The organism is Pseudobacillus badius (genome assembly GCF_002189605.1).
In the GTDB taxonomy this organism is placed as follows: Bacteria; Bacillota; Bacilli; order Bacillales; family Domibacillaceae; genus Pseudobacillus; species Pseudobacillus badius.
In genome coordinates this window covers 514,811-564,487 of sequence record NZ_MWMM01000003.1, presented here as the reverse complement: position 1 = coordinate 564,487, position 49,677 = coordinate 514,811, and the positions used below count along the sequence as shown (strand labels likewise).

The 49,677-nt window shown below is 46.6% G+C and carries 46 protein-coding genes (1 of these 46 running past the window's edge); 26 read left to right on the top strand and 20 right to left on the bottom strand.

Going from position 1 to position 49,677, the window contains the following annotated elements; all coding sequences use genetic code 11:
* Both B1A98_RS20690 and trpB read left to right on the top strand, forming a co-directional pair.
* On the top strand, positions 1-232 hold a 232-nt coding region (locus tag B1A98_RS20690; protein WP_206602712.1), incomplete at its 5' end, for a hypothetical protein.
* A gap of 230 nt (positions 233-462) precedes the next feature.
* Positions 463-1,626 carry a tryptophan synthase subunit beta gene (trpB, locus tag B1A98_RS08950; protein ID WP_063384456.1) on the top strand — a complete coding sequence of 388 codons (1,164 nt, stop codon included), beginning with the start codon at positions 463-465 and terminating at the stop codon, positions 1,624-1,626.
* Between the two features lie 1,060 nt (positions 1,627-2,686).
* Here trpB and B1A98_RS08935 read toward each other — a convergent pair.
* Positions 2,687-4,333 carry an ABC1 kinase family protein gene (locus B1A98_RS08935; RefSeq protein WP_082821694.1) on the bottom strand — a complete coding sequence of 549 codons (1,647 nt, stop codon included), beginning with the start codon at positions 4,331-4,333 and terminating at the stop codon, positions 2,687-2,689.
* A gap of 236 nt (positions 4,334-4,569) precedes the next feature.
* Here B1A98_RS08935 and desB point away from each other — a divergent pair, with 236 nt between their 5' ends.
* Entirely contained in the window at positions 4,570-5,658 is a 1,089-nt protein-coding gene (desB, locus tag B1A98_RS08930; protein ID WP_063384460.1) for a Delta(10) desaturase DesB, read from the top strand.
* A 571-nt stretch (positions 5,659-6,229) separates the two neighbouring features.
* Here the strand turns inward: desB and B1A98_RS08925 are convergent.
* A complete protein-coding gene (locus B1A98_RS08925) occupies positions 6,230-7,753 on the bottom strand; it encodes an acetyl-CoA hydrolase/transferase family protein (RefSeq protein WP_063384461.1) in 1,524 nt (507 codons plus the stop codon).
* A gap of 122 nt (positions 7,754-7,875) precedes the next feature.
* Entirely contained in the window at positions 7,876-8,526 is a 651-nt protein-coding gene (locus B1A98_RS08920) for a LytTR family DNA-binding domain-containing protein (protein WP_063384462.1), read from the bottom strand.
* A gap of 79 nt (positions 8,527-8,605) precedes the next feature.
* Between B1A98_RS08920 and ybaK the strand changes: the two genes are divergently transcribed.
* Together ybaK and B1A98_RS08910 are read left to right on the top strand one after the other, a co-directional pair.
* The gene (gene ybaK, locus B1A98_RS08915) at positions 8,606-9,082 is read left to right on the top strand and encodes a Cys-tRNA(Pro) deacylase (protein WP_063384463.1); all 477 of its coding nucleotides are present in this window, start codon (positions 8,606-8,608) and stop codon (positions 9,080-9,082) included.
* Between the two features lie 128 nt (positions 9,083-9,210).
* Entirely contained in the window at positions 9,211-10,269 is a 1,059-nt protein-coding gene (locus tag B1A98_RS08910) for an AAA family ATPase (protein WP_063384464.1), read from the top strand.
* Positions 10,270-10,322: 53 nt separating this feature from the next.
* On the opposite strand, the gene B1A98_RS08905 is transcribed toward B1A98_RS08910, so the two are convergent.
* The 3 genes from B1A98_RS08905 to B1A98_RS08890 form a co-directional block, all read right to left on the bottom strand.
* Positions 10,323-11,138, bottom strand: a complete 816-nt coding sequence (locus B1A98_RS08905; RefSeq protein ID WP_063384465.1) for an alpha/beta fold hydrolase — start codon at positions 11,136-11,138, stop codon at positions 10,323-10,325.
* Positions 11,139-11,514: 376 nt separating this feature from the next.
* A complete protein-coding gene (locus B1A98_RS08900; RefSeq protein WP_063384466.1) occupies positions 11,515-12,594 on the bottom strand; it encodes an AI-2E family transporter in 1,080 nt (359 codons plus the stop codon).
* A gap of 781 nt (positions 12,595-13,375) precedes the next feature.
* Complete coding sequence (locus B1A98_RS08890) at positions 13,376-14,740, bottom strand: YjiH family protein (protein ID WP_063384468.1); 1,365 nt, start codon at positions 14,738-14,740, stop codon at positions 13,376-13,378.
* 485 nt (positions 14,741-15,225) lie between these two features.
* On the opposite strand from B1A98_RS08890, the gene ilvA reads away from it, so the two are divergent.
* On the top strand, positions 15,226-16,485 hold the full coding sequence (ilvA, locus tag B1A98_RS08885) for a threonine ammonia-lyase IlvA (protein ID WP_041095505.1): 1,260 nt from the start codon (positions 15,226-15,228) through the stop codon (positions 16,483-16,485).
* A gap of 64 nt (positions 16,486-16,549) precedes the next feature.
* On the opposite strand, the gene B1A98_RS08880 is transcribed toward ilvA, so the two are convergent.
* From B1A98_RS08880 to B1A98_RS08850, 7 genes are all read right to left on the bottom strand, one after another.
* A complete protein-coding gene (locus B1A98_RS08880; RefSeq protein WP_063384469.1) occupies positions 16,550-17,017 on the bottom strand; it encodes a 2-thiouracil desulfurase family protein in 468 nt (155 codons plus the stop codon).
* A gap of 109 nt (positions 17,018-17,126) precedes the next feature.
* Positions 17,127-17,816, bottom strand: a complete 690-nt coding sequence (gene bshB2 / locus B1A98_RS08875) for a bacillithiol biosynthesis deacetylase BshB2 (protein ID WP_063384848.1) — start codon at positions 17,814-17,816, stop codon at positions 17,127-17,129.
* A gap of 38 nt (positions 17,817-17,854) precedes the next feature.
* Positions 17,855-18,199 carry a YojF family protein gene (locus B1A98_RS08870; protein WP_041095500.1) on the bottom strand — a complete coding sequence of 115 codons (345 nt, stop codon included), beginning with the start codon at positions 18,197-18,199 and terminating at the stop codon, positions 17,855-17,857.
* 107 nt (positions 18,200-18,306) lie between these two features.
* Positions 18,307-19,116, bottom strand: a complete 810-nt coding sequence (pdxK, locus tag B1A98_RS08865; RefSeq protein ID WP_041095498.1) for a pyridoxine/pyridoxal/pyridoxamine kinase — start codon at positions 19,114-19,116, stop codon at positions 18,307-18,309.
* 199 nt (positions 19,117-19,315) lie between these two features.
* Positions 19,316-20,461 (bottom strand): o-succinylbenzoate synthase, encoded by a 1,146-nt coding sequence (gene menC / locus B1A98_RS08860; protein WP_063384470.1) that lies wholly within the window; start codon positions 20,459-20,461, stop codon positions 19,316-19,318.
* 3 nt (positions 20,462-20,464) lie between these two features.
* A complete protein-coding gene (locus B1A98_RS08855; protein WP_063384849.1) occupies positions 20,465-21,568 on the bottom strand; it encodes a M20 peptidase aminoacylase family protein in 1,104 nt (367 codons plus the stop codon).
* Positions 21,569-21,626: 58 nt separating this feature from the next.
* Complete coding sequence (locus B1A98_RS08850) at positions 21,627-22,433, bottom strand: MurR/RpiR family transcriptional regulator (protein ID WP_082821696.1); 807 nt, start codon at positions 22,431-22,433, stop codon at positions 21,627-21,629.
* Positions 22,434-22,543: 110 nt separating this feature from the next.
* On the opposite strand from B1A98_RS08850, the gene B1A98_RS08845 reads away from it, so the two are divergent.
* The 4 genes from B1A98_RS08845 to B1A98_RS08825 all read left to right on the top strand — a co-directional run bounded on the left by B1A98_RS08845 (position 22,544) and on the right by B1A98_RS08825 (position 26,021).
* Positions 22,544-23,947: a YfcC family protein gene (locus tag B1A98_RS08845; RefSeq protein WP_063384471.1), complete on the top strand. Its 1,404-nt coding sequence runs from the start codon at positions 22,544-22,546 to the stop codon at positions 23,945-23,947.
* A gap of 378 nt (positions 23,948-24,325) precedes the next feature.
* Entirely contained in the window at positions 24,326-25,006 is a 681-nt protein-coding gene (locus B1A98_RS08840) for a uracil-DNA glycosylase (protein WP_240492439.1), read from the top strand.
* 345 nt (positions 25,007-25,351) lie between these two features.
* The gene (locus B1A98_RS08830; RefSeq protein ID WP_063384473.1) at positions 25,352-25,642 is read left to right on the top strand and encodes a YwdI family protein; all 291 of its coding nucleotides are present in this window, start codon (positions 25,352-25,354) and stop codon (positions 25,640-25,642) included.
* Between the two features lie 10 nt (positions 25,643-25,652).
* On the top strand, positions 25,653-26,021 hold the full coding sequence (locus B1A98_RS08825; RefSeq protein WP_063384474.1) for a DUF423 domain-containing protein: 369 nt from the start codon (positions 25,653-25,655) through the stop codon (positions 26,019-26,021).
* Positions 26,022-26,118: 97 nt separating this feature from the next.
* On the opposite strand, the gene gerQ is transcribed toward B1A98_RS08825, so the two are convergent.
* Positions 26,119-26,490 (bottom strand): spore coat protein GerQ, encoded by a 372-nt coding sequence (gene gerQ, locus B1A98_RS08820; protein ID WP_370511062.1) that lies wholly within the window; start codon positions 26,488-26,490, stop codon positions 26,119-26,121.
* Positions 26,491-26,704: 214 nt separating this feature from the next.
* On the bottom strand, positions 26,705-27,451 hold the full coding sequence (hemQ, locus tag B1A98_RS08815) for a hydrogen peroxide-dependent heme synthase (RefSeq protein WP_063384475.1): 747 nt from the start codon (positions 27,449-27,451) through the stop codon (positions 26,705-26,707).
* Positions 27,452-27,643: 192 nt separating this feature from the next.
* On the opposite strand from hemQ, the gene pta reads away from it, so the two are divergent.
* Both pta and lipL read left to right on the top strand, forming a co-directional pair.
* Positions 27,644-28,618, top strand: coding sequence for a phosphate acetyltransferase (pta, locus tag B1A98_RS08810; protein WP_063384476.1), 975 nt, complete (start codon positions 27,644-27,646; stop codon positions 28,616-28,618).
* 197 nt (positions 28,619-28,815) lie between these two features.
* Positions 28,816-29,661, top strand: coding sequence for an octanoyl-[GcvH]:protein N-octanoyltransferase (lipL, locus tag B1A98_RS08805; protein WP_063384477.1), 846 nt, complete (start codon positions 28,816-28,818; stop codon positions 29,659-29,661).
* Positions 29,662-29,696: 35 nt separating this feature from the next.
* Here the strand turns inward: lipL and B1A98_RS08800 are convergent, their stop codons facing one another.
* A complete protein-coding gene (locus B1A98_RS08800; protein WP_063384478.1) occupies positions 29,697-30,389 on the bottom strand; it encodes an RsfA family transcriptional regulator in 693 nt (230 codons plus the stop codon).
* 218 nt (positions 30,390-30,607) lie between these two features.
* Between B1A98_RS08800 and B1A98_RS08795 the strand changes: the two genes are divergently transcribed.
* The 3 genes from B1A98_RS08795 (at position 30,608) to B1A98_RS08785 (ending at position 32,900) form a co-directional block, all read left to right on the top strand.
* A complete protein-coding gene (locus tag B1A98_RS08795; RefSeq protein ID WP_063384479.1) occupies positions 30,608-30,832 on the top strand; it encodes a YuzB family protein in 225 nt (74 codons plus the stop codon).
* Between the two features lie 232 nt (positions 30,833-31,064).
* Positions 31,065-32,363 carry an HD domain-containing protein gene (locus B1A98_RS08790; RefSeq protein ID WP_063384480.1) on the top strand — a complete coding sequence of 433 codons (1,299 nt, stop codon included), beginning with the start codon at positions 31,065-31,067 and terminating at the stop codon, positions 32,361-32,363.
* A 33-nt stretch (positions 32,364-32,396) separates the two neighbouring features.
* Positions 32,397-32,900, top strand: a complete 504-nt coding sequence (locus B1A98_RS08785; RefSeq protein ID WP_063384481.1) for a YwgA family protein — start codon at positions 32,397-32,399, stop codon at positions 32,898-32,900.
* A 162-nt stretch (positions 32,901-33,062) separates the two neighbouring features.
* Here the strand turns inward: B1A98_RS08785 and B1A98_RS08780 are convergent, their stop codons facing one another.
* The gene (locus tag B1A98_RS08780) at positions 33,063-33,275 is read right to left on the bottom strand and encodes a 2-hydroxymuconate tautomerase (protein WP_412674657.1); all 213 of its coding nucleotides are present in this window, start codon (positions 33,273-33,275) and stop codon (positions 33,063-33,065) included.
* A gap of 99 nt (positions 33,276-33,374) precedes the next feature.
* Between B1A98_RS08780 and B1A98_RS08775 the strand changes: the two genes are divergently transcribed.
* Positions 33,375-34,019, top strand: coding sequence for a site-2 protease family protein (locus B1A98_RS08775; RefSeq protein ID WP_063384482.1), 645 nt, complete (start codon positions 33,375-33,377; stop codon positions 34,017-34,019).
* 27 nt (positions 34,020-34,046) lie between these two features.
* Positions 34,047-34,553: a YwhD family protein gene (locus B1A98_RS08770; RefSeq protein ID WP_063384483.1), complete on the top strand. Its 507-nt coding sequence runs from the start codon at positions 34,047-34,049 to the stop codon at positions 34,551-34,553.
* A gap of 358 nt (positions 34,554-34,911) precedes the next feature.
* Here the strand turns inward: B1A98_RS08770 and B1A98_RS08765 are convergent, their stop codons facing one another.
* Entirely contained in the window at positions 34,912-36,972 is a 2,061-nt protein-coding gene (locus tag B1A98_RS08765; RefSeq protein WP_063384484.1) for a transglycosylase domain-containing protein, read from the bottom strand.
* 191 nt (positions 36,973-37,163) lie between these two features.
* On the opposite strand from B1A98_RS08765, the gene speE reads away from it, so the two are divergent.
* Together speE and speB are read left to right on the top strand one after the other, a co-directional pair.
* Positions 37,164-37,994, top strand: coding sequence for a spermidine synthase (gene speE, locus B1A98_RS08760; protein WP_041095460.1), 831 nt, complete (start codon positions 37,164-37,166; stop codon positions 37,992-37,994).
* Positions 37,995-38,026: 32 nt separating this feature from the next.
* Positions 38,027-38,914, top strand: a complete 888-nt coding sequence (speB, locus tag B1A98_RS08755) for an agmatinase (protein WP_063384485.1) — start codon at positions 38,027-38,029, stop codon at positions 38,912-38,914.
* Positions 38,915-38,970: 56 nt separating this feature from the next.
* Here the strand turns inward: speB and B1A98_RS08750 are convergent, their stop codons facing one another.
* The gene (locus B1A98_RS08750) at positions 38,971-39,342 is read right to left on the bottom strand and encodes a hypothetical protein (protein ID WP_052475000.1); all 372 of its coding nucleotides are present in this window, start codon (positions 39,340-39,342) and stop codon (positions 38,971-38,973) included.
* Between the two features lie 126 nt (positions 39,343-39,468).
* On the opposite strand from B1A98_RS08750, the gene B1A98_RS08745 reads away from it, so the two are divergent.
* Positions 39,469-39,912, top strand: a complete 444-nt coding sequence (locus tag B1A98_RS08745; protein ID WP_223662269.1) for a YwiB family protein — start codon at positions 39,469-39,471, stop codon at positions 39,910-39,912.
* A gap of 68 nt (positions 39,913-39,980) precedes the next feature.
* Positions 39,981-41,651: an arginine--tRNA ligase gene (gene argS, locus B1A98_RS08740; protein ID WP_063384486.1), complete on the top strand. Its 1,671-nt coding sequence runs from the start codon at positions 39,981-39,983 to the stop codon at positions 41,649-41,651.
* Positions 41,652-41,786: 135 nt separating this feature from the next.
* On the opposite strand, the gene B1A98_RS08735 is transcribed toward argS, so the two are convergent.
* Positions 41,787-42,974, bottom strand: a complete 1,188-nt coding sequence (locus tag B1A98_RS08735) for a phospholipase D-like domain-containing protein (RefSeq protein ID WP_063384853.1) — start codon at positions 42,972-42,974, stop codon at positions 41,787-41,789.
* A gap of 216 nt (positions 42,975-43,190) precedes the next feature.
* On the opposite strand from B1A98_RS08735, the gene B1A98_RS08730 reads away from it, so the two are divergent.
* The 5 genes from B1A98_RS08730 to B1A98_RS08710 all read left to right on the top strand — a co-directional run.
* A complete protein-coding gene (locus tag B1A98_RS08730) occupies positions 43,191-45,371 on the top strand; it encodes a (Fe-S)-binding protein (protein WP_082821699.1) in 2,181 nt (726 codons plus the stop codon).
* A 201-nt stretch (positions 45,372-45,572) separates the two neighbouring features.
* Positions 45,573-46,751 carry an acetyl-CoA C-acetyltransferase gene (locus tag B1A98_RS08725; protein WP_063384854.1) on the top strand — a complete coding sequence of 393 codons (1,179 nt, stop codon included), beginning with the start codon at positions 45,573-45,575 and terminating at the stop codon, positions 46,749-46,751.
* A gap of 147 nt (positions 46,752-46,898) precedes the next feature.
* A complete protein-coding gene (locus tag B1A98_RS08720) occupies positions 46,899-47,750 on the top strand; it encodes a 3-hydroxybutyryl-CoA dehydrogenase (protein ID WP_063384487.1) in 852 nt (283 codons plus the stop codon).
* 34 nt (positions 47,751-47,784) lie between these two features.
* Positions 47,785-48,921, top strand: a complete 1,137-nt coding sequence (locus tag B1A98_RS08715; protein ID WP_063384488.1) for an acyl-CoA dehydrogenase — start codon at positions 47,785-47,787, stop codon at positions 48,919-48,921.
* Positions 48,922-48,935: 14 nt separating this feature from the next.
* Positions 48,936-49,677, top strand: partial view of an acyl-CoA dehydrogenase gene (locus B1A98_RS08710; protein ID WP_063384489.1) — the 5' portion only. Its footprint extends 398 nt past the window's final position; the window shows 742 of its 1,140 coding nt (coding positions 1-742); the start codon lies at positions 48,936-48,938; its stop codon lies off the right edge, out of view.

The window sequence follows — 49,677 nt, the reverse complement described above, 5'->3', positions numbered from 1 at the left end:
TTGGAAAAAATCACATAAAAATCGCTTGTCTTTGATACCTGTTTTTCAAAAAACAAAAAATCAAAATTGTATTTTTTTGACATGCGGAAAGTCAGGGTCATATATCATTAATTTTATTATTAATATTTTCCAATTATGTTTTATTATGATGCTATCTGTATCCCGTCATCGTTCAGGTAAAGAAGCGAAAGGCGCGGCTCCCCCGGAAAAACCAGCTAGGTGCTTGAAATAGAGTCTATCCATTTTTTAATTGCATGAGTGTATGGACTGTGACCGGCATGCAATAATCTTAAAGGTGCATCTATATGTATATTTCTCTTTTCTCGTTCTATATCGGCCAAAAACCGTTTATATGAAGAAAGAGGGAGAAATACCATACCAACCAATTGACGGATAAACAGGACATTGGTATAGTAATAAATAATTTTCAGAATAGTTTTGCCTAGAGAGGAGAAGAGAAAGATGAGTATAGTTGAGACAGAAAAAGGATATTTTGGACAGTTTGGAGGCAGCTTTGTGCCGCCTGAATTGAAAGAGGCTTTGAATTACCTGGCAGAACAGTTTGAGACCTACCAGAACGACGCTGAGTTCATGGCGGAGTATAAATATTACTTAAAAGAATATATAGGCCGCGACAATCCGCTGACCTATGCCAGCCAATTGACAGAGCAGCTTGGCGGCGCCAAAATTTATTTAAAACGGGAAGATTTAAACCATACAGGCTCGCACAAGATTAATAATGTCATGGGCCAAATTCTGCTTGCGAAGAAAATGGGAGCTAAGCGCATTATCGCTGAGACCGGTGCTGGCCAGCATGGGGTGGCCACTGCGACCGTTTGTGCCATGTTCGGAATGGAGTGCGTGGTGTACATGGGGGCGGAAGACATTCGCCGCCAGGCGCTGAACGTGTTTCGAATGGAGCTCCTGGGCGCTGAGGTGGTAGCTGTTGAAAGCGGGCAGGGCCGCTTGAAGGATGCTGTTGATGCGGCATTAAATGATTATGTAGCCAATTATAAAAACACCTTTTACTTGCTTGGCTCTGCAGTAGGGCCGCATCCATACCCAACAATGGTCAAGCATTTTCATAGCGTAATCAGTGAAGAATCGAAAAAGCAAATATTGGAAAAGGAAGGACGCCTGCCGGATGCTGTCATTGCTTGCGTCGGCGGAGGCAGCAATGCAATTGGCGCCTTCGCCCATTACATTAATGAGCCTGCGGTCCGCCTGATTGGCGTTGAACCCGAACAGGCCGCAACGCTGACAAAAGGGAAGCCGGCTGAGCTGCATGGCTTTAAATGCCTTGTATTAATGGATGAACAAGGAAATCCGCTGCCGACTTATTCGATTGCTGCGGGGCTGGATTATCCGGGTGTAGGCCCAGAGCACAGCTACTTAAAGGAAACAGGGCGTGCCGACTATTATACAGTGACGAATGAAGAAGTATTGGAGGCCTTTCAATTATTGTCACGCTCGGAAGGGATTATTCCGGCGTTAGAAAGTGCCCATGCTGTTGCCCAGGCGATCAAGCTGGCGCCGGCGATGAAAAAGGAAGAGCTGATCATTATCAACATTTCCGGCCGCGGTGACAAGGACGTTGAACAAGTATTTGATATGCTAAAAAAATAAACAAAAAGCCTGAGAGTTTCCCAGGCTTCAGACTGCAGACAAACTCAATGAAAATGGAGGTTTGTCTGCAGTCTTTTTTTAGTTTGCTTGCGATAGGTGTGTTGCTTTCCATTCCAGGCGCTTCGCTTTCCGCGGGGCGGGCGGCGAGCCTCCTCGGCGTCAACGCGCCTGCGGGGTCTCGCCTGTCCCGCAGATCCCGCCGGAGTCTGCGCGCCTTCCATTCCAACCAACAGGGTGCATAAAAAGAGGCCAGCTGTATAGTCATATTTGTTTGAAAATGGAATCATTCAGCCGTCCTTTCTTTGCTTGCGATAGGAGTGTTGCTTTCCATTCCAGGCTGCTTCGCTTTCCGCGGGGCGGGCGGCGAGCCTCCTCGGCGTCAACGCGCCTGCGGGGTCTCGCCTGTCCCGCAGATCCCGCCGGAGTCTGCGCGCCTTCCATTCCAATCAACAGGGTGCATAAAAAGAGGCCAGCTGTATAGTCATATTTGTTTGAAAATGGAATCATTCAGCCGTCCTTTCTTTGCTTGCGATAGGAGTGTTGCTTTCCATTCCAGGCTGCTTCGCTTTCCGCGGGGCGGGCGGCGAGCCTTCTCGGCGTCCAAGCGCCTGCGGGGTCTCGCCTGTCCCGCAGATCCCGCCGGAGTCTGCGCGCCTTCCATTCCAACCAACAGGGTGCATAAAAAGAGGCCAATTGTACAAAGAGTTTAAGGTGAGGAAGAGGCTTTTGAAACACCATCCCGTCTAACAGGACCAAATAGATAGAATTGTTCTGGATCAGCTTGTGCCAGGGAATTATCCGGTTCAGCAGATAGAGCAGATGGTGGACAACGTGAAGGGAGCTTGAAGAAATTGCCGATGCAGGCGCTGCTTACTTTCGCTGCGATGAATCTCAAGAAATCATCGGCTTGGAGAGGTCTATCTTTCTCTCAAATGACTTGAAAATCCCCTAAAAAACGACAAGGAGTTCAGACTGGTCCCATGCCGAACCCCTTTTGTCGGTAAATTGAAGCCTGGGAGTTTCCCAGGCTTTTTTCTCCTCTATCGATCGTTCCTTCCTTTTATTTTATCCGCCTGAAGAGCCTCCGGTGAGCACGCAGGTTGACTGCGTAATAGAGAAGGCTGATAAGGATAAGGATGCCGCCTCCGTAGAGCCACAACCGCTGTTCCATAAAGGCCGCGGCAGCTGTCAGGATAGAGCTGAATGTGATAAAAAAGAGGGCATCTCGTTTTTTAGATAATAAAAAGTCATGTTGAAGCCGATGCTTCTCAAAATCTTGCCGCCATTCCCTGTATTTTCGAGGTTCATCGAGCGTCTGCTGGATTTGGCGGGGAACAGACAGCAAAGGACGGAAAGAACGAATCAGCCACTGAAAAGCCGGCTGTCCGGAAGCTGGACCGGGTTCGGGATTTTCCTGCAGCCATTTAAAAATGAGCGGTTTGCCAACTTCCAAAAGATCAATATCAGGGTCAAGTATATAGAGAATGCCAACGAACGTGGAGGCAGCCCGCCCGAAAAAAGCAAATTCACTTGGCAGTTGAATCGGCTGCTCCTTGACGATTTTCTCGAGATCGGCCAGCAGCTTCTGAACCACAAAGTCATCGGGTGAGGCAAAGTTCTTTTCTGTATAATTGTCTACAAGCGCTTGAATGATAGTTTTTAACTGTGCATGATCTGCCCCGGGAAGCAAAAAGCGCAAACTCTCCAGCGCAGACAGCACCTGGTCATAATCTTCAAGCACAATTCCTTCTACCAGCCGGCGGATATGGACTGCATCCTTTTTCTGAATCTCACCGACCATTCCAAAGTCAATGAGGATAATGGTTCCGTCTTTTTTAACGAGAATGTTTCCTGGATGAGGGTCCGCATGAAACCGGCCTTCCTGAAGCAGCTGTTCTAAAAATAATTCGACAAGCCGGGCGGCCAAGTCGCGTCGGTTGATGCTGTTTTGCTCAAGAAACTTCAGATCTGTGATCCGGGCGCCCTCCACCCACTCCATGACGAGCACCTTTTTGGTTGAATATTCTTCGTAATAAAAAGGAACACTGATCTTATCAAATAACTCATATCTTTTTCTAAAGTAAAAGCCGTTTTGCAATTCTTTAGAAAAATCCAGCTCCTGGCTGATCGTCGTTTCCATCTCTTTATATAGAGCCGGCAGATCGGTTTGTTTGCCGAATGGCGTAAAAAGATCGGCCAGCCACATCACAATCCGTATCGCTTTAAAGTCCGTAGAGATGATCCGTTCGATTCCCGGCCGCTGAACCTTTACAGCAACCGTGGCGCCATTTGGCAGACGCCCTTTATAGACTTGTCCAATAGAAGCCGAAGCGACAGGCTCCTCGCTGATTTCATCAAGAATGGAGTCATAGGGTTTGTTCCATTCCTTATCCATGACTGCTTTGGCGGCTTCCCAAGGCACACTGGGCACCCGGTCGATCAGATCTTCTAATTCCTCGATAAAAGCCTGAGGCATAATATCCGCGCGCGTGCTTAAAAACTGTCCAAGCTTAATGAGCAGCCCTTCCAGGCGCAGGGCGGTCTGCCGGTATTCCGCAGCCTGGCGCTTTAATAGTGCTTCCCATTTTTCGTTTGTTCGGCTGGTCCAGCGTTTCCTGTGCCTTTTGCGGAAAAAAGTAACCTGCAAAAAGAACTTGACAGCCATGGTGATAATAATGAGCATGCGGTAAAGAGAAAAGTTTTTCACACATTTTCTTCCTTTCCGGCGAAAACGTTTTTTCTTTATTTTAAATCAAATGCTTTCTCTATGTACAATAATTGCTATAAACGCTAAAGACCAAGTTCTATTTCTTGATTTTAATACCAAGTCATAAATTAATTGACAAGTTAGAAAATAAAGTGATACGATTAGCCCTAGTTAAGAGAGGTTAAGTCAGTCAATTGCTTATAACCAGATCAATAGTGGAAAAGAGGGAAAGCGAATTGAAGGAGCTTCAATCATTTGGCTGGTATGCTGCTCGCGTAGCACCACACCTTCCAAAAAAAGCATTCAGTCCTGCTCCTGAGCGGCTATGGGGAGGCTTAGCCTACCTGCTGGTGGTTGTCTCGGGGATTTTGACAATTAGTTTAACGGATTTTAATATTTGGATAAACACAGCCATTTCTATTATATTAGGCACTTCTTTTGCGGCTATGGGATTTTTGGGGCACGAAATCCTCCATGGAACGGTCGTGAGAAAAGCCTGGCTGCGTGAATTGACGGGGGGAATCGCGTTTTTTCCGTTAAGCACTGGGCCGAAACTATGGGTGAAGTGGCATAATATGACCCATCACCGCCATACACAGGATGAAGAAAAAGATCCGGATGCCTGGCCGACGATTGAGCAGTTTTCGAAGGCTAAAATCCTGAAGCCTTTCTACCGGCTCCCGCTTTCAGTGCGCGGGTTCTTAGGTATGGCCTTTTTAGCTATCACATTCACCATGCACTCCATGCGGATGTTTAAGCGTTTTATTAAAGAGTTCAATCCGGAAAAACGCCTGTCCGTCTGGATGCAGCTGCTTGTTCCGTGGGCGACATGGATCGGGCTTTTAGTGCTGATCGGTCCATTAAAGTGGACGTTTGCCTTTTTTATCCCGCTTCTGATTGCAAACTTTATCGTCATGGCGTACATTGCGACGAACCACAGGCTAAATCCGCTCGTGCCGGTTAATGATCCGTTAGCTAACAGTTTAACGGTGACGGTGCCGAAGTGGGTGGATGTCCTGCATTTTAACTTCTCTTATCACACAGAGCATCATTTATTTCCAGGAATGAGCTCGAAATACTATCCGCTTGTGAAAGAGGAACTGAAAAAGCGCTGGCCGGAAAGATATCATGAAATGCCAATGCTTCAGGCGCTGGCTGCTCTCTATAAGACGCCGCGGCTGTACAGCAACCAAGTCGAGCTCGTGGACCCTGTCGGAGGAGATGTATATGGCACACTTGGGCATGGATTAGATCCCGCCCATGTGAAGCCGAAAGAGACAGCTCCTGCCGAAGAGTCATCAAGTTCCGCAATGGTAAATAAATAAAAAACGGGCCTTTCCCTATGGAAAGGCCCGTTTTTTGTCTGTGTGAGATTGAGTCATGAGGGGAAGACCAATAAGGCAATGAAAAATAAGTAAAAAGCTGCCCTCCTGTTATGATAGGGACCTCTTAAGTTGGTCAGCAAAAAGGGTTCGGAATGAGAGCCTTCCAGCCCTCTTTCTGTTTTTGAGGCAGGCGTCGAGCCATCTGAAAAAATGACACACCTTTCTAAGTTTCATTCCTCAGGCTATTTCTTAAGAGCCATGGCCACGAAAGTAAGCATTCTCTGCCTCAACCATTTTTTAAGCTCTCTTCATGTCGTCAACTCTGTTGATTAGAATGGCAGGCAACAGCCCTCATCCACAAGAAAATTAAAAAGCCTGTAGATAAACTTCAATTTTCATTGAGTTTATCTACAGGCTGAAGCTGTTTACATCAAATATTAACTTCAAAGCTTGTATAATAAACGCCCGACGGTTTCAGCGAAAGCGCGTTTTCAGGGTGAAAAGATGGGGTTGCTTTTCAGCTGAACAATGCCGAAGCCCGCCAGCGGACGTCATAAAGAAGGATTGGCGTTTATTTTCTTAGCGAAGCCGGCTCAGATTGCAGCATAGTGCCTGTTTCGGCATAGCTAAGGTGCCATGAAAATGCTTTTTCCAGAACATGTGGGGTTTGCCCTCCGCGTGCGAGCGCTTCTTCAAAATAAGCGGTCATTTGCTCTTTATAAAGCGGGTGCATGCAGTTTTCAATAATAAGACGTGCACGCTCCACTGGGGCTAAGCCGCGCAAATCGGCATAGCCTTGCTCTGTCACTAATACATCTACATCGTGTTCTGTATGATCTACATGAGAGACAAAAGGAACAATGCTGGAAATATCTCCGTTTTTAGCTACGGATTTCGTCACAAAAATGGCCAGCCGGCTGTTGCGTGCGAAGTCTCCTGAACCGCCGATGCCATTCATCATTTTGGTTCCGCAGACATGAGTAGAGTTCACATTGCCGTAAATGTCGGCCTCCAAGGCTGTATTGATGGAAATCAATCCGAGTCGGCGAATCACCTCGGGGTGATTGGAGATTTCCTGCGGCCGCAAAACAAGCTGGTCTTTATATTGATCAAGCTTTGGAAAAACTGTTTGCATTTTTTCTTGAGACAAAGTGATTGAACAGCCGGAGGCGAACCGGACTTTGCCGCTGTCCAACAAATCAAACACGGCGTCTTGCAACACTTCCGAATATACTTCCAGCTCTTCAAATTCAGAATCAAGCAAGCCGTGCAACACGGCATTGGCAACGGAGCCGATGCCTGACTGCAGCGGAGCCAGCTGATTAGTGAGCCGGCCTGCCCTGATTTCTTCCCGCAGAAACTCGATTAAATGATTCGCCATTGTAGCTGTGTCTTCATCGGGCGGCACAATGGTGGAGGGAGAATCTAAGTCATTCGTTAAGACGATGCCCTTAATTTTCTCCAAGTCCACTTTCATGCCGGTTGATCCGATGTGCCCGTCTACGGAGGTTAAGGCGATTGGTAAGCGCTTTCCTTGTTCTCCTGGCTCATAAATGTCATGCATTCCTTCAAGGGCAGCCGGCTGTGCAAGGTTTAATTCTATGATAACGTTTTTCGCTTTTTCTAAAAAAATTGTTGAGTTTCCAACAGAAGTTGAAGGAATAATCTCTCCTTCTTCTGTGATAGCAACCGCTTCAATAATGGCAAAATCAATTGGATTCAGTACCTCAGAACGAACCATTTCAGCCACATGCGATAGATGCTGATCAGTAAAAAGCAACTCTTGCTCGTTAATTTTTCTGCGCATGGAGGAATCCGCCTGAAACGGCAGGCGTTTATGTATAATACCTGCTTCCGCCATTAGCTTATCAATATCTGATCCAAGAGAAGCTCCTGTATAGACATTGACTTTGAACGGACCGTCCTTCGCCTTGTCGACCAATGCCATCGGTACAGCTTTGGCATCTCCAGCTCTTGTAAATCCGCTCAAACCAAGAGTCATGCCATCTTCGATCCATGAGGCTGCTTCGGCCGCTGACACAATTTTCTTTTGTAATTCCATGTTGCGCAGCTGTTCAGTGATACGTGAGTTCATAGAACATCCTCCTTTGCCACTTTTTAAATATTCTATCAATCTTCGGGCGGCTGCTCATTCGTTTTCGCATGAAAAGCCTTTAAAAAGCGGCAAAGCAGAAAAAAAGCAACATGAAGCAGAAGTTAATAATTCAATGCTTTTCGGAACGAGCTTGAATAGGTTTGACTGACAGGGATCTTTGTCTCGTCTTTCATTACAAGCAGGAAAGTAGAGTGAGAGTCCGGCTGAATTTCCTGGATGTGGCTGACGTTCACAATGTATGAGCGGTGGACACGAATAAACAACTCGCTGGGCAGCATAAATTCCAGCTCTGTCAAACTCATTTTATGGTACCCTTCGCCGCCTACGGCCTGTACCTTTGTTTTACGATTTTCTGCTTCCAAATAGACGACATTTTCGTAAGACACCGGATACCAGCAGTCCTCCGCTTTAACCGTGAAGAAATTGGCGGCGATGGGAGAAGGCTTTGCCGGAAAAATAGTTGTGACCGCTCCGACAACATGGGCTCCATTAAATAGCGGCACTGATACAGCATAATAAGGAATGCCGTATACATCGCTGTCAATGTACTCGGATATTTCGTGCTTTTCAGCGATGGCCTTAGCTGCCCCGCTGCCCTTCTTATAAGGCTCACCCGGGCGAATGCGCAGGTCAACGAGTTTGCTTGGTTTGTAATAAATGAATTTTTCCGGATCGGCGACCGCAATGGACGTATGCGGCGGAAGAAACTCCTTCATGACATTCATAATCGATGTTACGGTTATATGATCCACAGTTACACCCCATCTCATTAATCGTTTATACTAATTATCATAACAGGCTTATTTTAGCGAGGGAAGGAAGGGAAAGGAAATGAAGGGAAAAACGAACGCGATGCGTATACTTGATAAAGCGGGATTAACATACGAGATGTATTCTTATGATCCGGCTGACGGAAAAATTGACGGACTATCCGCCGCCGAAAAAATCGGGAAAGAGGCGGACAGTGTATTTAAAACGCTAGTGACGATCGGTACAGATAAACAGATTTATGTATTTGTCATACCTGTCGCCGCCGAGTTGGATTTGAAAAAAGCGGCTAAAGCAGCAGGAGCTAAAAAGCTGGATATGATCCCTGTAAAAGACATTCAAAAATATACCGGCTATATAAGAGGCGGCTGTTCGCCAATCGGCATGAAAAAGCTTTATCCCACCTTTCTCGATGCCCGTACGATTTCCCGGGAAAGTATAGTGGTCAGTGCCGGAAAAATCGGAAAGCAAATGGAGCTGAAAACGGCTGACTTAATTTCTGTTACACATGCAGTGACAGCTCATGAAGTCATAAAGTGACTCGCCTTTTTCCGTGGACGCGGGGAAAAAGGCAAGCAGATTCGTATTCCGCTTTTATGTGCCATAGGGACAAGATCCTTTGCATATATTGATAGAGGCCCACTTTCAAAACTACTGGAGGTGCAAATATGAGCGGAAATACGATTCACTATTTTGCAAGGGGAAATACAGCCAAAGGGCTGCACAGTCTGCTTGAGTCGAATATCCAGGGGATCAAGCAGGTGTTCCTTATCGACGGAGGCACACCGGCGGAGAGAGCCGCGTGTCTGAAGCTGCTTGCCGACCGGCTGATAGAAGAGAATACAGCCGCAGAGCTTTTGCATTGCCCTGGCAACCCGGAGCAACTGGAGGGAATTATTGCAGCGGAAAAACAATCGGCTATTTTACTGAATCAATTCGCTCCGTCTGTTTCTGGACCAGCTGTCCACTATGTGAAAATTCCCGGAAAGGCAACGGTTCCAGCAGAGAAAGAGCAGGAGCTGCTCCAGCTGGCAGAGCAGGCGGAGATCGCCCGTCAAAATGCGTATGCTTGCTTTCAAAAAGCCTTGGCTGTCCACGATGAATGGGAAGATATTTATATTCAGCGGCTTAACAGGAAGAGGGCAAATGAACTAGCCGGCGAGTGGATCGCCCGGTTAATTCCGCAAGCTTCACAAAATAAAGCCGGTAAGGTAAAACATCGCTTTTTAGGTGCCGCCACGCCGGAAGGAGCCGTTGATTTTGTCGGCAACTTAACGGATGGACTGGAAAAAAGATATTTTATTAAAGGCCGGGCCGGAACAGGAAAGTCGACGATGCTGAAAAAGATTGCCGCAGCAGCGGAAGAGCAGGGATACGAGGTGGAGGTGTATCATTGCGGATTTGACCCAGCCAGCCTCGATATGGTCATTGTCCGTGAGCTCGGATTTGCTATTTTTGATAGCACGGCGCCTCATGAATATTTTCCCGAGAAAGCAACCGATAGCGTAATTGATTTATACGAGGAGATTGTAGCGGAGGGTACGGACGAGAAGTTTGCCGCAGAAATTCAAGAGATTGCCGGCCGCTACCGGTTGTTCATGAACAAGGGCACCGGCTATCTTGCCGAAAGCAAAAGGTGCAAAGAAAAGATGCAGGCTTGCTATACAGGCTTGGCTGACCAGCAAACGCTTATGCGCGTATGTGAGGAGATTTTCGCCAGGCTGTAAAAACTCCTGATGAAAAAAAGAGGCGCCCAGCTGGGCGCCTCTTTTTTCTGCTGTTATTCCTGCCATAAAAACTGGCCGATCAGCCGATCGACTTTTTCGCTTTCATGCAAGCCGCTGTGAGTAATGCTCCGATCGGAAATGACGGCTTTTTGAAAATGAGCGGATGGCACAATTTGTTTTAAACTGAGCACACTGTTAGTCGACACGAGTTGATCTCCAGTGCTGGCAATAGCCAAAACTTTCACGTCGGACGGGAAAGCGGACTTTCGTTCAGCAAGCTGCTGCAGGGCGGCTGAGTTTGGCATTAAATCGGCTGCTGCGGGTCCGGAATTTTTCTTTAAATAATCTTTGTCTTTTAATCCGGAGAAAGGACTGCCGATGACGACCAGCTTATGAATAAATGGATAGCCCGGCTTTTTTGCATACTCTTCCAGAAATTGAACGGAAACAATGCCTCCCATCGAATGACCGACGAGATTTACTTGTTCAAACTGATAGGTTTGCTTTAAAGCATGTAATGCTTTAGACAGCCAGTGCGCTGTTTCGTCAAAACTGGCCCGGTTATTTTCAAAGATAAGCTGGACAAATAACCGGCCGCTTGCGGGAATAGGACCTGATTCTTCCAGGAGAACTTGGCCGTCAGCCGTCACGCGGCAAGTAACGACTTTCTTGCCCCAGTGATGCTCTTTGTCAAAACGCTCCAGCATTGAGCGGAATGAAACGGCTGTTCCTTTATATCCGTGTACGAAAACGGTTACGTCAGGGGGAGGAGTATTTGTTTTAGAATTGGCTGTGAGGGTGCCGTAACTGATAAATATGAGAAGAGCAAGAAGCAGGGAGGCGGTTAAGAGTTTATTTCGCTTTGTCACAAGCTATGATCTCCTTCTTAGTTGATTTTTTTCCTTAGCTTTCTTCATTTATAATAAGGCTATTCCATCATTTTTATTATACAAAAAATATAAAGGCAATGCGGCTAAATTCATCAGTGAAAGCAGACAGCAGACGATAAAGAGCCAATGAAGAAAGGGGAGAACAAGGATGCGAGAACAGGTGGGAATCTGTCAACAATGCGGGAGAGCCCTTTATTGCCTGGACGGTTTTTTTTACGGCGTCAAGGAGAATGGCATTGTTTTATGCTTCGAATGCAAAGAACAAAAAGAGGAAAATGAGTCTTAAGAGAATCTGTCAAAGAAAAGCGTCTCCATTGCCCTGCTGCAGCAATGAAGACGCTTCTTTTTGCCGCTCTTATATTTCTTTGATCACGGCATCTTTAATTTCCTTGCGTGCTGAATAAAGGTTTACCACAACGGTTTTAATGATCCCGTATACCGGAATCGCTAAAATGACGCCCCAAATGCCAGCAATGTTACCAGCTGCTAAGATAAGGGTGATGACTGTCAGCGGGTGAATATCGAGTGCTTTGCCCATGACATTTGGCGAGATCAAGTTTGATTCAATCTGCTGGGCAATCAGCATGATGAGCGCCACCCAAATCACCATCTGCGGATCTTGAATCCAGGCGACAAACAGGGCTGGGGTGACGGCAAGGTACGGGCCGAGAAAAGGAATGATATTCGTAGCCATGCCGATCAAAGCGAGAATTAATGAATAATCCAAGCCAATGATTAAATAGCCGATCAGTAACATGACGCCGACCAGAAAGCTGACGAGCAGCTGTCCCTGAATGTAGGACTGCAGCGTTTCATCCAAATCTTTTAACGTCCGCAGCACCCACTGTCTGCGATGCCCTGAGAAAAATTTAGCTAGAAAAGGAGCAAATTTTTCTCTGTCCTTGAGCATATAGAATAAGAAGAAAGGTGCCAGAACAGTTAAGAATACAGCTTGCAGTAAGCCTTGCACAAAGGTAAGGAGCCATGTTCCGAAAGTCATTGCCCAATCTTCGACTTTTCCTTCTGCATCTTGAAGAGCCTGCATAACGAACTGCGGCATTTTGTCTCGTTGGTTCATTAAATAATTGATTGCGTCTTGGGCAGCATTCACCATTTGCGGGGTGTTTTTTGCCAGTCGTGCGGCTTGCTCATTAACAATTGGGCCGATCATTGCAAATAAAACCCAAAAAGCAACAATGAGGAGAAGAAACACGCTTAAGATAGAAGCCCAGCGCGGCAGCTTTTTCCCTTCGAGCCAGTTGACGACAGGCCGTGTTAAGTAAAACAGCACTCCGGCAATCAGCATAGGCAAAAAGACCGTGCCTGCTACAATCAAGAGCGGGTTGAAAATATCATTGATTTGCCTGAACAGCAAAATAATGATCAGGATCAGCACAATTGCGATCCCTGCTTGAAACCACCTTTTATTTACCACTAAGTTCAATCCTTCCTTTCATCCTCTAGAACGGTTATTCACATTATACAAATAATTGTCAGGATAAAGAAACTATTTATTACCGAAAGAATGGAGAAGAGGCTAGTTTCAGCCTTTTGCTTACAAAGACACGGAAACATACACCTTCTGGGAAGGCGTGTCTGCCGTCCTTTCTTTGTTTGCGGATAGGAGTGTTGCTTTCCATTCCAGGCGCTTCGCTTTCCGCGGGGCGGGCGGCGAGCCTCCTCGGCGTCCAAGCGCCTGCGGGGTCTCGCCTGTCCCGCAGATCCCGCCGGAGTCTGCGCGCCTTCCATTCCAACCAACAGGGTGCATAAAAAGAGGCCAGCTGTAGACATATCTATTTGAAAATGGAATCATTCAGCCGTCCTTTCTTTGCTTGCGGATAGGAGTGTTGCTTTCCATTTCAGGCGCTTCGCTTTCCGCGGGGCGGGCGGCGAGCCTCCTCGGCGTCCAAGCGCCTGCGGGGTCTCGCCTGTCCCGCAGATCCCGCTGGAGTCTGCGCGCCTTCCATTCCAACCAACAGGGTGCATAAAAAGAGGCCAGCTGTATAGATATATCTGTTTGAAAATGGAATCATTCAGCCGTCCTTTCTTTGCTTGCGGATAGGAGTGTTGCTTTCCATTCCAGGCGCTTCGCTTTCCGCATAGGGGAACGCTGTTCAAACAAAAATGGCCAAAGGGGCTCGGAATAAGGTCCTTCCGAGCCCCTTTGGCCGGCACGCTTACATATATTTTTGAGGGAAATATATGTAAGCGTTTAACTAAAATAACAAATGAGCGATTCCTGCGATAATCGGCAGGGAGATTATCGTTCTTAATAAGAAAATGAGGATCAGGTCTTTAATGGAAACAGGGATCTTTGTTCCAAGAATCAGACCGCCGACTTCAGACATATAGATTAATTGAGAAACGGACAGGCTGGCAATAACGAAGCGGGTTAACTCGCTTTCGATGCCTGAACCGATAATGGAAGGCAGAAACATATCAGCAAATCCAACCACAATCGTTTCGGAAGCTTCCTTAGCAAACGGAATTTGCAGAAGTTCCAAGAGCGGAATGAACGGTGTTCCGAGCCATTGGAAAAATGGAGTTGTTTCCGCAATGATTAAAGCGATGGTTCCGATAGCCATGACAATCGGAGCTACACCAAGCCACATGTCAATAACGTTTTGCAGACCGTCTTTTACAATAGCCGCCGGCTTGTTCTTCTCCGCTTGGGCGACTGCTTGTTTGAAGCCGTAGCTGAACGGCGTGTAGCCTGCAGGGATGCTTTCATCATCGCTTTTTCTGTCTTCGCCGTTGACGAACGTATCTATTTTCTTTGACAGCGGCGGGATGCGCGGCAAAATTAGGGCGCAAACGATTCCTGCTAAAATGACTGTTCCATAGAATGGAAGGAAATACTGAGATAAGCCAACCTGACCGATAACAACTAAACAGAATGTAACCGATACAACGGAAAATGTAGTCCCGATAATTGCGGCTTCCTTCTTTGTGTAAAAGCCTTCTTCGTACTGTTTGCTTGTCAGCAATACGCCGATGGTTCCGTCGCCAAGCCATGAAGCCAGACAGTCAACAGATGAACGGCCCGGAAGCTTGAAAAGCGGGCGCATAATTTTAGTTAGCGAATAACCAAAAAACTCAAGCAAGCCGAAATTCAGAAGCAGCGGCAACAGCAAGCCGGCGAATAAAAATGTAGAAAACAAGATAGGCAAGAGCGAATACAGCAGCATGCCGCCGGTTTCATCAGAATGCACCCATTCAGGTCCAAGCTTGTACAGCGTCATGACTGCAAAGATCGCTCCAATAATGCGCACAAACGCCCAGACAGGAGCTACATCGAATAAAGAAGCCAGAAATGGCGAGTGACGGACAAAGGACGGGCGTACCGTTTTAACAAAAATTGTCCCCACAGCCGCCAGCACGACCAAATAGGTCATGATGATTGGAATAGCTTGGCCCATAACTGACTGTAAAAAATTAGACAAAATAGCAATTGGAATCGTCAGTTCGCCGTCAACAGGCACAGGCGTCATAAAAAAGAAAACTCCTATTAAGGAAGGAATGACAAAACGTAAAATGCTCGGCAAGGAGCTTTTAGTAGCAGTAGCAGCAGTAGTTTTCATTCAACCTTTTCCTTTCAATGTATAGTATTGAATAATTATTAACTATTTTTAAATTTTATACATAATTAATTAAAAATACAACCCCCTTTATTATTATTCGAATATATAAAAAATTCGAATCTGTTTTATGAATATAGCATAAAACACTAGTATTGAGAAGAGTATTTGTCTAAATCTTTTAAAGATAAAAATAATAAAAAAAGGAAAAGTATATTTAAAAATAAAAACTTTTGAATATACAAAAATGAACAAAAATATAATGAAGTGATTAAAGAGAAAAAGAGGGCTGGAAAGCTGGTTTATCAGGGCAGAAATGGAGTTTTCCCCATAGCTTGCTTTAAAAAACAGGCTGTTCACATGAAAGCGGCATGCATGCTTCAATTCATTAAAGAAGAAAAGAAAAAAGAAATGGGCAGAATTCCTATCCACGCATGAACAGGTATGTTAAAATAATTCTTAAAATTCAATTAAAGAAGGGGAAAAATGTGAGCAAAGCTTTAACGAAGATCAAAGTAGAAGACATCGTAGTGGCTAATCAAACGCTAAAAGACGTTGTGGTGAAAACACCGCTGCAAAAAAATGAATTGCTTTCTGCCTACTATGGCTGCAATATCTATTTAAAAAGGGAAGATCTGCAAGTGGTTCGTTCATTTAAGCTGCGGGGAGCGTATAATTTCATTTACAACCTGCCGACTGAAGAACGGGCGAAGGGCGTTGTGTGTGCGAGCGCGGGCAATCATGCGCAAGGAGTAGCCTTCTCTTGCAATGCGCTAAATATTAAAGGCGTCATCTTTATGCCATCGACCACGCCAAGACAAAAAATAACACAGGTAAAGCGCTTTGGCGGCCAGCATGTCGAGGTCGTATTAATTGGCGATACATTTGATGATTCTTATGAGGCAGCAAGGGAATATTGCACGAAGGAAGGAATGGTATTTGTCCATCCGTTCGATGCATACCCAACCATTGCGGGCCAGGGCACGGTAGGCGTGGAGATTATGAATGAAGCGCCCCAGCCGATTGATTATGTTTTTTGTTCCATCGGAGGCGGCGGTCTTGCCGCAGGGGTTGGCTCCTATATGAAAAGCATCAGCCCCCATACCCGCATGATTGGCGTTGAGCCGGAAGGAGCGGCGGGAATGAAAACGTCGCTGACGCAGGATCAAGTAGTGACGTTAGAAAAGATTGACCCTTTTGTCGATGGAGCAGCGGTGAAGCAAGTCGGCCATTTAACAATGGAAGTTTGCCGGGAAGTGATTGATGATATTGTTGTGGTACCTGAAGGAAAAGTATGTACGACCATCTTGAAACTTTATAACGAAAATGCAATTATTGCTGAGCCGGCGGGCGCTTTGCCGATCGCGGCCCTTGATTTTTATAAAAATGAAATTAAAGGAAAAAATGTCGTCTGTGTCATTAGCGGCGGCAATAACGATATCGACCGCATGCAGGAGATTAAGGAGCGATCTCTTATTTATGAAGGCATGAAGCATTATTTCATTGTCAATTTTCCGCAGCGAGCCGGTGCTTTGCGTGAATTCATGCACGAGGTTCTGGGTGAGCATGATGATATTACGCGTTTTGAGTATACGAAGCGCACAAACCGCGATGAGGGGCCGGTTCTCGTCGGTATTGAACTGAAATCAAAAGCTGACTATTTGCCGCTGATTGAACGGATGCAGCAAAAAGGATTTCCATACATCGAGATCAATAATGATCCATTCCTGTTTAATTTATTGATTTAAAGCACAAAAAAACACATCGGTTTCCAAGCCGGTGTGTTTTCCGTTGTTACAAACCGGGAAAAGGCTACTCTACTTCAGCTAGAATAGAGTGAAGCTTTTCCTCAGAGACAACTTTCACCTGATTTTTTAACAGCAAGGCTGCAGTGACGCCGGTGCCTGCCATTTTTTTATGTTGAAATTCGCCATTGTAAATCATTGTGCTCCCGCAAGAAGGACTGTATTCTTTTAGCACCACGATCGAGGCGTTCACTTCCTTGGCTTTTTCTAATGTTTCATAGGCGCCTTTTAGGTAAAGCTCCGTTACATCCCGTCCCGATTTCTCGATGACTTTCGCCGTTCCGCGAAGAACATCCTCTCCTGTTCCCCCTACTATCTCAGCAGGCTCTCTTGGAGTCGAAAACCCGCCCATTAGTTCCGGACAAACAGCGATCGCCTTTCCGTTTTTGATCAAATCGCGCACCCTGCTGTCCAAGCTGTGCGATCCATTATATCTGACCTCCAAGCCGGCTAAGCAAGAACTTACCAAAATCATAGCTAATCCTCCGTTTTCCCTTTATTCTGCCAATTAAAAAAGAAGAAAAAGGAGTCGGCCCAACCATTCATTTTTCATGACCTTTTGGGGCGGCTCCTTCGATAATAGTCTATAGTTCACTTACTTTGTCATCGTCCCAGCGATAGGTCCAAAACCGCTCGAACGTAATGCGCTCTACAGTGGCTTCATCATTTTGTGCCAGCAGCTTCTCTATTTCCTTCAGCATCCAGACTGTTTGAGAAATATGCGCGCGCAAAGCAGCCATTTTTTGCTCCAAGACCTCTGAGATATCATACACGAGGTCAGGCGCCCCTAAATCGGCGTCTGTGTTGTTGGCAAAAGCAACAAGGTGAAGCTTCGGCCGCTTTTCCTCCGGAAGCCGGCGGACGGCGCGGACAACAGCGCGTGCGGTTGCTTCATGATCGGGGTGAACGGCGAATCCGGGATAGAAGCTAATAATAAGAGACGGGTTCAATTCAGCAATCAAGTCGGAAACGAGATTGGCCATTTTGTTGTCATCTTCAAACTCCAGCGTTTTATCGCGCAGCCCCATCATGCGCAGATCTTGAATGTCGATCGCTTCGGCCGCTTTAATAAGTTCTGCCTTGCGAATGTCCGGAAGCGATTCCCGGGTAGCGAACGGCGGGTTCCCGAGATTTCGGCCCATTTCGCCAAGTGTCAAACAGGCATATGTAACCGGTGTCCCTCGTTTTCTATGTGTCGCAATGGTGCCTGAAACACCGAATGCTTCATCATCGGGGTGGGGAAACACGACGAGTACGTGCTGTTCTTTTTCAATTTCCGTTAACAAGGAGAATCACCTTCCTTTGCTTATTATTAAAACGGTTCTTCGCCTATTTGCAACGCAACGGCCAGTTTGCCATCAAAACCATGGCCGGCAAGAAGAAGCCTGCCTTTTTCATCAAAACTGAAATGGGTCAGCCCTTCAGCATACACCCAGCCGATGGAAAGCTTTAAACCTGCGCGGTAGGGGCCTTCTCCCACGATTTTTCCATGCTCATACGTAAGCTTGGCATTGCGGATATAAGCACCCGCCGAAAAGAAGCTTTCATCAAAGTGAGAAGCATACGCTCCATTGGTTGTTTCTAAATGAATATAAACTTCCTTGTTAGCAAATCTATCAATTGACTCTTGAACTTTTGCTGCAATAATTGGCTCCACGTTCATCCACCTCCATAAGCGCCTGTAATGAATATTTTACAAGAAATGAACGAGGATTGCGAAAAATGAGCCTAAAAAGCCACCCGTGAAGAAGGGTGGCTGATTGATTACTGTTTAATTTGATTAAAAGCACCGTGCATAACTGGTCCGACGTATTGGTTCAGCTTAAAGCCATGGCGGATCGCTGCGCTGACAAAGTCCTTGGCATTTGAGACGGCTGTTTTGACATCCTGTCCTTTAGCCAGATTCGCTGTAATGGCAGCCGCGAATGTACAGCCTGCTCCATGGTTGTATGTAGTCGCTACTTTTTCTGCTTCTAGTACAGTGAACTCTGTGCCATCGTAGAAGACGTCTACTGCTTTTTCATGCTCAAGCTGTTTGCCGCCTTTTACCACAACGTTCTTGGCGCCTAAATCATGAATCTTCTGAGCGGCTTCTTTCATTTGCTCAACTGTGCGGATAGGACCGATGCCGGAAAGCTGTCCAGCTTCAAATAGGTTCGGTGTCACCACTGTAGCGATAGGAAGCAAGAACTCGCGCATAGCAACCGGTGCTTCCGGATTTAACACTTCATCGTCGCCTTTGCATACCATGACCGGATCAATCACGACCTTGTCCAATCCGTTTGCTTTAATGTGCTTGCCCGCTGTCTCGATAATTTCTGCCGTAGCCAGCATGCCTGTTTTCACTGCGTCAATGCCGACAGACATCGCTGTTTTTAATTGAGCTTCCAGCGTATCAATGGATAGCGGGTGAACGCCATGGCTCCAGTGGTTGTCCGGGTCCATTGTAACGATCGTTGTTAGCGCTGTCATCCCGTAAACGCCATGTTCCTGGAACGTTTTTAAGTCCGCCTGAATGCCGGCGCCGCCGCTTGTATCTGAGCCCGCAATGGTTAATACCTTCTTCATTTCCATGCTGTAAAAAGCCTCCTTTGAGTGTATAGCGATATAAGTTGCTACTAACATTTTAAAAAATTAAGACACTTTGCACAAGCCTTTTCAGGTATGCGGCTGTTAAGATCAGGGAAATCAACAGGCGCAGAAGTGAGAGAAGGGCCAAGAGAAGAGGGGCATCTGTCAGCCAGCAACCTGGCCGGCAGATGCCCCTGTTTGTTTAGGATGGAATCGGATGCGGTGTCTCCGCTGTTGTGATCTTTTCTGTACGCACCAGCACCTTAGCAAGCTTTTCACGGTCGACCTCATAGCCGATTCCGATTTCGCTCGGCACATGGATCACGCCATTGTTCATCGTGATTTCAGGTGTCACAATATCTTCCGACCAATAATGAGAGGAAGGAGCTGTGTCGCCTGGAATCGTAAAGTTGTGAAGTGCGGTCAGCTGGATATTGTGAGCTCTTCCTACTCCTGTTTCGAGCATGCCGCCGCACCAGACAGGAATGTTATGCTCGGCGCACAAGTCATGAATGCGCTTGGATTCATAAAGGCCTCCCACGCGGCCGATCTTAATATTGATGATTTGGCAGCTGCCGAGTTCAATCGCCTTGCGGGCGTCCTCGAGCGAGTGGATGCTTTCATCCAGACAAACCGGCGTTTCAAGGGTTTTTTGCAAAGTCGCATGATCAATGATATCGTCATGGGCTAAAGGCTGTTCGATCATTAAAAGCTTGTATTGGTCCAGTTTTTTTAAATGATCTACATCCGCTAATGTGTAGGCTGAGTTGGCATCGGCCATCAGCGCAATATCAGGAAATTCAGCGCGCACGGCATCAATATAGTCAATGTCGGCGCCAGGCTTAATCTTCACCTTAATCTTTCTAAAGCCTTCAGCGGCATATTGGCGCACCTTTTCGACGAGCACGGCAGGAGATTGCTGAATTCCGATGCTTTTGCCGACTTCGATCTCCTTTTTGGTGCCGCCCAGCAGCTCAGCGATGGATTGGTTGTTTTTCTTTGCAAAGGCATCCCATATCGCCGTTTCAAGCGCGGCCTTCGCAATGTTGTTGCGGCGGACAAATTGCAGCATATCATGCACTTCGGCAGGATGATTGATTTGCTGATGAATCAGCCGTGGAATAAGAAACTCCTTCAGCATATAGACAGTAGTGAACGTTGTTTCTTCATTATAATATGGTTCGTTGCTTGTTACGGTTTCTCCCCAGCCTGAGATGCCGGATTCGTCGATTACCTCGACAAGGCACACGTCTTTATGTTCCATCGTGCCAAAACTGGTGGTAAATGGGGCGATAAGTGCCACATTTACATGATGAAGGACCACTTCTTTGATTGTTAATGAGTTCATGATTTAGTTTGCTCCTTTTGCGTGTAGTTCAATTATGTTGGCAAGGACATGTATGCCGTTAAACAGCGCTTCCCGGTCAAAGGTCATATGCGGATGGTGCAAGCCTGGCTGGAGTCCGCAGCCGAGACCGACCATCGTCGCCTTCAAATGAGGCTTCTTGATTGTATAGAAATGAAAATCATCTCCGCCGGGTGTCACGATCGGCTCCGTCGTCTGCTCTTCGCCTATCGAGCGTATAATGGCCTGCCTGGCGATTTCTTGGGCCTCCGGATGCACCTCGGCAGCGGCTACTCCATTTTCTTCAGCTATGTTGATCGTGACATTAAACAAGCTTTGGGTAGACTGCAGAATCTCATGGATGCGGCTGACCAGCTGCTCCATCAGCTCGTTTGTTTGCGCCCGCAAGTCAACAGCCAGCGTGGCGCTTCCGGGAATAATATTCGTATTGCGTTCTCCGGCCAGGAAGCGGGTCACTTTTGCAGAATGCGCAATATTTGGGTCGAGATGGATCGTATGAATGGCGTTCACAATATGGGTGCCAATCTCAACCGCATTATGAGTAAGGTGAGGGCGGGCGCCGTGGGCATCCTCTCCCCGAATGTCAAATTCCAGCGAACCTGTGGCACCGTGCAAAATGGCGGGTGCTGCTTTGCCATTCAGCAGCTCTTGAATCGGCCGCAGGTGAATGCCGTAATAGTAATCCACCTGATCGACTGCCCCTTTTTCGATCAGCTTTAGGGCGCCGGCCCCAACTTCCTCGGCCGGCTGGAAAATGAACCGGACACCGACCTTTTGCAGAATATCTGCGCGGTCCTTGATGCTCCATAGTGCTCCCAAGACCATGGTCATGTGGGCATCATGGCCGCATGAATGGTTTGCTTTTAATTCTCCGTCCACTTCCTGCCACAGCGCGTCCATGTCTGCACGGATAGCGATAACCGGAGCCTCTCCTGAGAAATTGCCGATATCTCCGATTACACCTGTACAATCATCGAAGACAGTGACCGAGCAGCCGGCCTCTTCTAACTTTTCTTTTATATATTTCGTCGTTTCAACCTCTTCCCAGCTCAGTTCAGGGTTGGCGTGCAAGTGATTGAAAGTATCCATTACCCGTTCTTGAAGTGTTGCTGCCAAATGTATGACCTCCCAATAAATTTTTTCCTCATTACTTAATGTAGTAGTTGCTCGTCGGATTAATAAAATCCAGCTTGCCGATCTTTTGAGCAATGTGGAGCAGAAGGCTATTCAAGACAGAGAATGTGACGGGCCCTTTTTCCAATACAGATTTCTTGGCTATTGGTATAACAAGAGTATGATCGGCATACTCAATAAGGGGAGAGAGAAGGGAGTCGGTAATGATGATCACTTCATTTCCGTTATTCCGCGCTTCTTCAGCCAGCCTGATGGTCCCGAGGGCATAGCGGTAGTAAGAGAAAATAATGACGCAGTGCGCTGCTCCTTGCTTAGTAAGGCCGATGTCGGTTTCCGGACGGTAGAGCGTCGTGTTATCCAGCAGACTGTTCAGCAGAACCGCGAACCAATGGGCATAAGCAAAAGACTGATAGTACCCGATCACCTTAATCGTTTCGGCCCCTGCTAAGCTATGAACAATTTTTTCAATGGTAGCCCAATCCAAGTGCTCGGCAATTTGGAGAATGTTTTTGCTGTCGCTTTCCATTACAAGACTGAACGGATGAGTATCCTTTTTCGGTTCTTTTTCAGGAGGGCCTACGGTGAGCAAGCTTCTTTGAACATCCGATTGAAGGGCGCCGTATCCTTCATACCCAACAGCTTTTGAAAAACGAATCACCATTGTTTCGCTCACATCCAAGATGCTGGCGATTTTTTTTGCCGGGTGGGTGGCAAATAAAATCGGGTTGTTCAAGAGCGCCTCTGCCACTTTTTTAAGACCTGGCGTCAAATTTTCATAGTCTTTTTTTGTCTTCTCGTAATAGCTCATTCTGTGTTCCATTCCCTCTCCAAGAATAAATTTTATGATTTATTGTTGTCAAAATAAATTATAAGATTTACGATGGATATAGTCAATTGAAAATTAAAACAATTCAGAACGGAGTGAGGGGAATGGGGGAAAAGAAACGGAAGATCACTTTAGGAATTCCGGACGCTTATGTGATTTTATTCATAATTTTGGTGTTAATGGCTCTATTGACATACGCGATTCCGGCGGGGGAGTTTCAAAGAGAAGAGGTAGATGGAGTAACGGTTGTGGTCCCTGGCAGCTATACACAGGTTGAAGCATCCTCAGCCGGTTTGATGGATATCTTTATTGCTATTCAAAAAGGAATGATTGAATCGGCGCCGCTTATTTTTCTCGTATTGATGATTGGCGGGGCGTTTGCGGTTATTGAGTCAACAGGGGCGATTGATGCATTAATTTTAAAGACGATTGAGAAAACAAAGAATAAAGAGCTCGTCTTGATTACGATTGTGATGATTTTATTTTCAATTTTTGGCACGCTGGGCATTATCGTCAATGCGGTGATTGCTTTTATTCCGATTGGCATTATTTTGGCCAGATCCATGAAGCTTGATGCTGTAGTGGGGGTGTCTATGATCTATTTAGGGGCCTATGCAGGGTTTAACACAGCCTTTCTTGATCCGCTCACTACAGGAACAGCCCAGCAAATTGCCCAGCTGCCCCTTTTCTCAGGCATCGGCTATCGGGTCATTATGTATATAGCTGTCTTGCTGGCTACGATTTTGTACGTCGCTTGGTATGTCAAACGCATACAAAAAAATCCGATGAAAAGCGTCCTTGGGAACACGCCTTTCCCGAAAATTGAGGAGAAGGATGAGCTGAATGGAGAAGTGAGTGTGACAGGCACTCATAAGCTTGTTCTTATATGGCTCGTAGCAGGGATCGGATTGTATGTGTTCGGCGTTTTCAAGTATGGCTGGTCGCTTAATGAGATGGCCGCAATCTTTTTAATGATTGCTGTTGGGACGGCAGTCATCGCCCGTTTAACGCCGAACCGGCTGGTGAAGGAGTTTTTTGCTGGAGCGAGAGGACTGGTATACGGAGCTATGATCATTGGAATGGCCCGTTCCATTGTCGTGATTTTGGAAGACGGAAAAATCCTCGATACGATCGTACAGGGAATGGCGAATGTGATGACGCCATTTACAAGCGTCAGTGGGGCGATTGTTATGTTTATTGCCAATGAATTGTTTAATATTCTTGTATCTTCAGGAAGCGGGCAGGCCGTGATTGTTATGCCGATTATGACTCCGTTGGCCGACTTAATGGATATCCCGAGACAAGTAGCCGTGCAGGCGTACAAGATGGGAGATGGTTTCACCAACGTGATTACCCCTACATCAGGCATCTTGATGGCAAATTTAGCGATTGCCGGTGTTGCCTGGACGAAGTGGCTTCGATTTATTCTGCCGCTGCTGTTAATTTGGACCGTACTAGGCATTATCTTCCTGGCAATTGGCGTTCTGATCGACTGGGGGCCATTTTAAGCTTGGTGCCAGTGAACGTGTACTGAATCATCACTTAGCTAGGCTGCTTTGGATTAGGTGATTTCTGCCTCCGAAGCGGCTTTTTGTTTTGCCATTAGCTATAACAAAACAGTCGTTCGAGCTATTTTCAGCCCCTGCCATTAAGGGGTTGGCCGAAACTGTTTCCCTTCATTTGCCTGTCCCGTCATAGGAAGGTTACAATGTCTTCAAGTGAGTGAAGAAAAAGGGAATGTCAGACAGTCTATGCCCGCTTTCAAAAAAGAGCAGCTGAACACTCCGTTTTTGGCGAGGGTGACCTTATGAGATTGGGTCATCATTTGGCGTTAGTGAAAGAAACCTAGACAGTCTGCTGAATATCCATAATAAGGAGTGATGTTTGTGACAAAGAAAATATTAAAAAATGACTGGTCCGACCTGCTTGCCGAGGAGTTTGAGAAGCCCTATTATCAGCAGCTTCGGGAATTCCTGAAAGAAGAGTATGCGACGAAAACGATTTATCCTGAGATGAATGATATTTATAATGCCCTTCATTATACTCCTTACAAGGATGTAAAGGTGGTGATCCTTGGACAGGATCCGTACCATGGCCCGGGGCAGGCGCATGGACTAAGCTTTTCTGTCAAGCCGGATGTTCCGCTCCCGCCGTCGCTGCGGAATATTTTCAAAGAACTGCACAGCGATCTTGGCTGTCCGGTTCCCCCAACCGGCTACCTGGTGCCTTGGGCTAAGCAGGGGGTGCTTTTGCTGAACACAGTCTTTACTGTCCGCCAGGGTGAAGCACATTCTCATCAGGGAAAAGGCTGGGAGCGGCTGACTGACCGCATCATTTCCTTAATCAGCGGCCGGGAAAAGCCTGTTGTCTTTATTTTGTGGGGAAGGCCGGCCCAGAAAAAGCTGGCGCTTATTGATCAAGAAAAGCATTGCATTATTCAGGCGCCGCATCCAAGTCCTTTATCAGCTTCCAGAGGCTTTTTTGGCAGCCGCCCATTTTCCAAGGCAAATGAGTGCTTGAAAAGCTTTGGGGAGCAGCCGATTGACTGGGAGCTAATTGAGCAATAAAGAACCGTCTTCCTGCCGCCCGCCTGCAGTTTCGGCAACTTTCGCTGTTTCACGTGAAACAGCGCCTTCAAGCGACAGGATTCGTCTTTGTCAAAAAGAATTCGTATTCTGGCCGAGCCAAATTTGTTAGAATGAAAAGCAGGAGGGAAGTGAGCGGAGCAATGAACAAAGTGAATTGTTTTCAGTGCAAGTTCTTTTTCGTTACATGGGACCAGAAAAGTCCGCGCGGCTGCCGGGCTTATGGCTTTAAGTCTAAGCAATTGCCGTCAGCCGTCGTTTTGCACGCTTCCGGCCACCCGTGCCGCCAATTCTCATCCAAATCAGTTAAGCCGTAGCAGGAGGTGCTTGAACATAAATATTTCTCATTTATCCGTTTTGAAGAAAATAGAAGAAGAAATCCGGCAAGCCCGTCTTGCTGAAAAAAGCGGAAGCATGAAACAGCATATTTATACGGTCCGGACATTATGTGATATGCTGCTTGATGAACCAGACAAGGCAGGAACAGGAGTTGTTCGGCCTGAACCGCAGCCAATCAGCAGTCAAGTCACCCAACAGCCGGCACAGCCCGCCTTCAACCAGGCAGAAAAGCTGCAAACAGATGATGGGGCAAACGGCGATTCTATATTTGATTTTTAAGGAGAAGAACATGAAACTATTTATTATTATAGGAGCAATCAACGCTTTCTTATCTGTAGCGCTCGGTGCGTTCGGTGCTCACGGACTAGAAGGAAAAGTAGAACCGAAGTATCTGGAAATTTGGAAAACAGGTGTACAATATCAAATGTTTCATGCAATGGGCATGATTGCGGTCGGCATTCTTATGGGACAAGTCCAGGCTAGTTCTGTGCTGAACTGGTCAGGCTGGATGATGCTGATCGGAACTGTGATCTTCTCGGGCAGCTTGTACGCTCTCACATTGTCAGGGATCAAGGTGCTCGGTGCGATCACGCCAATCGGCGGTGTTGCTTTTCTAGTCGGCTGGGTGCTGCTTATTGTGGCTGCGATGAAATTTTGAGAGACTGTTCAATAAGTCTTTAAGTAAGAACAGGAAAAGAAAAAGGGGCGGCCCAAAAAGTCATTTTTCATGACCTTTTGAAGCCGCCTCTTTTTGGTTACCGCGGCGGATAAGAGGCTAACCCTCCGCCGCCGCCGAATGGATATTGATATTCAATTTCTTCGTCGAACGTGACGTAATCAACGTACACCATCGGTATTAAATAGCGCTTTCCTGTCTGCGGATCACTTAATACCAGGTGGTCGCGACCGGCTGCTTCAATCAGCCCTTTGAAAATCTTAGCATTCCACTCGCGGTTATTTTCGAAAGTTGCATAAACTGTTGCTACCTTTCCCCGGTTCAGGCGCAAGATGTTCTCTATATAAGACTCTTCCGCAGGCAGCATGCCGGGGATGCTTTGGCTTCCCCCTGCCGGCGGAGTGCCAGTGCCTGCAGGAGGCGTTGTCGGAGTGGCAGGATACGTATACATAGGGCTTGGCTGATAATAGGAAGGCATACTGTACATATAAGGGTTAGCAGTTGTTTGATTCACAAGAATCCTCCTTGAACAAATGGTTTTTTAAAACGGTTTGTCAATTAATATGTATGTGAAAATTTATGTTTCATGACAAAAGAAAAAGCCTTTCCTAAAAAACAGGAAAGGCTTTCAAACCGTTCATCAGCAGTTATAGCTGAAAAATATCTCAGTTAATTTGCAGCATCTGTTCCAGCTTGGAATCATCAAGCAGGTTGCCGACGAAGAAAGCGCCGAATTCGCCGTAACGTGCACTCACTTCATCAAAGCGCATCTCATATACGAGCTTTTTGAATTGAAGAACGTCATCAGCAAACAGGGTCACGCCCCACTCATAATCGTCAAAACCGACAGAACCGGTAATGATTTGTTTGACTTTGCCGGCATATTGGCGGCCAATCATGCCATGGCTGCGCATCAGCTTGCCGCGCTCTTCCATTGGAAGCATGTACCAGTTGTCTTCGCCTTGGCGGCGCTTATCCATCGGATAAAAGCAAACATGCTTCGCTTTTGGCAGCTCAGGATACAGACGGGCACGGATTTGCGGGTTTTCATACGGGTCTTCATCACCAGCTAAATAATTGCTCAATTCAACAACTGATACGTAAGAATAGCCTGGGATGGTGTAGTCGGCAATTTTCAGCTTATTGAATTCTGTTTCCACTACATTCAATTCTTCCATTGTCGGACGGAGGATCATCAGCATAAAGTCTGCTTTTTGGCCAACAATGCTGTAAAACGCATGGCTGCCTTCCTTGGCTTCATGAACGGTGTTTAATTTATTGAGAAACTGCTGGAATTCATAAATAGCCGTTTGGCGTTCATCACTTGAAAGCATCTTCCAAGCTGTCCAATCAATCAGGCGAAAATCATGAAGGCAATACCAGCCATCAATTGTTTTTGCTGCTTCACTCATTGCGATCCACTCCCTATGTAAATGTTGTCAGTTATTAATATAACATACATCTAGCAGCAATCCATAAAAGTGCTTTGACGGGTGTGTGAACGCGGCGGCAGAAGGGAATGATGAAGAAAGATCCATTTTATTATTTAAAATCATCCTGACAGGCGGTATGCTGAGTATAAGAAGAGACAAGGAGGAAATGGCATGAGTGATTTATTTACAGCTTTAAAAAACAAGCTTTCCGGCCAACAAGTCAAGATTGTGTTTCCGGAAGGGCTTGACGAGCGAATTTTAGCGGCTGCCGGCCGTTTGGCACAAGAGAAGTTATTAACGCCCGTCATTATTGGTCATAACGAAGAAGTATATCAGAAAGCTTCTCAGCTGCAGGTGGAACTCGAAGGAGCAGAAATTGTCGACCCGGCAAGCGACGGCCGTTTAGATGAATTGGTTCAATCATTTGTGGAACGGCGTAAAGGCAAAGCTACAGAGGAAGAAGCAAGGAACATTCTGATGGATGAAAACTATTTCGGCACCATGCTTGTTTATAAGGGGTATGCTGAGGGACTCGTAAGCGGAGCAGCCCATTCGACCGCTGATACTGTCCGCCCAGCCTTGCAAATCATCAAAACCAAGCAGGGCGTCCAAAAGACGTCCGGCGTGTTTATCATGGTGCGGGGAGAAGAGAAGTATGTTTTCGCTGATTGTGCGATTAATATCGCTCCTGACAGCAATGATTTGGCGGAAATTGCTATTGAGAGTGCAAAGACGGCAGAAATGTTTGATATCGAGCCGCGCATAGCGATGCTGAGCTTCTCGACAAAAGGGTCCGCCAAGTCCCCGGAGACGGAAAAGGTAGCCGAGGCGCTTCGGATCGCCAAAGAAAGAGCACCGGGTCTGGCCATTGATGGAGAATTTCAATTTGATGCCGCCTTTGTTCCGGCTGTGGCTAAGAAGAAGGCGCCTGATTCCATTATTCAGGGAGATGCAAATGTGTTTATCTTTCCAGGGCTGGAAGCAGGGAATATTGGCTACAAAATTGCCCAGCGGCTTGGCAACTTCGAAGCTGTCGGACCTATTCTGCAAGGGTTAAATGCTCCGGTGAACGACTTGTCCCGCGGTTGCAGCGAAGAAGATGTCTATAAGCTGGCGCTCATTACGGCGGCTCAATCGTTGAAATAGCGGTTGCAATGCCTGTTTGTTCCCGCTAAAGTGGAATAAAACCGGCAATGGCCTGCAGATAGCGACTGTTTTCTAATGCCAGGCTGATTGAAAATACTTGTCTTTTTAAGGCGCGCCGCTTGCGACGGCCAAGGAAGCAAGGTATTTGTCAATAGCCTGGGTTTTTTAATGTTAATGATCGAGAGGAAGAACGAACGATGAATGAATCGCTACAATTATTAAAGCAGCCGGAGTGGCGCTTGATTGACCAGTCCAGTCTGGGGCCGATGTTTGGCGCCCTTCAATCCTTTGCGGCCGATGATACATTATGCACGGCTGTCGGAGCCGGCATCAGCCCGTCAACTGCCCGGGCATGGGTCCACCATCAAACAATCGTACTCGGCATACAAGATACAAAGCTTCCTTTTTTGCAGGAAGGGGCCGCTTTCTTGCAGGAGGAAGGGTTCACCGTTATTGTCCGTAATTCAGGGGGGCTCGCGGTCGTTCTAGATGAAGGCGTGCTGAATTTGTCGCTTATCTTTCCTGACACGGAAAAGGGAATTGACATTGACCGCGGGTATGAAGCGATGTTTTTGCTGATTAAGGAAATGTTTGCTGACTTTCTGGTGGACATAGAGGCTTATGAGGTTGTCGGCTCCTATTGTCCCGGCAGTTATGATTTAAGCATTGGAGGAAAAAAGTTTGCCGGTATTTCCCAGCGCCGGATTCGCCGCGGAGTAGCGGTGCAAATTTACTTATGCGTAAGCGGCAGCGGTTCAGACAGGGCAGCGCTCATCCGCCGTTTTTATGAGATTGCCAAAAAAGCAGAAAAAACGAAATGGGAGTATCCCGATATTCGTCCGGAAGTGATGGCCTCTTTATCTGAATTACTAGGCTGCGAGCTCACTATACAGGATGTAATGATGAGATTTTTACAGACGATTCACCAGCATGCCGGCCGTCTATACGCCAGTTCATTGCAAGGAGAAGAAATGGATCTCTACCAGGGATACTTGCAGCGTGTAACCGAACGCAATGAAAAAGCCTTATCTGCAGAGTCTTAAAGAGGGCAGATAAGGCTTTGTATTTACACTAACCTTTATTCAGCGAGCTTTTCCAAGTTGCCGTTGCGATCCATTTTAAAAGCGGTAGGGCTAGGCTCTTCTTCATCAAAGAGAACGAGCTTTCTAGCACGGTTCATAATTTTTATTAATGTTTCATAGTCTTCCTGCATCGTCACTGAATTTTGCTCCAGCTCGCGGACCGTTTCCTCCAATGAAGCTTTTTCCTTGGTTAACTGATCTATTTCCTGCTTTAATCTTGCATTCTCTTGTTTCAGCCGGTCTGACTGGTAAGTAGAACTGGAAAGAGTCTGCAAAAAAGCAATGACTTTTTCGATCGACATGTCTTCATGACCGGAAACGAGCGACATTTGCGGCACTTGCTCTGTTTCTGCTTCGATATCATTCGGAAGCGGCAAAGACATGGCTTCTACTTCTTCTATAGAAGGAACCGGAGGCTGATATAGCAGCTTTTTCTTGCCGCCCTGTTCTTTTCCAAGCAGACGGTTCCGTTGCTTGCGCTGTTTTTTGGCGAGGGCAAGCGCTTTTTCATATTGATGGCGCACGACTGCATTCCAGCGGAACCCGCAGGCAGCAGATGTCCGGTTTAATTTGTCCCCAACCTCTTCAAACGCATTCAATTGTGTGCTTCCTTCACGCACATGGCGCAATACGGTTTCCGCGAGCAGCAGGTCGTTTTCTTCTGACCATGCATCTTGTCTGTTTTTCATTCTAATCATCTCCTTGTTTTAGTAAAAGTTTAATTACTGACAGGATGATCCAAATACGTTAGATTTATACCAATATGAAAAAATAATTTTTTTCTGCTAGTTTCCCTGTCTAACCGGCACACGGACGCCACGCTTGTGAGTGAGGTGCTTGCCAACAGCTTTTTTTCGAGGTAAAATACCGTTTAGTTCAACCTTATTTAAGAAAGGATTGTATATAGATGGCAAACGAATTTCGAGTTTGTGATGACTGCCAAGCAGTTAACTTGAAAACTCTAGTGCCAAGGCTAAAGGATATTGATCCGGAAGCAAAAATTGACGTGGCCTGCCAGTCTTACTGCGGACCTGGCCGCAAAAAAACATTTACTTTCGTCAATAACCGGCCGGTTGCTGCTTTGACAGAAGAAGAATTGATGGAAAAAGTAAAGAAGAAGCTAAAGAGATAAAGATGAATCACCTGCCGGAAATGGGATAAGGTGATTTTTTGTTTAAAAAAGCCGGCTGCAGAAATAGCCAGTCATTCTATGAATTTGGCTTCCTGCCGGTATTTTTATAAAGAGAATATAGAACTCCCCCTTTATTTCACTATATGCGGAGGAAGGACGGTTTCTTCCTCCTATCTTCATAATTTTTCCGTTATAATTAAAATAGATGAATAAGCACGAATGGGGGGGCAAAATGGAATACTCACACAGCAAGCTGAAGGAAGAAAAAGTATTTAAAGATCCTGTTCACCGGTACATTCATGTTCGTGATTTAGTGATTTGGGATTTGATCGGCACGAAGGAGTTCCAGCGCCTGCGGCGAATTCGCCAGCTCGGAACCACCTATTTAACATTTCACGGGGCAGAGCACAGCCGTTTCACGCATTCATTGGGCGTATATGAAATTGTCAGGCGCATCGTAGATGATGTGTTCGCTGAGCGGCCGGAATGGAACAAAGAGGACCGCCTGCTCTCGCTATGCGCGGCTCTTTTGCATGATGTTGGGCACGGGCCGTTTTCACATTCGTTTGAAAAAGTATTCCACCTTGATCATGAAGCGTTTACAAAAGAAATTATTCTAGGAGAAACAGAAATAAACGCCGTGTTGTCAAAGGTTCACGAAGGTTTTCCGAAGCAGGTCGCCGAGGTGATCGGCAAAACGCATGAAAATAAGCTCGTCGTCAGTTTGATTTCAAGCCAGATTGATGCTGACCGAATGGATTATTTGCAGCGGGATGCTTATTTTACAGGGGTCAGCTACGGGCATTTTGATATGGAGCGCTTGCTGCGCGTCATGCGTCCGCGAGAGGATCAAGTCGTCTTTAAGCAAAGCGGGATGCACGCAGTGGAAGACTATATCATGAGCCGCTATCAAATGTATTGGCAAGTATATTTTCATCCAGTCACAAGGAGTGCGGAAGTCCTGCTGACTAAAATACTTCACCGGGCGAAAGAGCTGAATCAGCAAAATTACCCATTTACATACCCGCCTCTGCACTTTTACTCTATTTTTCAAGAGAAATACATTCTTGCAGACTATTTAAAACTCGATGAAGCTGTTATGCTGTATTACTTTCAAGTGTGGCAGGAAGAAAAAGATCCGATACTAAGTGATTTATGCCGCCGGTTTGTCAATCGTGACTTATTTAAGTATGTAGAATTTGATCCTGCAAAGGAGTACCGCAAACACAGTGAATTAGAAGCGTTATTTAAAAAAGCCGGCATTGACCCGGAATATTATCTTGTATTTGACTCTTCATCCGACCTTCCGTATGATTTCTACCGGCCGGGAGAAGAAGAAGAACGGCTGCCGATCTATTTATTGATGAACACGGGTGAACTGCGCGAACTGTCACGCGAGTCTGACATCGTTGATGCCATTTCGGGTAAAAGAAGAACAGACCATAAATTATATTTTCCTGCCGATTTATTGACTGATGATTCATCCAAGCGCAATATTAAGCGGCAGATTCGATCGATTTTAGAAATTTGACGCCGGGAATGATACAGTGGGAGTTGAGAAAATTTGTTGAAAGAGCATGCGAAATTAATGGGGGTCTTTGCGGCCTGCGGAGAAGTCATCGGGCGGAAAAAACTGCAGAAAATGATTTATATTGCGAAGAAAATATCATTTCCCTTCCAGGAAAAGTTTGAATTCCATTTTTACGGTCCCTATTCAGAAGAATTGACCCTGCGCGTGGAAGAACTGTGCAACATGGAATTTATTGATGAAGTGCGCGAAAAAAAGGGCGGTTACTACCAATACCGTTACACGCTGACAACAGAAGGAGAAGCGTTTCTGGAGCACGCTGCTGTAAATATGCCTTGTTTGCGCGAAACGGTGGCAGAAATGAATAACCAAAGCGCCCGCTTTCTTGAACTCGTATCCACCGTTTTATACTTCGATACGCTCACCAAAGAGGAAGTAGCTGAAAAAATCTTTACCTTGAAAAGAAAACAACGCTACACCGAAGAAGAAATTCAAGAAGCCTACACATACATTGAAAAATTAAAAAACAACCTGCAATAAGAAAAGCGGAAGCGCCTGGCATGCTCCGGTGAGCAAATGTTCTTTCCGGCCAGAAGCCGCTTTTTGGCTTCGTGCCGGGAAGGTTAGTTGCCTAGAGGAGCAAGGCGCTGCAGCTGGACAGAAAAACCCGCCTTCCAGCGGGTTTTACCGGCGATCCGGCAATTAATCTTCGTCGCTTAATCGTTTACCGGCCACCGCATAGTGGTTTTTGGACATTTCTTCAATGAAAACAACCACTTTTTCAGCAGGAGCGCCAGTTGTTTCAGCTACCGCAGCTGTTACTTTTTCAGCGAGTGCTTTTTTTTGTTCTTCTGTGCGGCCTTCTAGCATTTTTACAGTTACATAAGGCATATGTCTTGACCCCTTCCAATATATTTCAATCACAATATAAACAAATTGTATGCTTTTCAAAGGGGACAAGCAATAGAGCAAAGGAGAAAATCTTTACTAATATAAAATAAAGGGGTTTAGCATTTGGACCGATTTTTAGCATTTTCATTGCCAGAGTTGCCGTTTGTTATTATTACTCTCATCGTGGCGTTCACCATCCATGAGTTCGCCCACGCGTATGTAGCCTATAAATTTGGAGATGATACGGCGAAGAGCCAAGGGCGCTTGACGCTGAACCCTGTCCATCACTTGGACCCCATAGGCACGATCCTAATCTTAATTGCGGGGTTTGGCTGGGCGCGTCCGGTGCCGGTTGACCGCCGAAACTTCCAAAACCCCCGTCTGGCGGGGATCCTTGTTTCGCTGGCTGGCCCGCTGAGCAATTTTTTAATTGCGGCCGTTGCATATGCGATTTTGTTCTTTTCAGTGCGGACAGGAGTGCCGCCGTTCTTCGTTGACTTGCTCAACATGATGGTCTGGCTGAATATCGTTTTATTTGTATTTAACCTGCTGCCGCTGCCGCCGCTGGACGGTTACCGCATTATTGAGGATGTTGTCTCTCCGTCTGTCCGGGCAAAATTAACCCAGTATGAGCAATACGGCACGCTTATCTTTCTGATTATAGTGATTACACCGCTGTACCAATATACGATCCAGCCGATTTTCAGCTTTGTTCTGCCGTCCATTATTCAAGGCTTTAACACGATGTTTATGTTATTGTTTGGTTAATACGATTGAAGGAAAGGAGAAGGTCTTATGGAGAAAAAGAAAAAGGTTGGCTTTAATATTATTAAAAACGATCCGACAGACGGTCATAAAGGCTTTGGAAAAGGCGCTTTGTCCCTTGAGAATGTCTCCCCGGTTTTTATCGATGTAGAAGAAGGAGAAGCCTTCATTGATGTAGGGGCGATGCATGCCCGCAGCGCTGTCGAAAAGGGCATTAAATTTCTTCCCAATAAAGAAGAAGTTCCAGAAGGCGCCAAGCCGTATTGGCTCGTATGGGTGACGGTAGACCAAGGAGAACAAGGCCCATTTTATACAGGAGTGACAGCCTGTGAACTAACGGTCAACAGAGAAAAGCGCCGCGGCTACAAGTCGCTGCCAGAGCATGTGAACCGGATGGATAAATCGTTGAAGGGCTATATAATTGTCGATCATATGGACAATTATTCCAAAAAAGTACTAAAAGCTTTTCTGCAAAATCATAATGAAACAATGTGGGCCAATTCTTCAGCTGAGCTAAAAGAAGGTCTGGAGGACTGATTATCCTTTTATTCCCTTTTTGGTGAACAATGTTTGAACGTTGTTTGAAAATGATATTCCCATCTTGCCCAATAACTAGAAAGAAAGTACACTTAATGTAATGCATAAATTGCATAAACTAGGACATGACAAAGCCCCGGACCGCACAACCGGGGCTTTGTCATGTCCTTTTTTCTGTCGGGCAGAACGGTGCTTCGACAGCTTGTCTAAATAAGGCAGAGAATAGTCTATTTTGTCTAAAGCTTCTCTCCATGGCCGTATCGGGTTATGTCTTTTCTTTGCGAAGAAGCACCATGCTATTTTTCGAGCAGAAATTCGGCAAGTAAGCCGAAATATATTTTTATGGCAAAACATTTGTCTAAAAAAGCGGAAACAAGCGCTGCAGCCAGCCTTCTTCTTTTTGACCCTCTTTCTCTTTCTCTTTTTTCTTTTTCGGCAAGTGATCTGTACAGTATTCCTCCGGTTCTGTTCCTTTGACAAAGTACATTGTTCGGGTGACCGGGCAGTCGCTGCTGGCAATCTTGCCGTTCTCCGGATTAATATTCACAGCTATTACGCCTTTAGGCTTTTGGAATTTCTTGACCGGCTTGCCGCGATGGCTCCCTTCCATGAATCCGAGCCAAATGTCTTTTGCATAATGCTTATCTTCTGCTTTCACAATTTTTCTGCCGTCATCATATCCCGTCCAGATACCGGCAGCAAGCTGAGGAGTAAACCCGATCATCCAGTAATCGTAGGCTGTCGATCCTGATTTGCCGGCATACGGACGGGTTATTTTCCGGGTGAGCGAAGCGCCTGTGACATTCGCATAACTGCTTAAATTTTCATCAAACATGCCGGTCATCATATGGGTGAGCACAGCGGCTTGTTTTTTATCCAGTCGCTGCTTTTTGTCCGGCTCATGTTCATAAATGATTTCTCCGTCTGCCGTTTCTACTCGCTGGATAAATACCGGCTCTTCATATTTTCCGCCATTTGCTATGGTGGCATAAGCATTGACCATCTCCAGCACGCGGACTCCGGATGTGCCGAGCGCCAGGGAGGGCAGCGGCTTTAACGGGGTGGAAATGCCGAAGCGTTCGGCGGTTTGCACGAGCGTTTCCGGCTTTAAAAACAAGTTTGTCTTCACGGCGTAAATGTTGTCGGAGACAGCCAGTGCTTGCTCCATCGTTACGCTGCCATTTGCATAGCGATGGTTAAAGTTGCTCGGCTCATAGACCTTTTGGCCATTGTCGTACCGAAAAGCCGTTTTTTCGCTCGTTAACTGTGTAGCCGGCGTATAACCGTTTTCAAGCGCCGCATAATATAAAAACGGCTTGAACGTCGATCCTGGCTGCCGGACTGCTTGAACAGCACGGTTGTAGGGGCTGGTGGCAAAATCCTTTCCCCCGGCAAGAGCGGTAACAAAATGCGTTTTTGGTGCAATGGAGACGAAGGCTGGCTGTATGTCCGAGTCTTCGGCGATCACTTTTTTAATTGTTTTTTCAGCAATAGCTTGGTGCTCCCGGTTTAACGTCGTATAGACGCGAAGGCCGCCGAGGGCGATGGTTTGTTCATCCAAGCCGAGCTTATCAGCAAGCACCTGCTGGACGGCCTGCCGAAAGTAAGGAGCGGTATCTGAGTCTGTGTGCAAATGCTCGCCGGTAATGTGAACACGATCAGCCAGCGCTTGCTCGCGTTGTTCAGGGGTGATCACATCGCTTTTCTCCATCTCCGCCAGAATGACTTTCTGCCGTTCCTTCGCTTTAGGAAGCGAAGCAAGGGGAGAATAAATGGAAGGCCCTTTTGGAATGCCGGCCAGCATGCTGGCTTCGGACAAGCTTAAGCTTTTTGCGCTTTTGCCGAAGTAGAATTGGCTGGCAGCCTCAATGCCGTAGGCACCATGTCCATAGTAGATGGTATTTAAATAACCTTCCAAAATCTGCTCCTTCGTATAATTCATCTCAATTCGCGCGGTATAGACGGCTTCAGATAATTTGCGCTTCCACGTTTTATCATGGGAAAGATACAGGTTGCGGGCATATTGCTGGGTAATGGTGCTGGCACCCTGCACCTTTGCCATCGCCTGGATGTCGGCGACAGCAGCTCCTGCCATCCGTTTGAAATCAAAGCCGTGATGCTTGAAAAATTTCTTATCCTCCACGGCAATAGTCGCTTGCACAAGATAGGGAGAAATTTCATCCAGATCAACCCAATACCGTTTTTCGCTGGCATGGCTTTCACCGATCACTTGACCATCCGCTGCCAAGTAAAGGGTCGATTGCGGGACAGCAACTTCCGGTTCGCCTAATAGTTTCATGTATAAAAATCCGGCTCCGAGCAATAGCAATAGGCCCGCAACAGCAAAGAAACCAAGAAACAATACTGCGCGCACCCATTTAACTGTTTTACGATAGCCTGACAGGGTAATGACTGTCATATGAGGTTACCTGCCTTAACAAAGAATAATTATGAATAGTATGAAAAAAAATCCTTCTTTTTAAACATAAGAAAGGAAAATTTTCATGAAAGCCTGCTTAAATGAAAAAAATAACTTGAATTTTTGGTGGATTCCACTATACTTTTTTCAGTGCAATGGGAAAGATTCATTTGCGGAAAGGAAGAGATGAAATGAGCGGACTGTGGTATACAGAAAAGCAGACAGATCACTTTGGAATTACAATGAAAATTAAGCGTACGCTTCATACAGAGCAAACAGATTTTCAATATTTAGAAATGGCAGAGACCGAAGAATGGGGAAACATGCTGTTTTTAGACGGCATGGTCATGACTTCGCAAAAGGATGAATTTGTTTATCATGAAATGGTCGCACACGTGCCGCTATTTACTCATCCAAATCCGGAGAATATCTTAGTTGTCGGCGGCGGCGATGGCGGGGTCATCCGTGAAGTGCTTAAGCACCCAAAAGTGAAAAAAGCGACGCTCGTTGATATCGATGGAAAGGTCATCGAGTATTCAAAGAAATTCCTTCCGGAAATTGCAGGAGAGTTAGACAACGAACGCGTGGACGTGCGCGTGGATGATGGTTTTATGCACATTGCCAAAAGCGAAAATGAGTATGACGTCATTATGGTTGACTCTACAGAACCTGTCGGCCCGGCAGCGAACTTGTTCACAAAGGGCTTCTATGCAGGCATTTCAAAAGCTTTAAAAGAAGACGGCATTTTTGTTGCCCAAACAGACAACCCTTGGTTCAAAGCGGATTTAATCCGTGAGGTGCAGCGTGATGTGAAGGAAATCTTCCCGATCACCCGCTTGTATACAGCTAATATTCCAACGTACCCAAGCGGCATGTGGACTTTTACCATCGGTTCCAAAAAGTATGACCCGCTGGAAGTAAGCGATGAGCAATTTCATGAAATCGAGACGAAGTATTACACGAAAGAGCTTCATAAAGCCGCTTTCGTCTTGCCGAAATTCGTAAAAGATTTAACCGAGTAAACGGTGATTTTTGATAAAAAGGTGGGAAGGTTATGCGTTTTGATGAAGCGTATTCAGGCAATATTTTTATCGGTGCCCAGCAAGACTACGAGAATAGCCGCGTGGTGCTATATGGCATGCCGATGGATTGGACCGTCAGCTACCGCCCAGGCTCCCGCTTTGGCCCGGGACGAATTCGGGAAGTGTCGATCGGTTTGGAGGAATACAGCCCTTACTTAGACCGGGAGCTTGAAGAAATCAGCTATTTTGATGCTGGCGATATCCCGCTTCCATTCGGCAATGCAGCCAAAAGCCTCGAATTGATTGAAAACTATATAGACGGCCTGCTGGCTGACGGCAAATTTCCGCTTGGCATGGGCGGCGAACACCTTGTTTCCTGGCCGGTCATGAAAGCCGTGGCGAAAAAATATCCCGGCTTGGCGATCATCCACATGGATGCTCATACAGATCTCCGGACGGAATATGAGGGGGAACCGCTTTCTCACTCTACCCCGATCAGGAAAATTGCTGAACTGATTGGCCCTGAAAATGTTTACTCATTTGGTATCCGTTCAGGCATGAAGGAAGAATTCCAATGGGCAAAAGAAAATGGCATGCACATTTCCAAGTTTGAAGTGCTTGAACCGTTGAAAGAAATTTTGCCTCAGCTTGCCGGCCGTCCAGTATATGTGACAATTGATATTGATGTGCTCGATCCGGCTCATGCGCCCGGCACGGGAACCGTAGATGCCGGCGGAATCACATCCAAGGAACTGCTGGCTGCTATTCATGCGATTGCCCATTCAGACGTGAAGGTGATCGGCGGCGACCTTGTAGAAGTGGCTCCGATCTATGATCCTTCTGAACAAACGGCCAATACCGCCTCCAAGCTGCTTCGCGAAATGCTGCTTGGATGGGGACTAGTCAATCAGGATAAATAATAAAAAGGCACTCGGCAGTGATCGCTGCCGAGTGCCTTCCTTATAATCAGCCTTATTTAAAAATCCTTTTGATTATTGAGGCGGTATTCGTCTAAAATGCCCATTTCGTCAATGTGGCGTCTTGCCTTTTCATCTCCAAATTCATAAATCAGCCCGTAAATAGCGATAAGAGCCCGGTCATAGTGATCATTTTTTTCTTTATAGGAATAATCAAGATAGGGAACATGCGCGCGGACAAACGTTTCTAGTTCGGCGTCATATTCCTCTTGAAACACTCTTCTGATAAAGGCCGCCTCTTGATCGGTCGCTTCTATGCGGAAATTGCCTTCACTAGCGGCTGTTGGCAGCACCTCCTTGCTGGCAGGGTCCACATAATACATTCTTTTCACTTCTTCCATGTTAACAGCTCCCATTCCTTTTTTATTCATGTACCACCGATTGTCTCCCTTTAATCCTGCGCCGCTGAAATTTCGGGGATGTCCATTGCATTTTTAAATAAACATTTTTATACTTAATAAGTTATAGAGAAGAAATTTTAAAAGGATGTGAACAGCTTGGCCCATCATCTGCAAGCATCTGTTCCTGTCAATATCCACTTAACCACCAGCATTGAACATGAAGGAGAGAAGGAAGTATTTGAACTGATGCTCTCCGGAGAGTTTCAAGAAAAGAACGGTTCTTTTTTTCTGAAATATAATGAAGTGCAAGAAGAAGGCACGATTCAAACGGTCGTGAAGTTTTCTGATCAAAGCGCTGTTATTTTGCGCAGCGGTGCCGTGAATATGAGGCTGCCTTTTCATGAGAAGGAGCAAATGAATGGCTCCTATAACAGCCCGCACGGTACATTGGCAATGTCCACGCGTACAAGCAAGCTGCTGCATAGCCGCACATACAATGAATCCCGGCTTGAAGGAAGGCTCCAGCTCGACTACCACTTGCTTATGCAAGGCACGGCAGTCGGCAGCTATACATTAGATTTACTATTTAAAAGTACATAAAGAGTTGATCCGGGGAGGACAGCCCCCAACCCTTTACATGTTGAACAATAATGAGGAGGTATATCGAGATGAATGTGGCAGAGAAGGTACAAGAGCAATTAAAGGAGGAAGTGAAGGCGGCTGTATTGAAAGCCGGGCTGGCTCAAGAAGAAGAGATCCCGGCCGTTGTGCTTGAGGCGCCGAAGGAAAAGGCGCACGGCGATTACTCGACGAACATGGCGATGCAGCTGGCCCGTGTGGCAAAGAAAGCTCCGCGTGCGATTGCTGAAGAAATGATCGCCCATTTTGATCAGTCCAAAGCATCCATTGAAAAAATCGAAATTGCCGGTCCCGGTTTTATTAACTTTTACATGAATAATGCTTATTTAACAGATTTGATCCCGGTTGTTCTTGCAGAAGGTGCGGATTACGGAAAAACCAATTTCGGCAACAGCCAAAAAATCCAGGTGGAATTTGTTTCTGCGAATCCAACGGGAGATTTGCATCTTGGCCATGCCCGGGGAGCCTCTGTGGGCGATTCTTTGTGCAATGTGCTTGAAAAAGCCGGCTATGATGTCACAAGAGAATATTATATTAACGATGCCGGCAACCAAATCCATAACTTGGCTCTATCTGTCGAAGCCCGCTATTTTCAAGCGCTCGGCCAGGACAAGGAAATGCCGGAGGATGGTTATCACGGTCAGGACATTGTCGGAATCGGCCGGAAATTAGCGGAGGAATTCGGCGACAAATTCGCTGGAATGCCGGAGAAAGAACGCTATGACGCATTCAGAGAATACGGTCTCAAATACGAAATGGAGAAGCTGAAGAAAGATTTGGAGAACTTCCGCGTTCCGTTCGATGTTTGGTACTCTGAAACCTCTCTTTATCAAAACGGCAAAATTGATGAAGCACTGGCGGCTTTGCGCGAAAAAGGTCATATTTACGAAGAAGATGGGGCTGTTTGGTTCCGTTCGACAGCATTCGGGGACGACAAAGATCGCGTGCTCGTGAAAAATGACGGCACCTACACGTATTTAACGCCGGATATCGCCTATCATAAGGACAAATTTGAACGCGGCTATGAAAAGGTGATCAACATTTGGGGAGCCGACCATCATGGATACATCCCGCGGATGAAAGCGGCAGTGGAAGCACTCGGCTATCATCCGGCTAATTTGGAGGTAGAAGTGATTCAGCTCGTTCATCTCTATAAAAACGGCGAAAAAATGAAAATGAGCAAGCGGACTGGAAAAGCAGTGACGATGCGGGAACTTGTGGAAGAAGTCGGATTAGACGCTGTACGCTATTTCTTTGCTATGAGAAGCGGAGATACTCATATGGACTTTGACCTTGACCTTGCTGTATCTGAATCAAACGAAAATCCAGTGTATTATGCTCAATACGCTCATGCGCGCATCAGCAGCATTTTGCGCCAGGGAGAAGAGCAGGGAATGACGATGAACAAAGAAGCCGACCTATCACTGATCGGCGCAGAGAAAGAAATTGACCTGTTAAAGAAAATTGGAGATTTCCCGCAAGTCGTTGCTGAAGCTGCGGAGAAGCGCATTCCGCACCGTGTTGCTAATTATATCCAGGAACTGTCCGCTGCGTTCCACAGCTTCTACAATGCTGAAAAAGTATTAGATGCCAGCAACCAGCCGTTGTCGGAAGCTCGTCTTGCTTTAGTGAAAACTGTGCAAATTACGCTGAAGAACGCTTTACAGCTGATCGGCGTGTCTGCCCCAGAAAAAATGTAAATGCAAAAAAGCTTGCCCGTTTCGGTGCAAGCTTTTTTTTGATGGAATCCTTTAAAAAAAGAAGCTGATTTTTCTGCAGCTGTCCCTGCAGAAAGTCGCCTTTTGCTCCTTTAGGAACAGTCACAGAGCCTATCGTTATAAAAAGTCTCTCAATAAATAGGCGGCTGTCGTTTTCGCTTTTCCGCCGATAGAATGGACAGATAGGTCTGCTGCGCCAAGCGTTTCACTATCACAAAGATCCTTCTCAATAAAAGGACGAATTTGCTTAATAAAATCCTTGCCGTAAATAAAGCAATTGCACTCGAAGTTGATGCGCTGGCTGCGGGCATCAAAATTCGCTGTGCCAATATCGCATACTTCTTCATCAAAAATAATAATCTTCGCGTGATAAAATCCATTGGTAAACGATTGAATCCGGGCAGTTGGAAAGCGCATCAGCTCTTTTAAAAAGGGGCGGGCTGCTTCTTGCACAAACGGATGATCTTCGTGCTTAGGGATAAGCACGGTCACATGAACACCGCGCGCCAACGCACCAATCAGTTCGTTGAAGACAAGCGCAGACGGGACGAAATACGGGGTTCCAATGAAGATTGATCGCTTGGCGCTGCGCACCAATCCGGTTAATTTCTCTTCCAGGTTTCCGCTTCCCGAAGGCACGATCAGATGCTCGATCCCGCTTCCGTGGTCTTCTGCCTGTTCATGCGGCTGTAAGTAAGGCTGATTTTCCTCATTCCAGTCAGCTATAAACTCTGATTCTAAATCGATCGCACTCGGTCCCGATAAGCGCAGGTGATAGTCGCGCCACGGAGACAAGTTCGGGTTGTCGCTCTCTCCCATGTATTCAAGGCCCATATTAAAGCCGCCGAGATAGGCAATGTTGCTGTCGATCACAGTAATTTTTCGATGATTCCTCTGTTGCAGGGAAAAAAAGAAATAAGGAAGACGCGGCTTTCTAGAACATCCGACTCGCACACCTGCTTGCTTTAAGCTGTTGAGGTGGTGTTTTTTAATTTTTGAGCTTCCTTGCCAATCCATCAGCAAGCAGACATCAACGCCGCTGCGTGCCTTTTCTTTCAGCAGATGAAAAAATTCCCCGGTTATCCGGTCGTCTCGTATAATATAAAAAAGACAGTATATACGCTTGCGGGCATTCCTTATATCAAGAAAAAATTGTCGGAAAAATTCAGGACCGCTGCAGATAAAATCAATCGTGCCTTTTCTTTTTGGATATGTTCGCTTCGGAGCTTGTTTTTTTGCCTGTTTTTGCCCCAAGTAAAGATCCAGCCCCAGCCATGAAACGAAACAAGCGAGCCAGAAAAGCATCTTCTTCAATTTCTTTCCTCCTCTAAGAAAGCAGCGTTACTTCTAGGCTTCCCAAAAAGAAAGAAGACCTTTCTAGGAAATGCTGAAAAATATTTTTAATTATGGGTTGACTGAATGCTCATTCATAATATAATAAAGATATAAACATTCTGAATAGTTGTATTGTTTTTACAAAGGGGAAAGGTCGGCGTATTTTTTTGGAAGGGAGAGCAGGTCATGAACGGATTGTTATGGATCAATCTTATTGCAGCAATTTGTGTAATCGCTTACGGAGCGTATTTATTCGTTTATTTACTAAAAACCCGTTTTGAATACATCAAGTTGGGCAAGAAGCAAGAGTTTGACAATGATGTGAAGCAGCGGTTGGAGAAAATTTGGGTATTTGTTTTCGGGCAGAAAAAGCTCTTGAAGGACAAAAAAAGCGGCGCCATTCATGTCATGTTTTTTTATGGCTTCCTGCTTGTGCAGCTTGGCGCGATTGACTTTATTATTAAAGGCATTGTACCGGGAGCCCATTTGCCGCTCGGGCCGCTGTACGGGGGATTTAAGTTTTTCCAAGAGCTTGTCACGCTGATGATTCTGGTGGCGGTTGTATGGGCATTTCACCGCCGCTATGTTGAGAAGCTGGTTCGTTTAAAGCGCGGCTGGAAAAACGGTCTCGTCCTCATCTTTATCGGCCTGCTGATGTTGTCTGTGCTGATAGGAAACGGCTTGGATTTAATTTGGCATGAGGGAGCCGATGTCCACTGGACGGGCATTGAGCCGATCGCCTCGGCTGTTGCTGTTCTATTATCAGGAATCGGCACGAAGGCGGCCATTGCTTTGTTCTATGTTTCCTGGTGGGTGCATTTGCTCGTGCTGCTCACGTTCCTCGTGTATGTGCCGCAATCAAAGCATGCCCATTTGATTTTCGGGCCGGTCAATACGTATTTTCACCGGCTGGACCGTCCGGGGACATTGAGGCCGATTGACTTTGAAGATGAAACACAGGAATCATTCGGTGTAGGGAATATTCGCGATTTTAACCAGCTCCAGATGATTGATTTTTATGCGTGCGTCGAGTGCGGGCGCTGTACCAATATGTGTCCGGCTACTGGAACCGGAAAAATGCTGTCGCCGATGGATTTAATTGTGAAATTGCGCGACCATTTAACCAATACAGGGGCGGCAGTGACGTCCAAACAGCCGTGGGTGCCGGCATTTGCGTTTTCCAACACGCAAGGCAACCAGCTGGCGCTCGCTGGCGGGGAGGAAGCAGCTGCGGCTATGTACAGCCCAAGCTTGATTGGCGATGTGATCACTGAAGAAGAGATCTGGGCTTGCACCACTTGTCGTAATTGTGAAGATCAGTGCCCGGTGATGAACGAGCACGTTGATAAAATCATTGACTTGCGCCGTTACCTTGTTTTAACAGAAGGAAAAATGGACCCGGAAGCTCAGCGGGCCATGCAGAGCATTGAACGCCAAGGCAATCCGTGGGGCTTGAACCGGAAGGAGAAAGAAAACTGGCGCGATTTGCGGGAGGACGTCCGCGTGCCAACCGTGAAAGAATTGAAAAAAGCGGGCGAAGAGTTTGAATATCTGCTATGGGTTGGTTCCATGGGAGCTTTCGATAACCGCAGTCAAAAAATTGCGCTGGCTTTTGCCAAATTGTTAAATGAAGCCGATGTGAAATTTGCCATCCTTGGCAATAAAGAAAAAAATTCAGGCGATACACCGCGCCGCCTTGGGAATGAGTTTTTATTCCAGGAGCTGGCGTCCGCGAACATTGCCGAATTTGAGAAAAATGATGTGAAGAAAATTGTAACGATTGACCCGCATGCTTATAACATCTTTAAAAACGAATACCCGGCCATGGGCTTTACGGCTGACGTCTACCATCATACTGAATTGCTTGCCCAGCTTGTCAGGGAAGGGCGCTTGAAGCCGCAGCATGCGGTAAATGAAACCATCACCTTCCACGATTCCTGCTACCTGGGCCGTTACAATGAGGTGTATGATCCGCCGCGTGAGATTTTAAAAGCCATTCCGGGAGTAAAGCTTGTAGAAATGACACGGAATCGGCAAGACGGGATGTGCTGTGGTGCGGGAGGCGGATTGATGTGGATGGAAGAAGATACGGGACACCGCATTAACGTAGCCCGTACAGAACAGGCACTGGCTGTCAATCCATCAGTGATCAGCTCAGGCTGTCCGTATTGCCTGACGATGCTTTCAGACGGCACAAAGGCGAAGGAAGTGGAGGAAGCTGTGGCCACTTACGATGTAGCCGAATTGCTGGAGAAAGCCGTAATCGGGCCGCAGAAGCTTGAAGAGGTTCCTGAAGATGAACAAGTGGAAGAGCAGCGCAAAGCCGTTGTGGCTGAAACAGCTGCCGATGCACAGCCGGAAGCATAATCGAGCAGAGAGGACCTTCCTCTCTCGCTCTCTTATTTTTTGAATGTTCATTATTTTCGTTTGATTTTTAGAGCCATTCCTTTAAAATAAAAGATAGAGAAAAAAGGGAGGATCTCCCTTTTCTTATAGTTAATTTTCGAGCGAGCGTTCAGTCAAGGGTGTAAGCGTTTTCTGAAAAATGAACGAAGGGGGAAATGAATGATGGTAAAAACAGTGATAATTGATGGGGCCCGCACGCCTTTTGGGAAATTCGGCGGAGGATTAAGCGCGCTGTCCGCTTCCCAGCTTGGGGGGATAGCCATTAAGGAAGCGTTAAAACGCGCAGGGGTGAATCTGGATCAAGTCGATGAAGTCATCTTTGGCAATGTGCTCCAGGCAGGACAAGGACAAATTCCTTCCAGGCAGGCAGCGAGGGAAGCGGGGATTCCTTGGAACGTCAAAACAGAAACAATTAATAAAGTATGCGCATCCGGGCTGCGAAGCGTAACGCTCGCCGATCAAATTATCCGCGCAGGCGATGAAGAAGTGATTGTGGCTGGAGGCATGGAATCAATGTCCAACACACCTTATGCTTTGCCTAAAGGCCGCTGGGGCATGCGCATGGGAGATGCGCCTATGGTCGATCTGATGATTCACGACGGATTATCCTGCAGTTTTACTGGTGTTCATATGGGAAATTACGGGAATGAAACAGCTGAAGAATTTGGTCTGTCAAGAGAAGAGCAGGATGAATGGGCCGTGCGCAGTCATGAAAGAGCGATTGCAGCTATCGAGTCCGGCCGCTTGGCAGAGGAAATTGTCGCAGTTGAAGTACCGCAAAGAAAAGGAGACCCTGTAAGAATTGAGCAGGACGAAGCTCCGCGCAAGGATACGAAAAAAGAAGTGCTGGCAAAGCTGCGCCCGGCATTTGGAAAAGACGGCACGATTACAGCCGGCAATGCGCCCGGCATTAACGATGGAGCCGGCGCGCTCGTTCTGATGAGTGATGAGAGGGCTGAGAAAGAAGGCAAACAGCCGCTGGCTGCTGTGATTGGCCATGCTGAAGTAGCGGTAGAAGCAAGCAAGTTTCCGCAAACGCCAGGACTTGTCATTAATGAGCTTCTTAAAAAGACAGGCAAATCCTTAAATGAGATTGATCTTTTTGAAGTGAATGAAGCCTTTGCGGCGGTTGCTCTTGCAAGCGGAAAAATTGCTGATCTAGACCCTGAAAAAGTTAACGTGAATGGCGGAGCCATCGCGCTCGGTCACCCAATTGGCGCAAGCGGAGCGAGAATTATTCTTACGCTCGCCTATGAACTCAAAAGAAGAGGCGGCGGCATTGGCATTGCAGCCATCTGCAGCGGAAGCGGCCAAGGCGACGCCATCATGATTGAAGTATAGAAAAGGGGAGCCGACTGTCCTGTCCCGACCAGCAAATGTTCTTAGACCAAGGAAGCCGTTCTGTGGCTTCAAGGGCCGAAGGTTATTTGACCTCAAGGGGCAAGACTGTGCGCGCACCCATCATAAAACGGGAGGGGAAATGAAGCAATGGAAGTAAAGAAGCTGATGGTGATTGGAGCCGGACAAATGGGGTCGGGCATCGCCCAAGTTTGCGCCCATGCCGGTTACGAAGTCGTGTTAAATGATTTGAAAACAGAGTTTGTGGAGCGCGGGCTCGGCATGATTGAGAAGAACCTGTCCCGCCAAGTTCAAAAAGAACGGATGACAAGCGGGGAAAAAGACGAAATCACCGGAAGAATCTCGAAATCAACGGACTTGCAGGATGCGCAGAATGTCGATTTAGTGATTGAAGCAGCGGTGGAAAACATGGATGTGAAATGCAAAATCTTTTCCCATTTAGACAAAATTACGCCGGCGCATACGATTTTGGCAACAAATACGTCCTCGCTGCCCATTACAGAGATCGCCGCAGCTACTGATCGTCCGGAACGGGTGATTGGCATGCATTTTATGAACCCGGTGCCGGTCATGAAGCTTGTTGAAATCATTCGGGGGCTTGCCACAGCAGATGAAGTGTATGAAACGATCGAGGAAATCACAACTAAGCTGTCCAAAGTGCCCGTTGAGGTCAATGATTTTCCAGGCTTTGTAGCTAACAGAATATTAATGCCAATGATTAACGAGGCCATTTATACGCTTTACGAAGGAGTAGCAACGAAGGAAGCGATTGATGAAGTGATGAAACTTGGCATGAATCATCCGATGGGACCGCTGACGCTGGCTGACTTTATTGGGCTTGATACCTGCCTGTATATCATGGAAACGCTTCATGACGGTTTTGGCGACGATAAATACCGTCCCTGCCCGCTGCTTCGCAAGTACGTGAAGGCCGGCTGGCTCGGCAAGAAGACAGGACGCGGCTTCTACACATACGATTAAAACGCTCAACCTTAAACAACAGGAGGAAAAAGATATGGAATTGCGATTTTCAGAAGAGCAGCAGATGATGAGAAAAATGGTCAGAGATTTTGCGGAAAGCGAAATCGCCCCGTTTGTTGAGAGAATGGAAAAGGGAGAATTTCCTCGTGAGCTGATTGCAAAAATGGCTGAATTAGGACTAATGGGAATTACCGTGCCTGAGCAATATGGCGGCAGTGAAATGGATTTTCCTTCATATATTATTGCGATTAATGAGCTGTCAAAGGTCAGTGCCACGATTGGGGTCATTTTATCCGTTCACACATCTGTTGGAACAAATCCAATTCTGTACTTTGGCACCGAGGAGCAAAAGCGCAAGTATGTGCCCAAATTAGCATCAGGGGAATATTTGGGAGCCTTTTGTTTAACAGAGCCGGGAGCCGGCTCTGATGCAGCGAACTTGAAAACAAAAGCGGTCAAACAAGGGGATTATTATACGATAAATGGTTCAAAAGTGTTTATTACAAACGGGGGAGAGGCGGATACATATATTGTCTTTGCTTCAACCAACCCGGCGGCAGGCTCGAAAGGCGTCTCGGCTTTTATTGTGGAAAAAGACACGCCGGGGCTGATGATCGGCAAAGACGAACATAAAATGGGGCTTTACGGTTCTCGGACTGTGCAGTTGACATTCGAGGATATGAAAGTGCCGCAAGACCAGCTGCTTGGAAAAGAAGGAGAAGGGTTTAAAATTGCGATGGCTAACCTTGATGTGGGACGCATCGGCATTGCTGCGCAGGCGTTGGGGATCGCTGAAGCAGCATTGGAGGCCGCTGCGCAATACGCAAAGGAACGAAAACAATTCGGCAAGCCAATTGCCGCTCAGCAAGGGCTCGCTTTCAAGCTTGCGGATATGGCCACGAGTGTAGAAGCAGCCAAGCTGCTCGTTTACCGGGCGGCCGACTTGCGGGCGAAAGGCCTTCCTTGCGGCAAAGAAGCATCCATGGCTAAATTGTATGCTTCCAAAGCAGCCGTTGAGGTTGCCATTGAGGCAGTTCAAGTGCACGGCGGATATGGCTATACGAAAGAATATGCAGTAGAACGGTTTTTCAGAGATGCAAAAGTGACGGAAATTTACGAAGGCACCAGTGAAATCCAAAGAATGGTCATTAGCAAGCAGTTAATCAAATAAAGGCGGGGAATAAAATGAACTTCCAATTGACAGAAGAACATGAAATGATTCGCAAAATGGTGAGGGATTTTGCCAAGAATGAAGTAGAGCCGACGGCGGCGGAGCGTGACGAAGAAGAGCGATTTGATATGGAGCTTTTTCACAAAATGGCGGAACTCGGGTTAACCGGCATTCCGTGGCCGGAGGAATACGGCGGCATCGGCAGTGACTATTTGGCTTATTGTATTGCTGTAGAGGAGTTATCAAGAGTCTGTGCCTCTACAGGCGTGACACTTTCCGCTCACACCTCTTTGGCCGGCTGGCCTGTTTATAAGTTCGGGACGGAAGAGCAAAAGCAGAAGTATTTAAAGCCGATGGCGCAAGGGGAAAAAATCGGCGCTTATGGATTAACAGAGCCCGGCTCCGGTTCAGACGCTGGCGGCATGAAAACAACCGCCCGTTTAGAAGGCGGCGAGTATATCTTGAACGGCTCGAAAATTTTTATTACGAACGGCGGCATTGCTGATATCTATATTGTGTTTGCGTTGACAGACCCGGCTTCAAAACAGCGGGGCACAACGGCCTTTATTGTAGAAAAGGACTTTCCCGGCTTTTCTGTCGGCAAAAAAGAAAAGAAGCTGGGGATTCGTTCCTCGCCGACAACAGAAATCATCTTTGAAGACTGCCGCGTGCCGAAGGAAAATATGCTTGGATCAGAGGGCGATGGATTTAAAATTGCCATGATGACGCTGGACGGCGGCCGCAATGGCATCGCAG

Excerpts from the sequence above, each read along its gene's own strand:
- trpB (WP_063384456.1), top strand. The coding sequence starts at position 463 with ATGAGTATAGTTGAGACAGAAAAAGGATATTTTGGACAGTTTGGAGGC.
- B1A98_RS08925 (WP_063384461.1), bottom strand. The coding sequence starts at position 7,753 with ATGAACTCACGTATCACTGAACAGCTGCGCAACATGGAATTACAAAAG.
- ybaK (WP_063384463.1), top strand. The coding sequence starts at position 8,606 with ATGAAGGGAAAAACGAACGCGATGCGTATACTTGATAAAGCGGGATTA.
- B1A98_RS08910 (WP_063384464.1), top strand. The coding sequence starts at position 9,211 with ATGAGCGGAAATACGATTCACTATTTTGCAAGGGGAAATACAGCCAAA.
- B1A98_RS08890 (WP_063384468.1), bottom strand. The coding sequence starts at position 14,740 with ATGAAAACTACTGCTGCTACTGCTACTAAAAGCTCCTTGCCGAGCATT.
- B1A98_RS08880 (WP_063384469.1), bottom strand. The coding sequence starts at position 17,017 with ATGATTTTGGTAAGTTCTTGCTTAGCCGGCTTGGAGGTCAGATATAAT.
- pdxK (WP_041095498.1), bottom strand. The coding sequence starts at position 19,116 with ATGGAAATGAAGAAGGTATTAACCATTGCGGGCTCAGATACAAGCGGC.
- menC (WP_063384470.1), bottom strand. The coding sequence starts at position 20,461 with ATGAACTCATTAACAATCAAAGAAGTGGTCCTTCATCATGTAAATGTG.
- B1A98_RS08855 (WP_063384849.1), bottom strand. The coding sequence starts at position 21,568 with ATGGATACTTTCAATCACTTGCACGCCAACCCTGAACTGAGCTGGGAA.
- B1A98_RS08850 (WP_082821696.1), bottom strand. The coding sequence starts at position 22,433 with ATGGAACACAGAATGAGCTATTACGAGAAGACAAAAAAAGACTATGAA.
- B1A98_RS08845 (WP_063384471.1), top strand. The coding sequence starts at position 22,544 with ATGGGGGAAAAGAAACGGAAGATCACTTTAGGAATTCCGGACGCTTAT.
- B1A98_RS08825 (WP_063384474.1), top strand. The coding sequence starts at position 25,653 with ATGAAACTATTTATTATTATAGGAGCAATCAACGCTTTCTTATCTGTA.
- gerQ (WP_370511062.1), bottom strand. The coding sequence starts at position 26,490 with ATGTATACGTATCCTGCCACTCCGACAACGCCTCCTGCAGGCACTGGC.
- hemQ (WP_063384475.1), bottom strand. The coding sequence starts at position 27,451 with ATGAGTGAAGCAGCAAAAACAATTGATGGCTGGTATTGCCTTCATGAT.
- pta (WP_063384476.1), top strand. The coding sequence starts at position 27,644 with ATGAGTGATTTATTTACAGCTTTAAAAAACAAGCTTTCCGGCCAACAA.
- lipL (WP_063384477.1), top strand. The coding sequence starts at position 28,816 with ATGAATGAATCGCTACAATTATTAAAGCAGCCGGAGTGGCGCTTGATT.
- B1A98_RS08800 (WP_063384478.1), bottom strand. The coding sequence starts at position 30,389 with ATGAAAAACAGACAAGATGCATGGTCAGAAGAAAACGACCTGCTGCTC.
- B1A98_RS08795 (WP_063384479.1), top strand. The coding sequence starts at position 30,608 with ATGGCAAACGAATTTCGAGTTTGTGATGACTGCCAAGCAGTTAACTTG.
- B1A98_RS08790 (WP_063384480.1), top strand. The coding sequence starts at position 31,065 with ATGGAATACTCACACAGCAAGCTGAAGGAAGAAAAAGTATTTAAAGAT.
- B1A98_RS08770 (WP_063384483.1), top strand. The coding sequence starts at position 34,047 with ATGGAGAAAAAGAAAAAGGTTGGCTTTAATATTATTAAAAACGATCCG.
- B1A98_RS08765 (WP_063384484.1), bottom strand. The coding sequence starts at position 36,972 with ATGACAGTCATTACCCTGTCAGGCTATCGTAAAACAGTTAAATGGGTG.
- speE (WP_041095460.1), top strand. The coding sequence starts at position 37,164 with ATGAGCGGACTGTGGTATACAGAAAAGCAGACAGATCACTTTGGAATT.
- speB (WP_063384485.1), top strand. The coding sequence starts at position 38,027 with ATGCGTTTTGATGAAGCGTATTCAGGCAATATTTTTATCGGTGCCCAG.
- B1A98_RS08750 (WP_052475000.1), bottom strand. The coding sequence starts at position 39,342 with ATGAATAAAAAAGGAATGGGAGCTGTTAACATGGAAGAAGTGAAAAGA.
- argS (WP_063384486.1), top strand. The coding sequence starts at position 39,981 with ATGAATGTGGCAGAGAAGGTACAAGAGCAATTAAAGGAGGAAGTGAAG.
- B1A98_RS08735 (WP_063384853.1), bottom strand. The coding sequence starts at position 42,974 with ATGCTTTTCTGGCTCGCTTGTTTCGTTTCATGGCTGGGGCTGGATCTT.
- B1A98_RS08730 (WP_082821699.1), top strand. The coding sequence starts at position 43,191 with ATGAACGGATTGTTATGGATCAATCTTATTGCAGCAATTTGTGTAATC.
- B1A98_RS08725 (WP_063384854.1), top strand. The coding sequence starts at position 45,573 with ATGGTAAAAACAGTGATAATTGATGGGGCCCGCACGCCTTTTGGGAAA.
- B1A98_RS08720 (WP_063384487.1), top strand. The coding sequence starts at position 46,899 with ATGGAAGTAAAGAAGCTGATGGTGATTGGAGCCGGACAAATGGGGTCG.
- B1A98_RS08715 (WP_063384488.1), top strand. The coding sequence starts at position 47,785 with ATGGAATTGCGATTTTCAGAAGAGCAGCAGATGATGAGAAAAATGGTC.